Genomic DNA, 57,671 nt, shown 5'->3' with positions numbered 1-57,671 from the left:
GCCAAGCATATACAAGGCAATAACTCTCTTAGCTCCAAGATATTCGTCTACAAGCTTTCCAAACCAATAAAGAAACAGCATGTTGAACAAAATATGAAAAATATCATCATGCGTAAAAAAGTATGTAATGAGCGTCCAGGGCCTGTAAGCGAGCTCTGAAGTAGATGCGGGAAGCCGAAGCAGATCAATGATCCAGCCGTAGATGTTGGATGATTGTGAAAGCGTGAAAATGATTTTGGCAAGTAACAGTATCAGAAATACAGCGGTATTGATCAGGATAATCTTTACCAGTGAATTTTCCGATTTGGAGAACTCCCTTTTTATGTCGTCTACAATATTGCTCATCTGTCAATAGAAGTTTGTTTTCTTAGTGCGCCAGTACCGCAACAATATATATGCAAATAGCATTCCTCCAACGTGGGCGAAGTGTGCAACGTTGTCTGACTGAGCATTTTTTATACCTGAATATAACTCAAATAATCCGTAAAAGGTAACAAAATATTTGGCCTTTATAGGGAATGGAATGAAGAGCATAAACAGCTCTGTATTAGGGAACAATAGTCCAAATGCCATAAGGATACCGAACACGGCTCCGGACGCCCCAACCATGGGAATGTTAATTTCTCTCTGTAAAACGCTTTTTGCAATGGCTATACTTTCATTTACGTAAGAAGGGTTAGAAGAGTTTGCTTCAAACGCATTTGCAAAATCAATAAGCTTGGGATTTCCGCCGCCGAAATTATGGCTTAGAAAACTAACAAAATTATCAGGTGTAGGGCTTTGGGTGTACAGTTCAACCGCCTCTCTGAGTTGATAAATTTCAAAATAACCTATAGCTGAGAATAGTAAACCAGCACCTATTCCGGTAAAAAAGTAGAAGAATAAAAATTTTTGTGAACCCCACATACGCTCCAGCAGCGGGCCAAACATGAAAAGCCCGAACATGTTGCTAAATATGTGACCCCAATCGCTAAGACTGTGAAGAAACATGTAGGAGACAAACTGGTACGGCATGAACTCGCTGGAAAGAATCGGCCTTAAAGCAAAAAGGTAACTTAGCGTTCCCTGGAGAATGTACTTATCAACTACAAAAAAGAGAATGTTCAGTATCAGTAAATTTCTTACCGTAGGGGTAATGGCTAACATATTTAATTCAAATTCAGTGGACTGTCTTTTATAACTTTTTTATTCGTCTTTTTGTTTCCCTATACCTTAAAAATACTGCTCAATTTATCCATTGTCAGCAACACTATAATTGCCTCTCCGTTAGGTGTTCTGTTCGGATCCGTTGAAGCAAACAGCTGGTCAATAAGTGTATGTATTTCCACAAGTGAGAGTTTTACTGCATAGCGAATGGAAAAACGTCGGGCCAGTGATCTGGAAAGGCTCTCGGGTTTATTAAGCTTAAGATCCGAATAACTTCGTTTCAATTGCTCTACAAGTTCCTCAAACAAATCCTGTTCGCTTTCTTCGGGAAGATCTGCCGGTATGCCTCGTATGATCAATTCATTGGCACCAAACTCATCGAACTCAAAACCCAGGCTTCGGATCTCTTTTTTCGTTTCATGTACCAGTTGCATGTCAGAATGCGTTAGCCGGATCGTTTTCGGAAAAAGAAGTTGCTGGCAGGCACCATTTCTGTTTGTGAGCATTTTACGATATCGCTCATAAAGAATACGTTCATAAGCTGCCTTCTGATCAATCAGCATGATACCGTCTTTGACCTGAGACAGTATGTAGCGATTGTGCAGCTGGAAGATCACGGCATCGCTTTCAGGCGCAGCAATTGCTTCGGAGGCCATCCGGTTCACCTTGCTGGCAACCGTCATAGCCTGCTCCTGATATTGCGGACGGGATGCCGAAACTGTATTCGTCTCAAAAGCAACGAGTTCCCGGTTTCTGTCTTCGGTGTTTTGCAAACCCTCAAACAATTTATTCCAATTGGTCAGATTCGACCTCGATTGTCCGGAATCCGGCTTTTTAGATTGTGCGGCCCAGTCAGGCATCACAGTTCTCGGAACCATATTGTGATTTGCTTCCGAAGGCGAAGGACTCAGGAAATTAATATTTTCCTCGAAATCAATGGATTGAGACAGGTTATAAACTCCCACTGCTTTTTTTACCGCAGCCATGATAATGGCATAAACAGATCGCTCGTCATCAAACTTAATCTCTGTTTTTGTAGGATGTATATTGATATCGATGTGAGACGGATCAATTTCAATGAAAAGCACATAAAACGGATGGCTTCCGTCAGGTATCGTCCCATCAAATGCGCTTGTCACAGCATGATGCATGTAGCTGTGCTTAATGTACCTGTCGTTCACGAAGAAGAATTGCTCTCCGCGTGTTTTACGGGCAAATTCTGGCTTCCCAATGTATCCTCGGACGCTGATGTAAGATGTGTCTTCCTGACAAAAAGCAAGCTGTTCGCGATAAGTTTTGCCATAAATATCAACGATCCTGCGCACAAGTTTCCCCGACAGGAGATTGAAAACTTCGGTATCGTTGTGATGCAGCGTAAGGGCTACCTCAGGATGTGCCAGAGCGATACGTTGGAATTCATCCAAAACATGCCGCATTTCTACCGCATTGGATTTAAGAAAATTACGTCGTGCCGGAACATTAAAAAACAAATTTTTGACAGAGAGACTGGTGCCGGTAACACACGCAACAGCTTCCTGTGTTTTTATTTCAGAAGCTTCTATTTTGATAAGCGTGCCGATTTCGTCCGTTTCCTGTCTGGTGCGCAGTTCAACTTGCGCCACCGCAGCTATGGAAGCCAATGCTTCGCCCCTGAAACCCATGGTTCTTATTCTGAATAGATCTTCGGATTGTCGTATTTTGGAAGTTGCATGCCTTTCAAAGCACATCCTGGCATCAGTTTCCGACATTCCTGATCCGTTGTCGATAATCTGAATGAGCGTCCTGCCAGCTTCCCGCAGAATGACTTGAATTTGCGTCGCCTTTGCATCAATGGCATTTTCCAGTAACTCTTTCACAACCGATGCCGGGCGTTGAACGACCTCACCCGCGGCTATTTGGTTGGCGATAGAATCTGGTAATAGTTGAATGATGTCGGAAGACGCCATAGATAATTGAATATTTTACTTGTATATAACAAATTAACAAATTTTTTTTTAGAGGTCAGGATTTTTGATGACCAGAAGCGACACCCATCTCGTGAATTCTATGCGTGTTCATCGAAAAAATTACATTTATTATTGAAATTTTATACAACAACTGAACTGTTTTTTACTAAAATTGTGTTAACATTACATGATTAAAATCGTTGTTTGAGATTTCATTTGCAAATACACTCTTATGAAAGCACCAGTTTTTAAAAAATTCAATGCAACTATGGCTTTGCAATGGCTCATCTTCCTGCCCGTCATACTTCCGTTATGCATTATTTTTGGTGCGTTTCAGGGTATTGTGGGAATGGTAGAAAAGATGGCTCAGCGTATGTGGATTGATCTGGAATTGTAACTTAGGTCATTTAGGGCTCTGCTTATTTGTCCATAGATATGTTATAACGAGCAACAAGGTTCAAAGATTCTCTAAATTTAAAATATAGACTGCAAAGGCGGCTCGGAAGGGCTGCCTTTTTTGTTGCCTTGCAAGAATTTTGTTCTTGTCCCTTCCTCCAACACAACTGGTATGATTGTTTAAATCGCGGATCATTATTCATTAAATTAAACCGCGAAATCACATGGAATCAACGATCAGTTTTATCAAGGATAAAATATACAATGCAAGTGAAAGCATAGAGGAAGTTCAGAATGTATCTAATGCGGAACGCCTCATTTCCGTACTGGCAGGAGCCCTGATTACATATTACGGAATGCAAAAAAAAGAGACTGTTCTGGGCAAAGGGCTCATCTTTGTGGGCGGGTTGCTGATAACCAGAGGTACTACAGGATTTTGTCCTGTCAACAAGGCTGTGAATCGTAATAGTATTCCTGGATGATTTTTCCTTTTAGAATAAAAAAATTGGGGTATTGTTAGCTTTTAACAATACCCCAATTTTTATTTATTACGATATACTATTAAAACGGACTATTTCCGCCGGGGCGAACCGGAGAGGTAGAAGCAGGTGTACTGGTTCCGCCCGGTCTGGTTGCGGGGCTGGTCGTACTTCCTGGTGTTGTTGACGGTCTTGTATTTCCTGGTAATACGCCTCCGGGTCTGGTCGTGCCGGGTACAGTCGTGCCGGGTGTACCCGGTGTATTTTGTGGGTAGGTGGTGGTTCCTGTTCCCGGAACGTTAGAATTGGGTGTCGCCGCTCCCGGTAAATTTCCCGGCTGTGTTATGCTTCCCGGAACTGTACTTCCTGGTGTGGTTGTACCTGCTGGTACAGTTGTAGGGTTGGTAGTGGCACCTGGAACAGTGCCTGGCTGGGTAGTTGCCGGCACCGTTTGCGGATACGTTCCTGCCGGAGTTGTTGGCTGTGTTGTTGGTACGGTCGAAGGATACGTGGAAGTAGCTGGCTGTGTGTTTCCCGGTACAGTTGCCGGTTGGGTCGTTGTCGGTGGCGATGCTGGTCTGGTTGTACTTCCCGGTGCGGTTGAAGTTGCGGGAATTTGGGCATACGCTGCCGATGATGCGATTATTGATAACGCTACGATATTTAACTTTATACTTTTCATGATTTCTAAAATTTAAGTTATTAACTGTTAACACGTCGAAGCATAAATAACCATACCAGTAAGTGTCTGATAATGTTACGTATATGGTTTTTTTTGATGTTCCATTAACAGTAATTTTTGATAAATTTTACTCATAGGTGGATGCTTTTGCAAGCAGGTGATAAAGGGAGTCTTACCAGAACAAATTTGATTTTCAGGCGAGGTAGCCTCAATTAGGAGCGAATTTTACCAGAAAAGAAAGGTACCACTGAATTAAAAAAGGATCGGAATCATTTATCGATTGATTTACATTCAAAACCTACCTTGATTGTTCGTAATTGATGAATTAGTGGAATCCACAGTTACTTCGGGAGCGAAATAGCGGGCTCAAAATCGATAAATAAAACGGCATGAGCGAGATATAAATATAATTATAGTTGCAAATGTTGACTTAGTTCCAAAAAATCTCTACCTTTGCAAGCCAAAATTACGGGTCGAAGAGATTTTATAGCGCAATAATTTGATAATGAGATGAAACGTACCTTTCAACCATCGAATCGCAAGAGGAGAAATAAGCACGGATTCCGTGAAAGAATGTCTACGGCAAACGGACGCAAGGTTGTTGCCGGTCGTCGCAAAAAAGGCCGTTGGAAATTAACGGTTTCTGACGAAAAACGTCATAAGCAATAATTTAAGGTTTTAAAGTTTGGGTAGGAAGGTATTTTCAATAGTTTGTTCTATTGAATGCGCCTGTTTAGAACTACAATCTTACACCGTCTGATGAGTTGAAATTTTATTCAATTCATCAGACGCTTTTTTCTGTAAGAACTTGAAACAAAAATTTGGAAAAAATGAGCGTCTTTGTGATCCTCGTTTAATCGGCAAGCTTTTTAAAAGAGGTAGTTCGGATGTTCAAACGTTCTACCTCTTTCCATTTCGGGTGCTTTATATTTACGATAAAGACAACCCTCCCATTTTACCTCAGGTTTTGTTTTCTGTATCAAAAAAACAGTTTAAAAAAGCTGTTGACAGAAATCTCATCCGGCGACGTTGCCGTGAAGCCTACCGCCTCAATAAGGAATCACTGGTGACTTCCCCTCTCGAGTTACGCCCATCGTACATCGCTTTTTTGTATCTTGCAAAAGAAATAACAACTTACGACGTTATTGAACAGGCCATGAAGCCAATCCTGAAAAGACTAGGAAAAGTGCCTCCTGCCCCTCTGAAATTGCAAACCGATAATTCCTGACATAGATGAAAAAGTATTTTCGCTCCATCTGCCTGGCTGCGCCTGTGGTAGCGGGCCTGGCGTTTGTTTCCTTTCGCCAAGATGACCGTCTGTTTGAAATCGCACGAAACCTTGATATTTATGCAACTTTGTTCAAGGAGCTGAATGCCTACTATGTGGATGAAATTAATCCAAATCAGCTTATAAAAACCAGTATAGATAATATGCTGCGGACACTTGATCCGTACACGGTGTATTATGCCGAGGATGATATCGAGGATTATATGACCATGACAACCGGAAAGTATAACGGTATTGGGGCAATGGTGAATTCTTCGGATGGGAAACATACCGTGATGATGGTCTACGAAGATACTCCGGCACAAAAAGCAGGTTTGCAACTGGGTGACGAGATCATGAAGATCAACGGCGTTGATTTATCAGCAAGAGAAGATTTTGATACAGGTAAATTGCTCAAAGGTCAGGCGCAAACCAGTGTGACACTCACTATTAAGCGTTATGGAATCGCAAAACCGTTGGAAATTACCCTAAATCGGGATATTGTAAAAGTTACCAACGTTCCTTATTATGGCATGATTTCGGATGAAGTAGGATACATTGATCTTAAAGATTTTACGGCCACTGCTTCGAGAGAAGTTAGGAACGCTTTTCAAGAGCTGAAAGGTAAGGGAATGAAGTCTGTGGTACTCGACTTGCGTGACAATCCGGGAGGGCTGCTTAACATGGCGATCGAAATTTCTAACATCTTTATAGCAAAGGGCGAAGAGGTTGTTTCGACAAAAGGAAAGGTGACCGAATGGAATAAGACATATACAGCCTACAATCCTGCTTTGGATATTGATATTCCTGTTGTTGTTCTTACCAATAACCGCAGTGCATCCGCAGCAGAGATTGTTTCTGGTGTTATACAGGATTACGACCGCGGTGTTCTGATAGGGCAACGAACTTATGGAAAAGGCTTGGTTCAGACAACCCGTGATCTTTCATTTAATACAAAAATGAAGATCACTACTGCTAAATACTACATTCCAAGTGGCAGGTGTATTCAGGCGATTGATTACAGCCACCGTAATGAGGATGGCAGTGTTGGTAAAATTCCTGATTCCTTAATGACTGCTTTCAAAACGCGTAATGGCCGTCCGGTTTTTGACGGCGGCGGAATATTACCTGATATTGTTACAGAGAAGGAAAACTATTCTCCATTGGCTTCGGCTTTGGGCAGAAACCGTCTGTTTTTCGATTATGCCGTTAAATATCATTTTGAACATCCGACGATCAAACCAGCAAAAGAATTTCATTTGACGGATAATGAATACAACACTTTTGTGAAGTGGCTCTCTGATAAGGAATATGATTACACAACCCAGGTTGAGCGTGATTTAAATGACCTGGAAGCCTCTGCCAAAAAAGAAAAATCCATTGATGTGATTGATGATCAACTGAAAGCGCTCAGATCGAAATTGTCGCACAGCAAGGATAACGATCTTCAAATCGGAAAGGCAGAAATAAGACAGATACTGGAGTCTGAGATTATCAAACATTACTATCTGGAAAAAGGAATGCGGGAAGCGTCTTTTACAGAGGATAAAGAAGTTAAGGAGGCGCTCACCTTGCTGAAAGATAAAAATCGTTACAATGAAATTCTGAAAGGGAAGAAAAACTAGTCAGCACTGGTGGCTGTTTCCTTTAATTCCTATGCTAATACTAAGTATTGACACATCTACACGCGGATGCTCCGTGGCTGTACACCAAAATGGTGTTTTGCTGTCAGGTTATGATTTGTTTACCGACAAGTCATCGTCTGCAATGCTGACAACGCTCATACAAAATGCAGTCGAAAATAGCGGCTTTAAGTTGTCCGATCTGGATGCTATTGCGGTTGCGAAAGGTCCGGGCTCTTACACAGGTTTGCGGGTAAGTGTTTCAACAGCTAAAGGACTGTGTTATGCGCTCGACAAACCATTGATCGCTGTGAATACCCTTGAGGCAATGGCAAAGCAGGTAATACCTTATTTTTCAAGAAATTTCTTATTTTGTCCAATGATCGATGCGCGGAGAATGGAGGTTTATACCTCTGTATTTGACGCTGAATGTCGTATCATTAAGCCAACAGAAGCGGTTATAATGTCAGAAGAATCTTTCAAAGATATTCTTGAATCTCGGAAGGTAGTATTCTTTGGTGATGGTGCTGCCAAGTGCAAAGCATTGCTTGCTGCCAGCGAAAACGCTATTTTTCCGGACGCAGAGATTCGCCCTTCGGCAAGAACGGTCGGAGATCTTGCGGTAAAGTCATATGCTGAAAATCAGTTTGAAGATATAGCTTCCTTTGAGCCATTTTATCTCAAAGATTTCATGACACCTCCTTCCCGAAAAGCTCCTGCTGTAGCCCTTTAGAAATAGATTTTTAAGTTGCAGAGCAACCAAAAGTGTACCCTTTGATGTTGTAATTCTGAGTCCAAAATTTAGAATATGGAAACCGAAGAAATTATAAACCGAGTTGCAACAAGCGGTATTGTGTCTCTTGATCTGGAAGAGCTTTATCATCCGGGAGAAAGAGTGATATATGACATAAAAGAAAACCTTTTTCAGGGCATGATTCTGCGGGAAAAAGATTATCGGGAATTCCTCAAATCGCATGACTGGAGTCAGTACACCGACAAAAATATTGCTGTAATTTGTTCTGAGGACGCCATCGTCCCTACCTGGGCTTACATGCTTCTTGCCATACAGTTGGAGCCATTTGCAAACAAAGTCGTATTTGGAGATTTGTCTGCTTTGGAAGGTCAGCTCTTTTCGGACGCGATTTGTAAAATTGATCCTGAGGAATACAGAGGAAGGCGTGTGGTTATTAAAGGATGCAGCAAATTCCCTGTGCCCATTTCTGCGTACATGGATATTACTACTTTGCTGAAACCAGTTGCGCAAAGCCTCATGTTCGGAGAACCCTGCAGTACAGTACCTCTTTACAAAAAGCCAAAGGTGTAATTCAATCTTTTAATAGCTTGAAGCTCATCCGGTGGTGAGAGCAAGTGCCATGCTCCATGATGGCCTTGCGGTGATGTATGGTTGGGTAACCCACGTTTCTGGCCCAGCCGTAATGAGGAAAACTCTGCCCCAGTTGCGTCATAAGCTCGTCCCGATAGTTTTTAGCCAGAACCGAGGCGGCAGCAATTGAAAGGTAATGGCTATCTCCCTTTATGATACAGGTATGTGGTATCATGGGATAAGGAGTGAAGCGGTTTCCATCTACGAGCAGGTGCTCCGGTCGGGTTTGCAGCTTATCTACCGCCCGGTGCATAGCCAAAAAACTTGCCTTAAGAATGTTAATTTTATCAATTTCAAAGTTATCAACTTCTGCCACTGCCCAGGCTATCGACTCACGTATGATTTCTTTTTCGAGCAGATCGCGCTGCATTTTTGATAATTGCTTGGAGTCATTAAGATATTCGTGCGTGTAATCTCTTGGTAGAATTACTGCCGCAGCAACCACCGGTCCTGCCAGGCAACCTCTGCCCACCTCATCCAGTCCCGCCTCCACAGCATCTATATTGTAATATGATTTAAGCATTAGTCTTCAAGAATGTTAGCCATAAAAGTACTTTTGGTGGCAATTGCGATAAGTAATAATAACACAGCCCAATAGAGATATACCCGGTAAAAGTCGCTTACATCACGTGAAATTACATTCATAGACTTCACCTTTTCAATCTGATTGATTTGTTTAAAAACTTCTCCAAGCGCCTTATTGTCAGTAGCTCTGAAATATTTTCCATTACCCAATCCGGCAATGTTACGAAGCTCACTTTCGTCCACCAAAGCATTTGAAACGATTACGGTGTCGGATTTTACAGGCCGTTTTATACTGCCTACAGAAATGGTATACACCTTTACTCCAAATGCTCTGGCCAGTTGAGTTGCCGTGGTAGGATCCAGATTCCCCGATGTGTTATCCCCATCGCTGATCAGAATAGCAACCTTGCTGTCTCCCTTGGTTTCGCGCATTCGGTTTACTGCCACAGCTAATGCACTTCCTATTGCTGTACCGGCAGTTGGAATCATTTCGGGCTTTATTTCGTCCAAAAAGCCATATAACAGCTCATAATCCGTTGTAAGTGGACACAGTGAAACCGCTTCACCGGCAAAAATAATGAGTCCGATACGGTCCTGCAAGCGTCCCTTTATAAATTGTCTGGCTACTTGTTTCGCAGCTTCCAAACGATTTGGACTGAGGTCTTTTTCCAGCATGGAATCGGAAATATCCAGCAACAGCATGATATCGATGCCTTCCGAAAACCGATCGGTCCGCTCCGAAACAACCTGAGGCCTGGCCAATGCGACCAATATGAGGCATATAGCAAGTCCGACGCAGATGGGTTGTACAAATCTCAGCAACGTTAACCAGTCCTTGCCTTCTTTTAAAGAATGATAGGTGATTACCAACCGCTGTTTGTGTTTCCGGTGAAAGGCATTGCGCAGCCAGAAAAGAAGGGGTACAAATGGTAACGCATACAGGAAATATGGATGCACCCAATCGTACGACCTGATCATATCATACCCAAACCATTTTAAGGAAAACCACTGTTCCATAATACTCAATTCAGGGTATCGGGTTGTCTAAAATTTCTCTTCGCTTCGTCCGGTACAGCTTTGTTGCACCTGTTTTTAATACTTCTAGAAACACATGCATGGTATTGGATTTAACCTGCCCATATATGATTCCGTCCATGTTTTTTAAAGCATCCGCGAGTGAGTCATCGGGCATGTTGTCCATAATCTCACGTGTGGTGTAGGTTGCAAAAGGTTTTTTTTCCAGCCGTTCAAGATAGTTTTTCCAAACAATAATGGCGTTTTCAGCATCCTTGATATTGTTTTTTTCTCTTGCGTTTCTAAGAAGTTTGTTAAAAGATCTCAGGTATTCGAGGTGTCGTCTTTGAAGTTTTATCAATCTCCACTGCTTGTAAATGTCTTTACCAAAAACCCAGTAAATGGCACCTATTAAACCAATTGCAAGTCCCAGATAGCCCAGTAACATGGAAAAATTGAACTCGCTTCTTAACGGAGCCAAGGCAATTTCCGGTTTTAGTGCTTCATTATTTGTGATAGGGTCAAGGTTTTTTTTCTTTAAAAATATAGAATCTTTATTGGTGAAAACGGCGGTGCAATCGCCACGGGCATATATAAAAATGGGAACGGACAAAACCTGAGCCTGCGATACATCGAATGTTACCAGCTGATAAATTGCGCTGTCGAGCGTTGCCTTACCTGTTGCGTCGGTGGCAGATGTGAAACTTCTGCGTGATAATACTTCAAACGGAGAATAGTTAAATGCGGTGTCGGGGAAAAAAACTTCTTTGTCGGGCGAGTGGCGGAAACTCAATGCGTACAAAAACGGCTTTCCTATTTCAATGCTATCCGTTAAAAATTTCCCTTTCGGTTTGTCGGACTGTGCACAGATGGGAGCAAGACAGATCGTATATAAAAGCGCCATCAATGCCAATCGTACGACTGTCTTGTGATTTTTATCCAGCCATAAGAAAAAGGAAATCATTTGTGATGTGTGAATATCTGCTTCGTGCATTTTAAGATGAGGGTGCCGCCGTTTTGCTGTACTGTCGAACTTTGAATAAATGGATCAGTGCGGGTACATAATCTTCCTGAGTGTTGATCGCAATATAGTCTGCACGGTTCTGGTGACAAATTCTTTCAAGTTCATTACTCCTTTTTTTAAAACGTCCCGACATTTCTTCCTGATATTGTTTTGAAGAAGTATTTACCCAAACAGTCCGTTGCTTTTCGGCATCATATAGTGGAATGATACCAAGGCTGGGAAGATTGGTTTCGCGCATGTCGTACAAATGAATGACAATTACATCGTGTTTCCGGCACAGCGCTTTGAGGTTGTGATGATAATTGTCATCAATAAAATCTGAAATTATAAATACGAGGCTACGTCGACGTAACACGTTGAGAGTAACCAAAATGGCATCAGCGATGCTCGTTTGTATAGATTCCGGGACAAGTTTGTACAGCTCGGAAACAAGGCTGTACCCGTGTTTCATACCGTCTGAGGGCCTTATGTAGCGTTCTGTCCGGTCCGAAAAACAAAGCAGTCCTACACGTGTTGCTTCCTGAATGGCGGAAAGTGTAAGAACTCCGCAAATTTCCTTCGCGATGTCAATCTTTAATTTTTTTAGCTCTCCTACCTGCTGAGACGCACTCACATCCAGTAAGAAGAAGGCTGTTTGCTCTTTGTCCTCCTTAAATATCTTTATAAATGTTCCATGCCCTTTCGCAGATGTGTTCCAGTCGATGGCTCTCACATCGTCACCATATTGGTAAAGGCGAAGGTCGTCGAACTCCAGTCCCGAACCTTTAAAGACCGAATGGAAATTACCATGACGCTCGCTTGTAACAGCTTTACGCATGCGAATTTCATATTTTCGGAGCTTGCTTAAAAATTGTTGGAACATGTGTTTTGTAAAAAAAATTACCACCTTTGCACTTTAATCGCGCTAAACAAAGATAGGTATTTGAGAGTTATGGTAGAACGTGCTGTGAATTTCTCATTTGTTTCTTTAATTTTTATATCTGGCTTTCTGGGTATTACTGCGTGCTCTTCCAATGAAAAACCACCACAAAGTGCATTAACGCAAGAGCAAATGGCTTCTATACTTGCCGATGTACATATTGCCGAATCTCGGGTGACGAAGTTGCAGCTAAAATCATCAGACTCTTCATTATTGGTTTTTGAGAAACTTAAAAAGGAAATCTGGAAAAAACATAAAGTGGATACATTGGTGTACAGGAACAGCTATGACTACTACATGACACACCCTAAGCAGATGTCCCAGATATACGAAAGCGTCAATAAAAAAATAGAATTACGGGAGAAACAAAATAACGTTAAGCCCTGAACAAGTGATTATTCCACCAAAGTCAGATTTCAACCTAAAATAGAAAGTTGTGAATAATAGTATTGTTGTTATCCCTACTTACAACGAAATTGAAAATATTGAAGCGATTATCCGCAAAGTATTTAGCCTGAGTCAACCTTTCGATGTCTTGATTATTGATGATGGTTCTCCGGATGGAACAGCTGCTATTGTGAAGGGACTGATGACGGAGTTTGGAGGATCGCTCCATCTTGAAGAAAGAAAAGGGAAACTTGGATTGGGCACCGCCTACATTCATGGGTTTAAATGGGCGATGAAGAGGGGATATGAGTACATTTTCGAAATGGACGCAGATTTTTCACACCCACCAGAAGATCTTATCAGGCTTTATAACGCGTGTGCGGTTGAAAAACATGACGTTGCAATCGGATCAAGATATATAACCGGAGTAAATGTAGTAAACTGGCCAATCAACCGGGTTTTGATGTCGTATTTTGCAGGATACTATGTCCGCATGATCACCGGTATGAAAATAATGGATCCTACGGCTGGTTTTATCTGCTACACAAGCAAAGTGCTGGAAACCATTAATCTGGACAACATCAGATTTATCGGTTACGCTTTTCAGATTGAAATGAAATTCAATTCCTGGAAATACGGATTTGATATTACGGAGGTTCCCATCATTTTCACGGACAGAACCAAAGGTGCTTCAAAGATGTCGAGAGGGATTTTTAAAGAAGCTATTCTTGGCGTGATCAGCCTTAAAATCAATAGCTTCTTTAAAAGATATATCCCTAAGAACCAAGTTCAGAAATAGCAAGCCAGCTCATGAGTCCGGTGGAAATCTCCAATGCTGATTCGTCAATGTCGAAAGTTGGTGTATGTACGCCGGAAATTATCCCTTTATCCTCATTTCTTGTTCCGAGACGGTAAAAACACGAGTCAACAACCTGCGAATAAAAAGCAAAATCTTCGCCTGCCATCCATAGGTCAAGATCCACGATGTTTTCGGCACCCACATATTGTGTTGCTGCCGTGCGGACGCGACGTGTAAGTTCGGGTTGATTTTTGAGAAACGGATAACCTTTCACAATATCGAACTGGCACGATCCTCCCATCGACTCCGCAATTCCCTCCGCAAGTTTCTTCATTTTTTGTAACCCTTCTTCGCGCCACACTTCGTCCATACACCGCCATGTTCCCTGAATGGTAACTTCATTCGGAATTACATTGGTAACGCCATCCGCTATAAAACGTCCGAAAGAAAGCACTGCCGGATTTGCCGGATTTCTGTTGCGGCTGATAATCTGCTGAAGGGCAACAATAATATGCGAAGCCATCAAAACCGGATCAATCAGCTGATGAGGTGCTGCTGCGTGTCCACCTTTACCCTTCACAGTCAGATACAATTCATCAGTGCTGGCCATGTACATTCCCTCACGAAAACCAATTTTACCAACAGGAATATTAGGAGCAACGTGCTGGCCTACCATACTGGCAGGTCGGGGGTTTTCCAATACACCCTCTTTGATCATAAGCGATGCACCTCCCGGAGCTTTTTCTTCGGCAGGCTGGAACACCAGTTTGATTGTTCCGTCAAAGTCATCCTTCAACTTGCATAAGATCTCAGCTGTACCGAGCAGACTTGACGTGTGGACATCGTGACCGCAGGCGTGCATTACACCAGGTACAAGAGATTTGTAAGGGACTTCATTGGCTTCCAGAATCGGCAGCGCATCCATATCGGCACGCAAGCCCACAGTTCTTGAGGCAGGATTTCTTCCTTCTATAAGGGCCACTACGCCAGTTCCGGCAAAGCCTTCCTGTGGCTGCAGACCCAGTGCCCGAAGCTGGCTTGCAACGTAGCCAGCAGTTTTAAATTCTTCGAACGAAAGTTCCGGATTACTATGCAGGTGACGTCTGTGACCAATTACGCGGCTTGCCTGTTCTTTGGCGAGTAGTTTTATTCTTTCCTGAAGTTGAGACATAATTTGCAACAAAAGCGGTTTAACCCGGCATCATTGACCGGATCCAGCCCAAAGGTACAAATAAATAGAATTGGCGATATTGTTGCCCGGATCTGCGGCCTGGTAATTATACCATTTGTGAAGAAGCCTCGTTACTTTGAATGTTGTTCGAAGAAAAAAAGTAATTTTGAACCGCTATATCAATAAGAAAAATACAAAATGGATCATAAGGAGTTCTTAAAATCGCTGGTTTGTCCACTAACCGGCGGCACACTAACCATTTCAGAAGATGGTAAAACACTAACCAGCAAAGATGGTGTTGTTTATGAAGTTGGTGATACTGGTATCGTCAACATGTTATATCCCAAAGAGTTACTTCCAGGTGATGCCAGAGAGCAATTTCTATACGACCAGGCATTTCTTCGTTACGACAAAGGCGTTTCGTGGGTTTTCGAAACACTGAATCACTCCGATGAAGCTGCCACCCGCAAGTTTTTTATTGATCTGATGGAATTGCAGCCTGGGATGAAAGCGCTGGAAGTTGGTGCAGGAACAGGTAAAGATTCTGCTTTGATACTCGATAAAGTAAGACCGGGCGGCACAGCTGTGTTGTCTGATCTCTCTCCAAATATGCTGAAACTGGCACAGGATAAACTTTCAACAGAGGACGTAAATGTTCACTATTTCCTTGGAAATGGCTCTTACCTACCTTTTGAAGACGACACTTTTGATGCCGTGTTCCATTTTGGCGGAATCAATACGTTTTCTGAAAGAAAAAGAGCTTTTGACGAGTTGACTCGCGTTGTTCGTCCGGGTGGTAAAGTTGTTGTTGGTGACGAAAGCGTGGCTCCATGGCTTCGGAATACACCTACTTACGCTACTTTATTAAAAGCAAATCCATTGTTCCGTGCTGAGGTGCCAATTGAGGATGTTCCTGCCAATATCGAAAACTTCAAATTGCACTATGTTTTCGGAAACGCATTTTATATCATGGAGTACAGGGTAACTGCCAAAGCTCCGGAAGTGGATATTGATCTTCCTATTCCTGGAAAAGATTTTGTAGACAACTGGAGATTGAGAGCTGAGAAGGCTGTTGATTAAATCCTAAGTTTTTAGTTAACAGTTTGCAGTGGGAAATCAGTTTTTAGTTTCTAGTTAACAGTATACGGGTAGATAAAGGTACTCAACGGCCCAATTCTGATCCTTTTGAATATTGAAATTCAACCTTATCTGTTTACTAATGGCTTACAGCGACTTTAGAGATTTGATTGCATTTCAGAAAAGTTTTGATCTGTCGATGAAGATTTTTCAGTTAAGCAAGGCTTTCCCTGGTGAAGAAAAATATTCTTTAACTGATCAAATCCGGAGGAGTTCCCGTTCTGTTTGTGCAAATATTGGTGAAGCTTACAGGAAGAGAAGATATAAGGCGCACTTCATTTCGAAACTATCAGATTCGGACAGTGAAAATAGCGAAACTCAGGTTTGGCTATTGTTTTCAAAAGAGTGCGGTTACATCAATTCTGAGATATTTGACCAACTGTACAACCAAAGCAGAGAAGTAGGCAAACTGTTAACGTACATGATGAATCACTCTGAAAAATTTATTATCGCAGACAAACCATAATCCGGGCTGGGACTGTTTACCGCACCGGCGGCCCGGTAAAAACTAACCTAAGCCAGGATTTCCATATCATAGTAAACGCCATGAACGGCCAGGCTGTGAACAGTTTACTTAGAACTAAAAACTAAAAAAATGTGGGTTAAAAAAGGTGTTGTGTATAAACCTGATGGAAGTTTGGCTCATAGCCTTTCGCATGCTCAGGTTCCTTACGCATATAAGCATAAAGATTTCTTACGTATCTATTTTTCTTCACGGGATTCTAGCGGTCAGTCGCGCCCTACGTTTATCGACGTGGATTATGACGATCCGAAAAAGATACTTTACATACATGACAAACCAGTTCTTGAACTTGGCGGCCCGGGAGAATATGACGAAACTGGTGCCATGCCTGCATGGTTTGTGGATATGCCAAATGGCGACATCTGGCTTTATTACACCGGCTGGAACCGTACCTGGAATTCGTACAGACTTTCCATGGGATTGGCCGTGAGTAAAGATGGCGGGCTAACGTTCAATAAAATGTTCGTTGGACCAATTATGGATCGTAGTATTCAGAACCCGATTTGGGCGGCGCAGCCTTCTGTAATGCGTGAGGAAGACGGAACGTGGCGTATGTGGTATATCTCAGGGCATAAATGTGAGTATATCCACGGCTATCCTGAACCATTTTACAGAGGACAGTCTGCAACTTCAAAAGATGGTATTCACTGGGAAATCAGTGATGTGCCTACATTGGAATTTGACGACTTCTTACATGCTGTTGGACGTCCGAGCGTTTATAAAGAGAATGGTGTATACAAAATGTACTATTCTTATCGCCACACAAGAGATTATAGAACGGATCGTAACCAGAGCTATCGCCTTGGATATGCAGAATCTACCGACGGTGTGAACTGGGAACGCAAAGACCATCTGGTTGGAATTGCAAAATCGGAAAACCCGGAAGACTTTGACTACCAGATGATCAACTACGCCAATTATTATGAACATAATGGCAAGAAGTATCTTCTATACAACGGGAACGGATTTGGTGCTGCCGGATTTGCCTATGCTGTTTGGGAAGATTAAATAATTACACAGAAAGGACTGACCATCGTCATACCATGAACTTTTACTAAATGATAGTTTTGAAGGTAAATATCTTGTAAAAAAATTAATCATAAAATGAGTACACTTCGCGAACAGTTCAATGAAGACGGATATGTGCTTCTCAGAAATTTCCTTGAGAAGGAACAGGTTAATTCCATTTATACAGAAGCCCGTAAGATCTTCGCAGTACAAATTAAGCATGTAACCGGAAAATCGGTTGATATTGACGATAAAGAGGTTTTTGAAAACGCGATGTTTGAATTTTTCGAGAAAGATTTCAATGCGTTTGTCAATACCGGAAAAACAGTACAGCATACCTTTTCTCTGCATCGCCTTGGTCTTGATCCTAAGATCGAAGATTTGTTAAAGGAGGTAGGTTTATCAAATCCCATTATTGGAGCCCGTGCCGCGATGCAATTCAACAGTCGTTTTCTTTCCAAAGACGGAAGTAAACACTGGAAACTGGATGCGCACCAGGACTGGAGAACCGGGCAAGGTTCCCTGGATAGTGCCGTAATATGGTTCCCAATGGTGGATGCAGGTGCAGATATCGGAGCATTACAGGTGATTCCGGGAAGTCACAAATTCGGATTGCAGGAATCGAATACTTCTGGTTATCAGGGCGGTATTACTTCTTCACTTAAGGAAGAGGATTTTGTGCAAACAGATTTTAAGGTTGGAGACGTATTGATTTTTTCTTCCTTTTTAATTCATCAGTCTGGCAACAATATCACCAATAATATCCGTTGGTCGGTTCAGTTAAGATACAATAATCTTGATGAGCCTACATTCATTGAGAGAGGTTACCCGATGGCGTATATCTACAAGCCGGAAAGTGAACTTGTTACACCCAATTTCCCGACCAAAGAGCAATTGGTTGAGGTGTACAGCTAATTTTAAATACAAATCAATTCTAAGCATCAGCCTTTCTGGGTTGGTGCTTTTTATCTTATGAAAGTTTCTGTTTGCGTTCCTGCCTATAATCACGAAAAGTATATTGCTCAAATGCTGGATGGTGCATTGATGCAGCAAACATCATTTTCATTTGAAATTGTGATTGGAGATGATGCCTCCACTGATCGCACTCAGACCATTATCAGACAATACATAGATGAAAATCCAGGACGTATCTGTGCATTTTTGCATGAAAAAAACCAGGGACCTGCCGAACCCAGGGAGTTTGCAGGAAGGAATAACGTTCTTGCTTTGCTAAAAGCCTGCAAGGGAGAATATGTAGCCATGTGTGAGGGAGACGATTATTGGACCGATCCTTTTAAACTTCAGAAACAGGTTGATTTTCTGGAAGCTAACCCGGATTATGCGATATGCCACCACAATGTGGAAGTGATTTATGAGGATGGCTCCCCAAGCCATTTATTTAATGCTCCCGATCAAAAAATAACCTCAACCATAGAAGACATCCTGGAAGATAAATGGTTTATGGCAACTGCAAGCTGGTTATACCGGAATCATTTTCTTGACCATGATTTTGCAGCGTGGCATGCTGAGGCCGCTGCGGGTGATTGGGCGATGATCATTCAGCTTGCCGCACATGGCAAAATTGGTTATTTGGCTGAAACCATGGGTATTTATCGTAAACACAGCGCAGGGCTAAGCAATGTGCATGCCAATACCAACAAGCGTTTTTGGCAGAACAGAAAAGAGATGTTTGAAAACGTAAACAAATGGCTGGAATATCGTTACAATAATACCATCTTAAAAACGGTTGCCCAATATGAAGCCAACCTTTCGGACCTTTCAAAAATTGGTGGTACAAATTAATAATCTTTAATTTGTACTGTTTTTATCATTGACTATACATGAAGCTAAGCATTGTAATACCGGCATACAACGAGGAGGAGTCAATTTCTGACACTTTGAGGTCCTTATATGGTACCTTAATTAAGTACAATGTGCCTCATGAAATCTGCGTAACAAACGATAATTCAAAAGACGGCACTGCTCGCGTTTTGGATCAACTTAAACTGGAAATTCCAACACTGGTTTATTTCACGAATCCAGGTCCTAACGGCTTTGGTTATGCGGTGAGGTACGGTTTGGAAAGATTTACCGGTGATTGTGTTGCGGTATTTATGGCCGACATGTCCGACGATCCGGAGGATTTGGTGAAGTATTACAACAAAATGCTTGAAGGAGATTACGATTGTGTGTTTGGATCAAGATGGGAAAAAGGTGGGAAGGTGGTAGATTATCCGGCATTGAAGAAAGTGATAAACCGGGTTGCCAATTTTATTGTAAAAATGGTGATGGGTATCAAATACAACGATACAACGAATGCTTTCAAGCTTTATAAAAGAGAAACTATTGAGGGTATCAAGCCATTTTTAGCTCCACATTTTAATTTAACGATCGAGCTCCCACTCAAAGCGATGGTGCGTGGCTATAACTATGCAGTAGTTCCAAATAGCTGGACAAACCGGAAATATGGTGAATCGAAGTTGAAAATCAAGGAAATGGGAAGTCGCTATTTCTTCATCCTCATGTATTGCCTCATTGAAAAATACTTCTCACAAGGGGATTTTATGAAAAAATCTTCAGAACCCAAGAAGGAAGTAAGCAGGTGAGAGAGAAGCTTTAAGTTTACAGTAAGCAGTCGGCAGCCTGTAAACTTAAAACTAAGAAACTTCCTACCTGATCCATTCCTGAACGAAAGTCATCTTGTGGGCTATATAGGATATTGCGAGGCCCCATATAATTGCGCTTATAGTCATCCAAAGAAAAATAGATGTTCGGGGGACACGGAATGCAACCGCCAATAACGGTCCAAACAGTGGTGTGAAAAGCGGGGGAGTTAGAAAAGCGATACCAATAATTCCGAATTTCTTCCAGATTTTCACCGCCATTCTGTTAGATCTGCTAAACTTTTTGGAAGGAGTCTTTTTGTACTTTTTGACAAGCTCCTGCACACCCTTGCCCGCGTAAGTAAGCAGCACCACGCTGAACATCATGCCAACTGCTGAAAAAATAGCGGTTTCCAGCCAACTTAATTTTAAGATCACTCCGGTAATAGGTCCTCCGAAAAATTTCAGTGTACTGGCAAGTGCTACGGACAAATATTTGAGAAGAAGAGATTTCATCAGGCTTTTACTTGAATCAGTTCAGATGCAAAACGTCTTGCCTCCTCATTTGTTTGAACGTAATCGGAGTAGGTAGGATTCTGCACATAATTGATTTTTGAAAGCGTATCCAATATCAGATCAGATATTTCAAGAAACCCTATCTTATCTTTTAAAAACGCGTCAACGGCTACCTCATTGGCGGCATTGATAACGCAGGCTGCATTTCCTCCCTTTTCGAGAGCATGATAGGCGATGGCCAGGTTACGGAAAGTTTCAAGGTCTGGTTTTTCAAAAGTAAGTGAGGGGTAATCGATGAAATTGAATCTTGGAAAACTTGATTTTAGCCTTTGAGGATAATGCAGTGCATATTGTATCGGGAGTTTCATGTCGGGCAATCCCATTTGTGCTTTTATACTTCCGTCCTCAAATTGCACGAGCGAATGAACAATACTTTGCGGATGCACGATCACATCGATTTGATTGGAATTGAGGCCAAAGAGCCATTTTGCCTCAATAACTTCCAGTCCTTTGTTCATCAAGGTTGCCGAATCAATGGTGATTTTGGCCCCCATCGACCAGTTAGGATGTTTGAGCGCCTGCTCTTTGGTAACGGAAGCAAGTGACGCACGGTCTTTTCCACGGAATGGTCCGCCTGATGCAGTTAGAATAATTTTCTCAATTGGATTCTCAGCCTCTCCGGTCAGGCATTGGAAAATGGCAGAATGTTCAGAGTCAACCGGATAGATATTTACCTGATGTTCTTTTGCCAAACCCATGATCAATTCACCCGCAACTACCAAAGTCTCCTTGTTTGCAAGGGCGATATCTTTTCCAGCCTTAATGGCATGAATGGTAGGTAAGAGCCCGGCGTAGCCCACCATCGCGGTAAGCACCATGTCAATGGAGTCAGATTCAACAACAGAAATCAGAGCTGAGGCTCCTTTATAAACTTTGATTGGCAGGTTTTCAAGTGCGGAAGTTACGTGGTCAAACAACGTTTCATTTCCTATAACAACTTCTTTCGGGCGAAATTTTTGAGCTTGTTCAATCAGCAGCGCAGCGTTGTCCTGGGCTGTAAGCACTTCCACAGAAAATATTTCCGGATTTGCTTCAATTACTTCCAGAGCCTGAGTTCCGATTGAGCCTGTTGATCCCAGGATGGCTATTCTTTTCTGATTCATAAAGTTTTTTCGATTTGACAACCCGTTAAGCGTTGTTGATTTTGACCAGTTCATCGGCAATTTTCCGGTCGTTAGATAGTCGTGGTACCTTGTTTTGTCCGCCCAGTTTTCCATTCGCCCGCATGTAATCTATAAATGAATTCTTGCGAAGAGGTACCAAAACAAGCTGTCGAAGGATATTTCCCTTAATCAGATCGTCGTAATAGACATTCAGCTCTGTGAGACGTCTGTCCATATCTGCAATAAATTCTTCGCGGTTTGCGGGTTCGGTAGCAAACTCTACCAGCCATTCGTGATAAGGAAGTCCGCCCTGAGCCGGAGCCACCATTGGAGCAACGGTGAATTCGACCACTTCCACCTCCCTGTGGCGTTCCATAGCGTAACGCAGTGCTTTCTCAATCTCTTCGCCTATCACATGTTCGCCAAAAGCCGAAATGAAATGTTTGATCCTGCCTGTGACCAAAACCCTGTATGGATTAGTGGATACAAAACGAACCGTATCTCCAAGCGAATAGCCCCATAAGCCTGCGTTGTTGTTGATGATCATGGCATAATTACGTCCAACCTCCACTTCTCCGATCGATAACCTCCTGGGATTTTCGTCAAAAAAGTTTTCAGTCGGAATAAATTCATAAAATATTCCAGTGTTCAAGAGCAGCAGAAGTCCTTCTTCATTTTGTGAGTCCTGATAAGCAAAAAATCCCTCAGATGCCGGGTAGAGTTCTATAGAGTCGATTTTTTTGCCTATTGATTCAAAAAGCTTTGCACGATAGGGCTCAAAATTGACACCGCCGTAGATGAAAAGAGAAAAGTCAGGGAATACGTCTTTAATTTTCTTCCCTGTTCTTTCGATGATTCGGTCAAAGTACATTTGTACCCATGGTGGAATGCCTGATATCAGCGACATAGGCTGATCTATGGTTTCGTCTATGATCCTATCGAGCTTGGTTTCCCAATCTTCAATACAATTGGTCTCATAACTCGGCATTTGATTGGAACGCAGGTAAGCGGGAATATGATGATTGGAAATCCCTGATAACCTTCCTGTCAACACACCTCCGGTATCTGTCAGGGTTGGGCTGCCGGAGAGAAAAATCAATTTTTTATCCAGAAATTGAGCTTTCCCTGTTTCGGCTATATACGTCAAAATGGCATTGCGGGCCGAACCAATGTGATTGGAAATAGAATCCCGCGAAATAGGTATATACTTGGTGCCGGAGGTGGTGCCGGAGGTTTTAGCAAAATACAGCGGCTTACCAGGCCACAGTATATCTTGTTCACCCTCCTTTATCCTGCCAATGTATCCTTTCAGGTCTTCATAATCGCTCACAGGTACCGCACTCTGAAAATCGGCGTAAGTATCAATGTCTTTGAAGAAATGATCTTTGCCGAATTGTGTATTCCGTGCCTTCGTAACAAGCTCTTTGCGCCATTCATCCTGCACCTGCACACTTCGTGCAATCCATTCTTGTTGTTGCGAAACGATATACCGAGCCAATGGCTCACTCAAAAGTGCTTTGATTCCCATAGTAAAAACAAATGTACACAGGATTTGGAAATTAAGGCCAAAATCTGGTTGGTTGTTACAATGGTTTTCAGTGTAGTTTTCGGTTCAAAATTCACCTGTTTGTTGTCAATAATCACACTAGTTCTACAAGGTGCAAACTGTTGTTATTGCTTCATTTAGTGGTCTTTTTCTACGTTAAAACAGTCCCTTAGCGAAATTTATTAAATGCCTTTGTTTGTGGGTAATTATCTGTAATTTTGCGAACCTGAAATCAAAGAGAGGGAAATTTTAAAAATATATATGGGATTGTTTGATTTTTTGACAAGCGACATCGCGATAGATTTGGGTACAGCTAATACCCTTATCATCCATAAAGATACAGTAGTTGTTGATGAGCCGTCGATTATTGCCATGGATAAAACCACGGGCAAGGTTTTAGCGATAGGACACACAGCTATGCAAATGCATGAAAAGACGAATGAAAATATAAAAACGATACGTCCACTCAAAGACGGAGTAATTGCGGATTTTACAGCTGCGGAAATGATGATCAGAGGTATGATCAAAATGATCGATACCGGAAGCCGTTTCTTTACTCCTTCTCACAGGATGGTGGTTTGTATTCCTTCGGGTATTACTGAGGTTGAAAAACGTGCAGTGAAGGATTCCTGCGAACATGCGGGAGCCAAGGAGGTATACATGGTTCACGAGCCTATTGCTGCTGCAATTGGTATCGGTATCGACATCACACAACCAAACGGGGTAATGATCGTTGATATTGGTGGTGGTACTACGGAGATTGCCGTAATAGCACTTTCTGGTATTGTCTGTGAGCAGTCGGTACGCATTGCGGGAGATGTGTTTACCCGTGATATTGTAGATTACATGCGTCGCGAGCACAACTTACTGATCGGTGAGCGCTCAGCTGAACTGATTAAAATGGCGATTGGATCCGCATCTCCTGAGCTGGATATCGCTTTGGAAGATTATCAGGTACGTGGCCGTGATTTAATGACAGGTATTCCTAAGGAAATCCGTGTCACTTATAGCGAAATCGCCTATTCTCTGGATAAATCTATATCCAAAATAGAAGAAGGAGTAATGAAAGCTTTGGAAATTTCTCCTCCTGAGCTCTCCGCAGATATTTTCAAAAATGGTATTTGGCTTACAGGCGGTGGTGCTCTCATTCACGGTTTGGATCGCCGTATTTCTCAAAAAACCAAACTACCGGTACACATTGCAGAGGATCCTTTAAAGGCTGTGGTTAAAGGTACTGGTGAAGTTTTGAAAAACCTGGAACTATACAAACCTGTATTGATTTCGTAGTATCGGATCGTTCGCAGTTTATGAGTTGCGATGCAATTCATAAACTGCGGGGGAAGATTTAAGGCCCATGCTCCAGCTCGTTGATTTCGTAGTCAGGAATCGTTTCTTTTTGGTATTTGTTTTGCTGGAAGTTCTCAGTGTATGGCTTATCGTGCGCAATAATACTTATTGGGGGGCTACGTATTTTAATACCTCCAACTATTATGTGGCCAAAACACTGGCACTCTCCAACTCGGCTCACGAATACACAAAACTTGGTGAAATAAATGCTGACCTGGCACATGAAAACGCTCGTCTGCATGCATTGCTTGCCATTGAAACCCAAAGAAAACCATCTGATGCCCCTGTTGGCTATATACCCGATTCGTCATTTGCATCACGGTTCACGTACACCGTTGCCAAGGTTGTGGATAATGAGACTACCAAAACCAATAATGTTATCACCATTGACAAGGGGCTGGCAGATGGCATAACGCCCGGAATGGGTGTAATATCAGCCACCGGGGTGGTAGGAACCGTACGTTTTTGTTCAGAGAATTACTCTGTCATCACTTCCATTCTTAATGTGGACTTTATGGTGTCGTCCAGGCTTGTTCGCAGCAATGAAATTGGATATGCCAAATGGCCGGGTAAAGATCCCTCTGTGATTGATCTGGTCGATGTGTCCAAATACACAAAAGTTTTTAAAGGAGACTCGGCTGTTACTTCTAATCAGAACCCGGTGTTTCCTCCAGGTATCATGGTTGGAAGGGTAGAGAGCGTTGCGGTGCATCCCGATCAGACCTTTTTTAACATTTCATTAAGGCTGGCTACCGATTTCAGAAACCTTTCCTACGTGTATGTGGTACAAAATAAACAACTTGGGGAACAGCAGCAACTTAAATCACGTATAGAAGAGCTAAAATGAGTTTACGCGAAGCCATTCAATATACCTTAATGATTTTGCTGTACCTGTTATTGCAGATATTCTTTCTGCGAAACGTGGTTCTATTCAATTATGCTTTTTGCTTTATTTATATTGCTGGTGTACTGTTACTTCCTGCTGATACCGATCGGCTGTATCTGCTTCTTATCGGTTTTGCAACCGGATTTACGGTAGATGTTTTTTCGAATACTTTTGGAATGCACGCTTTCGCGACAGTTTTGATCGCCTATCTCAGACCGTTTTTGGTACAATATCAGATGGAGTCCAAAGGAGCGGAACGGATGGACCTGGGGATTCGGGCTCAAGGTTTGGGATCGTTCCTGGCCTACATCATGCCACTGATACTGATTCATCATGCTGCTTTATTTCTCATAGAGATGAATAACTTTGGCATGATACTCTACACCCTTATCAGAATTGGAGCCAGCGTGCTACTTACCACAGTAGTAATTGTACTTCTGGAACTTTTCTCCAAACGCTAGTATGACAATTTGACGGTTGTCAGCCATCTGGCTCGTTATTTGATGTATATACATGTAATAATGGTTTGGAGTAATTTCCGGTTATCAAACCTGCTGTCAGTTGTCAGGATTTTCAAGTCATTGTTTTTTATTTTGAAAAATGGCTTTTAAACTGCTTCAAATGACCGTTTATCAAATTTTAATTTGTACCGTTTGGAGCTGTTATTAATCTTTGTAAATTCAGCATTCCTATGTCAGTTGCCATGTCAGAGACACTCACGAACAATGGATACACGGATGATCTTCGTTACGAAGTTTTCAATCGTGAATTCATGCCACATATTGATTCCATGTATAACTTCGCTTTTCGTCTTACCATGGACGAAGACGACGCTAATGACCTGGTTCAGGATACGTATTTAAAAGCTTTTCGGTTCATTTCTTCGTTCGAACAGGGAACCAATGCTAAGGCCTGGCTTTTCAGGATACTGAAAAACAGCTTTATTAATGATTACAGGAAGAAAAGTAAAGAACCGTCCAAAGTAGACTATCAGGAAGTTGAAACGACATATAATTCCGAGGAAGCTTCCGACACGACCTACACCGTCGATTTAAGGGCTGACGCTGTTCAGGAATTGATCGGAGATGAAGTGGCCAATGCGTTAAACGCGTTGCCGGTTGACTTCCGGACGGTTATCATTCTTTGTGATATAGAGGGCTTCACCTACGAGGAGATGGCGAAAATTCTGGATATACCAATTGGTACTGTAAGGTCCAGGCTGCACCGCGCACGTAACCTTTTGAAAGAGAAACTTAAGAGTTATGCAAGTTCAATGGGATATGATTCATAGGATTTGAAACTTTTTTTGTAACCTATGTGGTTATAAGGTACAACTGTACATATTCCACAATTCTTTTTATCATTATTGGTAATGAATGCATCTTTGAATACGCCTTCTGTGACAGAAGAAGCGCACAAACAAACCATGAAGCATAGCTGCGAACATCATGCTGAATGTATGAAAATTATTCAGGCGATACTTGACGACGAAGCTACCGAGGCAGAAAAGGATCATTTCAGAGAAAACATGGACAAATGTATTCCTTGCATTGAATCCTATCGTCTGGAGAAATGTATCAAGGATTCCCTAAGTATCAAACTTGAAAAAAAGCCTTGTCCGCAAAGCATTTTGAATACAATTATTTCTAAAATAAACAGTTAAGACTGTTCGCGTGAAAGGCAAGCTTATCATATTTTCTGCACCTTCCGGATCTGGTAAAACCACCATTGTACGGCATTTATTAAAAAAGTACCCATCTCTTTTGGCTTTCTCTGTATCGGCATCCACGCGTGAGCGTCGTGAGCACGAAATTGACGGGAAAGATTATTATTTCATTCCTAAGAAAGAGTTTCGTCAGAAAATTGCCGATAACGAATTTGCTGAGTGGGAAGAGGTGTATGCAGGAAATTACTATGGTACCTTCAAAACTGAAATTGAGCGTTTGTGGAGCGAAGGCAAACATGTGCTTTTCGATGTAGATGTAAAAGGCGGCTTGAAGCTTAAAGAGATTTACCGTGAAAGTGCTTTGGCAGTTTTTGTTAAGGTATCATCAGAGGAAGAGATAATCCGTCGCCTGAGCGAAAGAGGAACGGAAACCGAAAAGTCGTTAGAAACCCGTTTGGGTAAAGTTCGTTACGAGCTTAGTTTTGAGGATAAATTCGACATTACTCTGGTGAACGACGATTTAGCGGAAACCCTGGAAAAGGCCGAAAAACTTGTACTGGAATTTGTCGCTTCCTAGCTCCTCCATAAGAACCTCAAGAATATTCTCAAATGAAAATTGGCCTGTTTTTTGGATCTTTCAACCCTATCCATATTGGCCACATGATCATTGCCAATACCATGGCGTCAGCCACCGATCTGGAACAGGTTTGGTTTGTAGTCAGCCCCCAAAATCCGTTTAAGAAAAATAGCAGCCTGTTGCATGAATTTGACAGGTATGACATGGTGCAGCGGGCAGTCGCCGACAACGCGCTTTTAAGGGTTACTGACATTGAATTCCACATGCCGAAGCCTAGCTATACCATTGATACACTGGTGCGGATACAGGAGAAATTCCCTCAGCACGAGTTTAAGCTAATCATGGGAGAAGACAATTTGGCACAGTTCCCGAAATGGAAAAACCATGATAAGATTCTGGAATATGTAGGTCTTTACGTGTACCCGCGGCCGGCCTCGGCTCCCCACAATTTTAAAAATCATCCCGCCGTACGTTTTGTAGAAGCCCCGCTGCTGGATATATCCGCCACTTATCTGAGAGCCTGCTTAAAGAATGGTTCATCCATACGCTACATGGTTCCCGAGGCTGTGGAGCAGATGATCAGGATAAAGAAGTTTTATATCTGAGTAGATGCTGCTCCTATCGAATCGCTTTCAACTCATCCTGCATCGCTGATCTTCTTGGATATTTTTGTCTTAAAATCTGAATGACTTCTAAAATCTTTGTTTACCAGTGGCGCCAGTTTTAGATTTTCCTTGTGCCGTAGGCACAAGGCGTTGGTAGAATAAATGATCACGAATATAACCCAGCATTCCCATCGGAATGCCTTGTGAAATTATGCTACCGTAATTTCTCCCAACAAGATCTACGTAAGGCAACTTTGGAGGATATCTCCGCAGAAATTTTCTGGGAAGCTTTTAAATGAAGATACGTTTTGGCTTAGTAGTAACTTTATCTAAATTACAACGGTCTGTCCTGGTAAGTAATTTCGGAAAGCAAACCCACCGCGTTGAATTTCAGTATTACTTTCTTTGCCTTGGAGGGTGTTTTGATATCATCACATTGAGTGCCTTTTTCCAGGAAGTATACGTAAAACTTCTGATTGCGTTCGCCGAGTTGATGGATGTCCGGGCGTCCGAGAAGCTCTCCAACTTCATCGATAAATTTCCCCATCAGTTGTTTTTGCTCTGCTTTGAAGTCTTCCGTAAGTGCGGTTCTTTTTCCGTCGCAACCACCACGATCACCACGCCATTGGTTCAGATCGAGTTTTCCGAGCTTTTCTGGTTTGGTGGAGCAGGAGAAAAATCCTGCGAAGAATACAACAATTAATATCCGCTTAATCATGACAAAAACTTTGCTATTACATCAATAGGCGAAACTAGTCATATAATGTATGGTTATGAAATCTTTTGAAAGGAATGATTTGATACGCTGAGCTATATAAGACAGTCTTTGCCAAGACTTAAAAATTGCAGCACAAAACTTGTTAGGTAGCTGGTTTTTGTACAGATTCGAAACATACTTGTAAACAACCATTTGGAGATGATAAAGAAAATTATTTTTGGACTTTGCTTAATCGTGATGCCGATGTTGGCAAGTGCACAATTTAACCAGCCAACTGACGCAGCAGACTGTACCAATATATTTTTCAGGGCACTACTGGAAGAAGATAGCAAGACACTGGATAACTTACTTTCATCTGATTTTTCAGTAACCAGTTTTGATGGACAACTCATTGATAGAAACACACTTTTAGGAGGAGTTTCGGAGGGTTACCTGAAAGTGGATACTGGTATGATGTCGGGTATGCGCACACGAAGTTATGGTGATGTGGGCGTCGTTACCGGAATCTGGAATGCAAGAGGTCAGTTGCAAGGTAACAGCTTTAATAACGAACTGGCCTACATGGCGGTTTGTGTAAAAGCAGGTGGTAGCTGGAAGATATCGGCAGTACAGTTCACCCCTTTGAGGTAGATACAGGTGTAAAAAAGAAAGCGGAACAGATTTAAAAACCTGCTCCGCTTTCTTTTTTAAGAAAAATCTATACGTTCATTAAAGATTCACGGCGGCGCATTTTTCCAGCCGGAATACCGAACATCATTTTAAAACGGCGGCAGAAATAAGCGGTGTCTTTATAGCCAACATCAGAACCAATAGCGCGGATGCTCTTTTTGGAAGTACGAAGCAGATCCACCGCTTTTTCCATTCTTTGGTATTCGATGTAATCCTGTGGATTGATACCAGTCAGCATTTTGAAATATTGGCCCACATAATCTTCTGATACGTTGGCAACATTCGCAAGAACCTTATTTGAAAGATCTCCACCAAGGTTGTCTTTAATGTAAGCGAAGATGTCAATGAGTCGTGGATCTTTGAAATACGTACTGTTGGTTACAAGCTGCTCTACAAACAGTTTGTTTTTAAGTATATATCGTATAATCTCGATAACAACCTCTTCTGTTTTGATTTTGATGATACGACCTTTCCCGGGCGTATCAAGCATGTCCTCTGTCAGTATCTGGTTGATGGTCGCGGCGATCTGATCGTCTCTTTTGATCAGGAACGGAGGCACATCCAATGAGGTGAAAAAGTTAACGGTATCGAAAACCTTAGCTTCAAAAGATATAAGACCGAAAGAATTAGGCAGTTTACTTATCAGTGCAGGATCATGGCCAGCTTCGATGTAGTTATCCCGGTTGGTCATGAACTCTTCGTTGGATACCGTTTTGGCGGATTGTGCACTGCCATAGGTAACCGTTGCATGTTTTCCTCCTGGTATAAAAAGCATATCGCCTTCTTCTACTTTCTGAGACTCCTCAGTCCCGAAGGATACTTCTCCGTCGTACAAAATGGTAAGAGAATTTTGTACATCGTAAAAGTTTTTGATTGTAATGGGTTGCAAAATCCGGATATGACGAGCTTTCACAAATTTTACCCCCAACGACTCAATAATCTTATTATAGTCTTCCATGCTTGTATATATTTAACGGCTGAAATGCCTTACTTTCAAATTTTGTACAAATCTAATAAATTGTACAAAACTAATACAAGTATATTTCGACAAAAAAATGAAAAAAAGTGATATTTTGATATGATTTTAATCCAAGATTTAGAATAAAATGAATCCTGTCCCGTAAATGGGATCATTTTAAAAGTTCACGTGCTATTACAAGTTTTTGGATTTCAGAGGTACCTTCGTAAATCTGGGTAATTTTGGCATCTCTCATGTGTCTTTCTACATGATATTCCTTAACATATCCGTAACCCCCGTGAATCTGAACAGCTTCTGTTGTAACCCACATAGCTACATCGGATGCATAGAGCTTGGCCATAGCGGCGGCTTTTATGTAGTCTTTACCCTGATCTTTTAGCCGGGCAGCCTTATACACTAGTAGCCTCGCTGCTTCTATTCTGGTTGCCATTTCCGATAGCTTAAACTGGATCGCCTGATGCTCACTGATCGGTTTTCCAAAAGTTTTACGCTCCTGGGCATATTTAAGAGAAAGTTCGAAAGCGCCGGAGGCGATGCCCAATGCCTGAGCTGCGATTCCAATTCTACCTCCGTTTAGAGTACTCATTGCAAATTTAAACCCAAACCCGTCATCACCGATTCTGTTTTCCCTGGAAACTTTTACATCAGTAAACATAAGGGTATGCGTATCGGATGCTCTGATACCCATTTTATCTTCTTTTTTACCGACTACAAAACCCTCAGTTCCTTTTTCTACAATGAAGGCGTTAATTCCTTTGTGTCCTTTTTCGGGATGTGTATGTGCTATTACGAGGCATATCGAAGATGAGTTTCCATTCGTGATCCAGTTTTTCGTACCATTTAAGAGATAGTGATCTCCTGCATCGATTGCCGTGGTGTGCTGGGATGTTGCGTCAGAGCCTGCTTCCGGTTCTGAAAGACAGAATGCACCAATAACGCTTCCGGTAGCGAGAGGAACGAGATATTTTTGTTTTTGATCTTCGTTGCCATATATCTGAAGTCCCCAGCAAACCAGTGAATTATTTACTGACATGATTACTGAGGCTGAGGCGTCCACTTTAGAAATCTCTTCCATGGCTATTACGTATGAGAGCGTATCCATGCCGCCGCCGCCATATTCCGGTTTGACCATCATTCCAAGAAAGCCTAATTCTCCCATTTTTTTGATCAGCGCAGGATCAAATTTCTGTTCATTATCGCGGGTAATTACACCGGGCAACAGGTCATTTTGGGCAAAGTCTCGCGATGCTTCCTGAACGGCAACGTGTTCTTCGCTCAGGTCAAAATCCATACCGGACAAAACTGAATTATATGGCATAGGTGTTTAGGGTTATTGAAAATGAAGTAGTCAAAAATAAGGTTTAGAAATATAGTATGCAAGCATACGAATTTCTAACGAGCTAAAACTTTGTGTATTGCTGCCCGTTTTGAGAAAAAGAAGTCTTAAGTTTGCGGTTTAATTTTGTATACACACTAGTAATCGTCTTCCATTACCGTTATTTATTACACATGCCTGTTCTTACAGTCTTTTATTTAAAACTCCTTATCAATCTGGGTTTAACACTTGGGATAATCTGGACGATCAGCCGATCCGGGCTTTTCTCAAAATGGCAGGTTGAAAAAGACAAACTCATTTTTTCTATTGCCTTTATCATATTCAGATTCATCCCGTGGATCGGGATTTTTCTGATTGTCAACGAGGATCCTCGTGGCGATATACCTTTCTTCTTCTACAAAGCCGAAGCTGCCAAACAGGGCGGTTTTGTATATCGGGATTTCTGGTCTTATCATGCTCCGTTATATGCCTATATCATTAGCCTTCCTGTATGGATATGGCACAATTCGCGTGCAATCGTGCTTTTTATGGTGCTGATGGAAACGGGAATTCTTTGGCTTACCTATCGGACCTACAAAGAAAAAAGCAGCAGAGCGTTGCAGCTTGCAGTGATCTATCTGATGCTTCCGGCAGCGTTTATGTACATTCTGGTAGACGGGCAGGAAGAAGTGTGGTTTTGGGGTGCGGCTCTGCTCATCTGGCGCTATACTATCAAAAAGCCTGATAACTATGAAGTGGGTATTGGTTTGCTGTATGCACTTACTTTACTTACAATTAAGGTTACCTTCATTTTTTTATTGCCCGCCTTGCTGGTAGTTGTAAAACGCCCTGTGAAAATGCTCCTGACTATGGCGGCAATCGGAATCCCTGCGGTGGGCTTTCTCTATTGGCGGATCGGCGATCTTTTCCTTATGCCTATTCAGCATACCGAACAGTTGATGACGCCCAATTTGTTTTCTATCAGTCGTCCGTGGGTTGAGCTGATTTTTCATATTAATGAGAAAAAATCTACCATGATCAATTGGTTCGGGCTGTTATTCACGGTTTTTGTTCCTGTGTATATGGCATATAAAGCCAGACACAGGCATATCAATGAAATTTTGCCCGGGATATTCATCGCCTGTTTCGTTTGTATGATGATTTTTCAAGCAAGTGCGATGGGTGCATATGTGATTGCTTATCTGATGGCGGTGCTCTTTGAGATCATCGATATCCGTAAAACCAAACACGTAGCCATTTTGCTTGCCCTCAACTGGCTTACGGTTGTGCAACCTTTCATTTGGGTATACATCAAACAGCCGGCGTACATTTCTCCTGCTATGTTTTCCGATGTATCGTTCCTCTTTGAGTATGTACTTCAGATCATGAACGTACTCTGTTTCTTCTGGGTATTGCGTGAAACTTACAGGAAAGTAGTTGTGCAATCTAATCTTGCAACAGCATGAGTATAGTTTGGGCCAAATTAGGCATCAGCATTGCCTGCGTTTTCCTACTGGTCATCATGCTGCTGAAAAGAAAAGCATTTATAAACAGGCTTGAAGGTAAGCGTGTAAATGTGACTCTTTTTGTGGGCTGGGTCCTTTTCAGGCTCATTCCTTTTGTTGCCATTTATCTCATTGCTGATCTTGCAACTACTTCCGACGTAAACGGCTTCTGGGACGAAGGCAGCAAAGCTTCACAGGGGTTGGTGGTTTATCGGGACTTCTGGTCTCCCTATTCACCGCTTTACCCATACTTTCTGGGAATCTGGTTAAAGTTATGGTACGATCCGAAAATGATTGTGTTCACGATGGCGGTGATGGATGGAATTGCTGTTCTGATCTCCTGGCATTTCTTCAGACCTTTTCAGACCAAAGGGACTTTCCTTTTCAACGCGCTTGTCTATTACGTTTTGCCGGGTTCGCTGATCCTCTGCATTGTAGGAGCTCAGGAGGATGTCTGGATGTGGCTTTTTGTGGCATTGGCGTATCTGGTGCGCGAGCGGAAGGTGAGTGTGATCTGGTACTCGGTTATTCTGGCAATAGGTTTGCTGATGACCAAAGCGATTTTCGTTCTCATTCTGGTTCCACTCTTTTTGATTGAGAAAGAAAAGATCCGGTTCATGATTCCCATGATCATTATTGGGATCATATCACTAGGTATTCTGTATCCTTTGGTGGGATGGGAATTTACCCAGCCTATGGACGAGGCGCAAACGTTACGGGCGCCGAATATTCCGGCAATACTCAATCCCTGGTTTTATAATCATATTGGTGTAGGTGAAAAATTCTGGAACTGGATAGGGCTTGTTGCTTCGGTAGGGCTTGCTTGTCTTGCTGCCTGGCGGCTCCGCAATACCGATTTCAGAGTAATGCTTTCGCGGGTCTGGATTGTATTGTATGCGACCATGATGGTGGTGCAGCAAAGTGCTTACAGCAACTATATTTTTCTTTTTCTGGTGCCGCTTGTTTTTTATGTGGTCAATTGGAGCAACCGCACACAGGTCGTATTACTTTTGATTTTCAATGTGCTTTGCGTCGTTCATCCATCTTACTGGTGGAGGTTGGGTATGCCATGTTATATGAGCCCAACTGATATAATTTCCTCTACTGGTCTGCTTACAGATTATCTGATGCAGGTCGCCATCGTAATCATGACGGGCTATTTTGTATGGCTGGCATTTCCGAAGAAATCAGGAAGTGTAGCCCAATGATTTTATATCCTGTTCAGGGTTTTTCAACAGCACACTCCTGCCAATTGGAACAATCATATAGAGATCGTCGCTCAAATCCGTAACATGTTGGTAAGCATGGTCCGACAACAAAATACCTTTGTTCTCTTTCTGTTCATGGATCACCGTTGACAGCTTTTCCACCATGAGCGGAGATACGTGTGTAAAAGGTTCATCGAGCAGGACAAAATGCACGGGCGATAAAAGTATGAGTAGCGTTTCTATCAGGCGGATTTCGCCTCCTGAAAGCTTCCCGAGAAGGTGTTTTTCATACTTATCAAATTCTGGAAAATGATCGGTAACGTCTTGGAAACGGACACGATACAATTCGCACAGATGATTCACTTTTAGATTTTTTGGCATAAAATTGCTTTGTGGTAAATAGCGGATGATGCCCGCATGCAAATAGGGTTTTGCGATATATTCGCCATTGATTCGCACTGATTGATTTTGTCCCCGAAGTGTTCCAAATATCATTCTCAGCAGACTTGATTTCCCGGTACCATTACGCCCAAGCAGGCCTGTTACTTTTCCTGTCTCCATTTTAATGTAGATACTCTGGAGTATTTTCTTTCCATTGTATTCAAGCCACATACTGTCTGCTTCTAATAGCTGCGTTTTCATGATTGATCAGATAGAAAGGAAAAGTTTAATAATGGCGATGACCACAAAAAACGCTGCAAGGTCGAGCAGGAAAGCCGACATGTAGAGCCGGAGTTCGGAAATGCCCAGATTGGTGTAAAAGAACAATTGGACCTGATGGTGTTTTCTCAGATAACGCCACAAAAGGAAATCTGTAACAGCTTTCAGGATCAGATAGAGCGGAAGAAAACGTTGGAAGTCTTCACTGAGCGGAAGTTGCGCAATAATCCATAAGGTGAGAGAAATGAGCCCTGTAACCAGGCCGACCGATTGATAGAAATATAATATGGCTTGCAAACGTTGTTTCATCATTTTTTGAAGCAAGTTAGAAAAATGAAGAAGAGACAAATGGCTGTTAGGTTTTTTTAACAGGGGCTTTTCAAGAGCTGGATGAGCATTTAACTTACTTTAACACAGGAAGCTAAGCTCAGTGATTATTTTTGGGAAACACCTGAATATCCAATATGCACTTAGTTAGTGACCATACCCTGCACGAGCTTCAGATCGTTTCTGAGAAAAGTATGGAGGCCTCCATTTTAAGTTTTTTTGACAGAACAAAATCTTATGGTGGCCGCGATTTGCTCAAAAGAATGATCAGAAATCCTATGCAAAACTCTGAGGAGATATTGGCATCACAGGATTTGCTCAGGTCTGTTTCGTCAAACTTTCACTACTGGGAAGTGAATGTATCGCATGCCTATATCGCGGCGTCAGAAAGTTATTATGAAAGCAATATTGTGCACACAATGTCTCAGGATGTGATCCAGCACTGGTTTCAGACAATGATGTTTGCATATAGAAATGAGGCCGAATTCCATCTGATTCAAAGCGGAGTAGCTGCAACAATCAGGGTTTTATCGGCATTACAAGATACGGTAACGCAGCTTTCGTATTTTGGCTTTCCTGATTCTTTCAAGGACGATTTCGGTTTTTTAAAATCTTTTCTGGATTCTTTCGCGCTAAGATCTTATGTAAATCAACAAGGTAAAAGCCTGTCTGACAGATCTACATTTTACCTGGATTACTTTTTTAGAAAACAGCATAAAAGAGAGTTCAGGAGGGTGCTTGATATCTTTTATACGCTGGATGCGATAACTTCCATTGCGAGAACCGCCCGGGAACATACGCTGTGTTATCCTGACTTCGTATCACATGATACCTGTTTTGATGTGACGGGGCTGTGGCATCCTCTGATTGCCAATTCGACCAGAAACGATATTTCGTTGAATGGGAATTCCGGAATTTGTATCCTTACCGGCGCAAATACGAGTGGCAAAACAACTTTTCTTAAATCGTATGGTGTTGCCGTTTACCTGGCACATCTGGGATGGCCGGTGCCGGCAACTAGCCTCCGTCTTTCGTTCAGCAACAGACTCTTCACGTCCATTCATCTTTCGGATGATCTCACGCTGGGATACAGCCATTTTTACAATGAAATTATGCGGGTGAAGGAAATTGCCCAGGCGCTGTATAATGGCGAAAAATGTACGGTGTTGATCGATGAATTGTTCAGAGGAACCAATCAGGAAGACGCACTGCACTGCTCACAAACTGTCATTGATGGCTTTACAAATTACAAATCTTCCATTTTCATTGTATCAACGCATCTGATGGAGTTGCTCGAAAAATACCTGAGTTCAAAAGAAGTCTGTTTTAATTGTTTTAAAACAAAAATAACCGGAGGGGAATTTGAAAATACTTTTCTACTGGAACAGGGTATTGCGTCAGAAAAAGTGGGAAAGCTTATTATGGAGAAGGTTGGGATTCCTGCATTGCTTCGTGGGAATATAAACTGACAAAGCCCTCATTTTCATGAAGGCTTTGTCTATTCGGCTTGTATGAACTATTATTCAATCACATCAAATCCACAGTAAGGCACCAAAACGGCTGGAATACGAACTGTACCGTCAGCCTGCTGGTTGTTTTCCAGCAATGCAGCCAGGATACGGGGCAACGCCAGGGCAGAGCCGTTCAGCGTGTGTAGCAACTGCGTCTTTTTGTCCGCATTTTTATAGCGTAATTTCAGACGGTTGGCCTGATAAGTTTCAAAGTTGGAGACCGAACTGCATTCCAGCCAGCGTTCCTGGCCAGCGGACCACACTTCGAAATCGTAAGTCAGTGCAGAGGTAAAGCCCATATCGCCACCGCAAAGGCGAAGAATGCGGTAGGGCAGATCCAGTTTTTCGAGCAGGCTCTTCACGTGATCCACCATTTCATCCAGCGCCTTGTAAGACTCCTCAGGTTTGTTAATCTGAACAATTTCGATCTTATCAAACTGATGCAAACGGTTGAGCCCACGAACGTGCGCTCCCCAGCTTCCTGCCTCGCGGCGGAAACAAGGCGTGTAAGCTGCATGTTTAACAGGTAAGTCGGACTCCGCTACAATCACGTCGCGGTAAAGATTGGTTACCGGTACTTCCGCAGTTGGGATGAGGTAAAGGTCATCCTGTGCATCATGGTACATTTGTCCTTCTTTGTCGGGTAATTGCCCCGTCGCAAATCCTGAATCAGCATTTACAACAATTGGTGTCTGAACTTCGGTATATCCTGCTTTTCCCGCTTCGTCTAAAAAGAAAGCAATCATGGCGCGCTGCAAACGGGCCGCTTTCCCTTTGTAAACAGGGAAACCGGCACCAGTTATTTTATTACCAAGCTCAAAATCAATAATAGGGGCCTGATTTTTACCGAGTTTTTTAATCAGTTCCCAGTGAGGTTGTGCTCCAGCCGGAAGAGTAGGTTTTGCCCCTTGTTCAAATACATTCACATTGTCCTCAGCCGTGCGTCCTTCTGGTACACTTTCGTGTGGCAGGTTAGGAAGCTTAACCAATTCACTCAGTAATTCCTCTTCCGTGGCCTTGTGTTGTTCTTCCAACAGTCTGGATTTGTCCTTCAGAGCGGCCGTCTCACCTTTAGCCAGTTCGGCTTCGGTTTTTTTGCCTTCTTTCATCAGACCACCAATTTCCTTCGCTTTTGCATTGGATTGCGTCAGTACTGCATCCAGTTCCTGTTGCGTTTCACGTCGTAAACGATCCAGTTCAATGATCCGGTCGACAACCTGTTCGGCGTCTTTAAAATGCTTTTTCTTTAACCCCGCGAGAGTTAATTCTCTGTTGTCGCGGATAAATATCGGTTGTAACATATGGCTGTCGGCTGTCGGCTGTTGCTGTCAGCTTTTTTAAAGTTTTTATCAATTTAACTCAGTTCAATTATTGAGCTGAGAATATATTTTTCATCGCATCCTCGTAGTAGAAAAGGCGCTCGTTTAATACATTCAGCGCTTCCGCCTTGTATTTTGAATGAATCAAAAGTGACAAGTTGTGTTCCGAAGCACCGTAAGAAATCATCCGGATCGGAATGTTTTTCATCGCTTCCAATACTTTCAATGCAATCCCTTCTTTGTCAGCGCTGAAATTACCAACGATACAAATGATGTTCTGGTCGCGGTCATGCTCTTCCAAATCCGCAAATTCTCTCAGTTCGGCAGTAATTGCTTCCAGGTGATCAGAATTGTCAATCGTAACAGAAACCGAGACTTCCGACGTGGTGATCATGTCCACCGGTGTTTTGTATTTTTCAAAAATCTCAAACACCCTGCGCAGAAAACCGTAAGCATTCAGCATACGGGTCGAATGTATGTATATCGCCGTAATGTTGTCTTTGGCTGCAATCGCTTTGATTTCGCGGTCAGACGTCTGATTGGCGATGAGCGTACCAGGAGCCTCAGGCTGCATGGTATTTTTCAGGCGTACAGGTACGCCACGAAGTTTCGCTGGCGTGATCGTACTTGGGTGCAAAATTTTCGCTCCGAAATAAGCCAGTTCAGCCGCTTCTTCAAAAGTCAGTTCTCTGATCGGGAAGGTGCGCTTTACAATGCGAGGATCGTTGTTGTGCATTCCGTCTATATCCGTCCAGATCTGAATTTCGTCTGCGCGAATTGCGCCGCCAATCAACGACGCTGTATAATCAGATCCGCCTCGTTTCAGGTTGTCTACCTCTTCTCTTGGGTTGCGGCAGATAAAACCTTGGGTTACAACAATTTTGGCATCCGTATGTTGGTTCAAAATCGCAACCAGTTTTTCTTCAATGGCTGCCATTTCCGGTTCACCGTCAGCGTCAATACGCATGAAATCCAGTGCAGGCAGTAATACAGAACTATCGCCTTTTTCTTCCAGATAAGCCTGGAACATTTTTGTGCTCAATATTTCGCCTTCTGCAACCAGTTCTTTATCCTGTTTGATTGTAAAAGGTTTGATACCAACCAGCGAGCGAATAAATCCGAATTCACTGTCAATAATTTCCTGACCTTTCGCAAGTCCTTCTTCGGTAGAATACAATTCCTTGATAAACAACTCGTAATGTGTCTTCAAGTCGTCAATCTTGGAAATAGCCTGATCTTCATCATACGCTTTTGCAGATTCTCCAATGGAGATCAGCGCATTGGTTGTTCCCGATAATGCTGACAAAACGACAATCTTACGATTCGTATCATTTTCAAGAAGTTCGCGGATTGAATGCATGCGCTCAGGTTTTCCAACCGATGTGCCACCAAATTTCCAGACTTGCATAAATATTATAGTGATTGAATTTTGAATGAATTAGTTTTTGGTCAAATAATTGTCACGGATGGCCGATTGTCGTCAGGGAATTGTCATTTGTACTCAGGTGTGGATACATTCTGTAACCTCATGACTATACCTGACAATTCCTGACCAAGGGTTCGCCTAACGGGTAAATATCTTGTCTTTCAGCCCTACCATTTTGATCGCCGTCATAGCAGCTTCGTCACCTTTGTTACCATGCACACCACCCGAACGGTCAATTGCCTGTTCCATATTGTTTGGAGTAAGCACACCAAATATTACCGGTTTGTTGTTTTGAATACTTACGTTGGTAATTCCCTGCGCCACGGCGTGGTTGATGTAGTCGTTGTGCTTTGTTTCACCCTGAATGACTACGCCCAATGCAATTACTGCATCGATATCGGCACGCTGCGCATACCAGTGAGACGCAAGTGTGAGTTCAAAGCTACCCGGAACGTTCCCTCTTTCTATGTTTTGGGGCAAAGCGCCATATTGGATTAGAGTCTGGTAAGCTCCTTCAAAAAGCTTTTCAGTTACTTCGCTGTTCCATTCGGCCACTACAAGGGCAAATTTCTTATTACTGATCTCAGGAAGATCATCGGTTGTAAATACACTTAGATTTTTATCAGCACTTGACATACGTTCAATAGTTTAGATATTGGATATCCGGAGAATTGTTAACCTCCGGATCTTATAGGTTTCTTGGAATACAAATTCTTTACTTTCTGGTGTTGCAGGGTGGGAACAAAAAAAGGATAAAACCGTTGTCGGCTTTATCCTTTTAAAGAACAGTAATGGTTAACCATTATTTGCCGACCTGTCCTTCCAGTAATCCCATGTACTTCTTAGCGTTTACCACTTCCGAGGAAAGAGGAAACTCATCAACTACACGTTTATATGTCGAAACAGCATCAGCAGCCTGATTTGCCTTCTCTTGTGCAAGCGCAAGTTTCATCAGATATACCGGTGTAAAGAATTCATTTTTTTCATAGTCAGCAGCCTTCTTATAAAAAGAAATAGCCTCTGCTGCCTGATTTTTTTCAAGATATGCGTCACCAATCAAAGATTGAGCACGTGCGTGAAGCAACAGATCAGATGAGCTGAAAGATTGAAGATGACTGATCGCCTCATCAAATTTCCCTTGTTTCAACAATGCAACACCAGCATAGAAGTTAGCAAGGTTACTTGCGTCTGTTCCTTTATAGCTGTCCGCGATTGACAATAAGCCTTCATTTCCTCCGCTTCCATTCAATGCTTTTTGCAAAGAATCTGCTTCAAAATCGTAAACTACACTCGAAAGAGCATTTTGTGCAGTTCCTTCCTGGCTATCAATATAGAAACGGTAACCGGCAAATGCGACAACAGCAAGTAGAATTGCCCCGCCAATGCCAAGAACCACGTTACGATTTTTCAGAAAGAAAATCTCTGCTTTACTGATTTGTCCGGCCAAAGCCTCGGGTGTTTCAATAATTTCAAAACCGGACTCATCCGTGTTTTTCTTGCTCATATCAATAATTAATTCAATTTTGGAGTGCAAAGTTATGAAAACTTTATTAAGTCAAAACAACTTAGCACACAATTCTTTAACTTCTTAAAATAACAGTAACCCACCCGATCGTCATATACTAATGTGATGAGTCGTGTTTTGTCCTGATAAAAAAGCTTAAGGAAGCAATTTTATCGTGTCCTGTAAGCAAAAACGGCATGATAATCAGTGTCTGCTTACCATGCCGTTTGTATGTCTATACTATGCTTAGCTGTACAACGGGAAATCTTTCATCCAGGTGTTAACTTCTTGTTTAACAGCAGCAATTTTAGCATCCTGATCATGATTAACCAAAACAGTATCGATCATATCAACGATTCTTTCCATATCGGTTTCAAGCAATCCACGTGATGTCATTGCAGCCGTTCCAACACGCATTCCGGAAGTTACCATTGGTGATTTTTCGTCAAAAGGAACCATGTTTTTGTTAATGGTAATGTCTGCTTTAATCAAAGTGTTTTCTGCCAGTTTTCCTGTCATATCGGATTTCACTCCGTTTTTAGACTGAAGATCGATAAGCATTAAGTGGTTATCAGTTCCTCCGGATATAATTCTGTATCCTTTTTCGGTAAATGCTTTTGCCATAGCCTGAGCATTTTTCGCTACCTGCGTTGCGTAGTTGTAGTAACCTTCTCCCAATGCTTCACCAAATGCGATTGCTTTTGCAGCAATAATGTGCTCCAAAGGTCCGCCCTGAGTACCCGGGAATACACCTGAGTCCAATAGAGAAGACATCGTACGAAGTTGTCCTTTTTGTGTAGTGATGCCAAATGGATTTTCAAAATCGTTACGCATCATAATTACACCACCACGTGGTCCACGAAGGGTTTTGTGTGTTGTTGTCGTTACAATATGGCAATGATCGAAAGGATCTTTCAATAATCCTTTTGCAATCAAACCTGCCGGATGAGCGATATCGGCCATCAACAAAGCACCAACCTGATCGGCAATTGCACGCAAACGTTCGTAATCCCAGTCGCGGCTGTATGCCGAAGCACCGCAGATCAATAGTTTTGGTTTTTCTCTTACCGCAGTTTCTTCAACTTTGTCCCAGTTGATCAATCCTGTTTCAGCTTCTACACCGTAAAAAACAGGCTGGAAATATTTACCTGAAATATTGACAGGAGAACCGTGCGAAAGGTGACCACCGTGTGCCAGGTTGAATCCCATGATTTTGTCACCAGGATTAAGGCAAGCCAGAAACACAGCAGTATTTGCCTGAGCACCCGAGTGTGGCTGAACGTTGGCCCAGGTTGCACCAAAAAGTTCTTTCAGACGGTCAATTGCGATTTGTTCAATTTCATCTACAACCTCACATCCTCCATAATACCTTTTTCCCGGAAGTCCTTCCGCATACTTGTTGGTAAGTACACTTCCGGCCGCTTCCATCACTTGTTTTGACGTAAAGTTTTCAGAAGCAATTAGTTCAATGCCCGATTCCTGACGAAATTTTTCTTTATTGATCAGGTCAAAAATGGCTGTATCACGTTCAACGCTTGTGAGTGTAGACATGGGATTAACGGAAAAATGATATGTTGGATGTAGATTAAGCCGCAAAAATACAAGCAATTCTCGTGGAATGAAAAAATACACATCACTTTCTGAGAAAAGAGAAAACGTAGGAGTTTGAGACAAACACTTTCCAATAGTCTTAAGCCTGTGTTATCTAGTATATAAGTCTGGTTTAGAGAAGTGCGTTTATTGCCCTAAACCTGTTAAAATGACATTTATTGAAAAGTTTTGGCTGGTAAAGGGTTTAAATTTCAGGGAGACAATGTTCTCGCCAATAGCCTGTTTTTGGAAGCAGGTTATTTTTTAAATTTTTTTAATAATATTGCTTTTGAATCGTACTTTTGTGAAACAATGTAAATTTTCACGATAGAATAACATCTTTTAGACTATTGTTATGATATTGTGTAATACATAGAAACAGATAGAAGTCACCAATTTGTAATATGCCTATTTCCTATTCTTAAACTCCCAGAATTATTTTAAACAATGGACATTCAGACTGTGAATCCAGACACGATTTTATTACAGGCGGCTGACAATGCCACAAACGGGACAATTGGTCAACCGATAACCTACGAAAAAATCCCGACGCAAATTTTTGCAGACTCCAAAGAGGCTTCTAATGCTGTAGCACAGGAAATTGCTGAGCTGATCCGTAAGAAGCAAAAGGAAGGAAAAAACTGTGTATTGGGTTTGGCAACAGGGTCTTCTCCGAAGACTGTTTATGCAAGGCTCATTAAAATCCATAAAGAGGAAGGGCTGAGTTTTAAAAATGTGATATCCTTTAACCTTGATGAGTACTACCAAATGGAGCCAGATTCCATTTATAGTTACCACAGGTTCATGAAGGAACAGTTGTTTGATCATGTAGATATTCCAAAGGAAAATTATTTCCTTCCGGACGGAACGGTGCCGCCTGCATTGTTGAGAGACTACTGTATCTCATATGAAAATAAAATAAATGCTGTCGGAGGGCTGGATTTTCAGCTGCTTGGGATTGGGGGAAATGGTCATATTGGTTTTAACGAACCCGGTTCACTTATCAATGCCCGCACAAGGCTGATCACACTCGATCATTCTACCAGAGCAGCTGCTGCAATGGAATTTGGCGGTCTTCATAAGGTACCCCGTAAGGCAATAACATTGGGCGTTTCGCCAATATTAAGTGCACGCCGTATTGTGTTGCTCGCATGGGGAGAAAGAAAAGCATCAGTAATTCGTGGTGCAGTAGAGGGGCCGGTTACAGAACGTAATCCTGCATCTTATCTTCAGGCACATCCCAACGTATCTTTTGTAGTTGATGAAAGTGCTGCATCTGAGCTGACACGAGTAAAAACACCTTGGGCAGTTGACTCGGTTGTTTGGGATAATAAAATGATCAAAAAGGCAATTACGCATTTGTCGAAAAGTCTGGGTAAGCCAATTTTGAAATTGACTGACAAAGATTACAATGATAATGGTATGAGCGATTTACTTGCCCAGTATGGTGCAGGTTATGAGATCAACATCAATGTATTTAACCAGTTGCAGCATACCATTACAGGATGGCCGGGAGGAAAGCCGAATGCGGACGATACCAATCGCCCGGAACGTGCTCAGCCTGCCAAAAAACGCGTGTTGATTTTTAGTCCTCATCCGGATGACGACATTATATCTATGGGTGGTACTTTCCAAAGGCTGGTTGACCAGGGGCATGAAGTACATGTGGCTTACCAAACATCGGGAAATATTGCCGTAGCGGATGACGAAGCGCTTCGTTTCATTGATTTTGTTGTTGATTTTAACAGAAACTTCGGAATTGACAGCCCGGAGGCAAACAAGTTGTTTACAGATGCAAAGACATATCTAAAGCATACAAAAGACAGCGAAATTGATACGCCGGAAATTCGTCAGGTGAAAGGTTTATTGAGACAAGGAGAGGCAAAGTCGACATGCCGTTTCGTAGGGATTCCTACAAGCCAGGCTCATTTCCTGAATATGCCATTTTACGAAACAGGAACAGTACAAAAGAAACCGATTGGAGAGGAAGATATTAAGATCGTTCAAGATCTGATTGAAGAAATCAAACCGCATCAGATATACGCAGCAGGTGATTTTGCCGATCCACACGGAACGCATAAGGTCTGCTGGGATGCGATCGAAGCGGCTCTTCAGCGTGTGAAACACAAGAATTTCATGAAGGACTGTTGGGTTTGGTTATACCGCGGAGCATGGGCTGAGTGGGACATTTACGAGATCGAAATGGCAGTGCCAATGAGCCCGGACCAGGTTTTAAAGAAACGTCAGGGGATATTCAAGCACCAGTCTCAAAAGGATGGTGTGGTATTCCAGGGAGATGATTCCAGAGAATTCTGGCAACGTGCAGAGGAACGTAACAGCGGTACTGCACAGCTGTACGATGAACTCGGTCTTGCAGAATACGAAGCGATGGAAGCTTTTGTAAGATGGAAATTTTAAGGATATAGGGTAAAGCGATTTAGCCTTTTTAATAGTAAACCTGAGGTAATCAGTGCCATTACAAGCATTGATAATCTCAGGTTTTTTATTGGACAAATTCACGTATTTTGCCCCGAAAGCCATTCTTGAAAAGCAAAAATGCCGCTCCTGATGTCAGGAACGGCATTCGTGCCGAAGGCGGGACTCGAACCCGCATGGGGCAACCCCCACACGCCTCTGAAACGTGCGTGTCTACCAGTTTCACCACTTCGGCATTGAAATTGGGTGTGCAAAAGTAGTAACTCTGACCAGGTTTCCAAACAGGACTCTGAAAAAAACGAAACTAAATTTCTACGTTTTCGTACAATGCCGGAATATGTATATCCTTGTAACCTTTTGCCTGTAATTTCAGCTTAAAGGATACCTGCGTTTCATATTCTCCATGAACTAAAAACACCTTCTGAACACGTTCCGGGGTTTGGCAAGAAAGAAAATCAATCATTTCGTTGTAATCTCCATGTCCTGAAAACGAATCCATAGAAGCTACACTGCATTTTACCTCATGTGATTCTCCAAAAATATTTACCTGTTTGTCTCCACGTTTTAATGCACCCGCCAGGGTGTTTGCCGATGCGTATCCTACCAGTAATATGGTTGAATTTGGATTGCCAATGTTATTCTTAATATGATGTTTGATCCTGCCCGCTTCTGCCATACCCGATGAAGAAATGATAATACAAGGTTCTTTCCTGTCATTGATTGCCTTGGATTCATTCACATCGGATACATAATGCAGGTATGGAAAGGCAAAAGCATCACCATCTTTTTCGATGTATTCCAGTATCTCCGGATTAAAACATTCGTCATGATCTTTCATGATACGTGTTGCATTGATTGCCAAAGGGCTGTCAATGTAAACCGGTATTTGAGGTAATTTTCCGGAACTGGACAGTTGATCCAGAGCATATATCAGCTCCTGTGTACGGTCAACCGCGAATGCGGGGATGATCAGCTTTCCACGGTTTTGTACACAGGTTTCATGTACAATTTTTAATAAATGACCCTGCATATCAATTTCTTTCTCATGTAACCTGTCGCCATAGGTCGATTCGCAAATGATCACATCAGCCTGGGGAAACACATCCGGCTTCCGTAGGATCCGGTCTTCGGGACGGCCAATATCGCCTGTGAATGTCACCTGTTTAAAGGAGCCTTTGTCCGGGATGCTTAAATGTACCGCTGCACTTCCTAAGAGATGAGCAGCATCCGACAGAAACGCGGCTACTTCATTGTCGGGACCCAAATGAAACGTTTGCCCGTAGCGAACGCTCTTAAACATACTGAGTGCCCGTTGCGCATCTTCGGCATTATACAATTCTTCAAGTAATGGTCTGGCTTGTCGTTTTCTGCGCTCATTGATGCGTTCCAGATCTTTTTCCTGGATGTGAGCACTGTCCATCAGCATAATCCGACACAAGTCTGCCGTAGCCGAGGTACAGTAAATGGGGCCGTTAAATCCCTGACGTACCAGACAGGGAATAAGTCCCGAATGATCGATATGCGCGTGTGATAAAATCAGATAATCAACTTCGGATGGTTTAAAGCCAAAGTTTTGGTTGAATTCATCTGTTTGTATTCCCTGAAAGAGCCCGCAATCCAGCAGGATTTTTGTTCCTTTTTCGGTTGTGATCAGATGTTTGCTTCCTGTGACAGTTCTTGCGGCACCAAAAAATTGTATGTGCATTGTGAGTGGTTTTTACTTGTGTGAGGTGTCTGTTTTATAATTTTCGGATCAGGAAAGAATATAGAGTGCATTGAGGTTTCTACCCAGCCCGTTATAATCCAGACCGTAACCTACAACGAAGCGATTCTCAATTTCAAATCCCATGTAACGCATGTTCACAGGTTTTTGCAAAGCATCGGGTTTGTGCAAAAGGGTTGCTATTTCTACGGATGCCGGGTCGAGAGCAGTTATTTGATTTACTAATTGATTCATAGTAAGACCGGTATCTACGATGTCTTCAACAATAATAACATCACGACCAGTTATTTTTTCTTCCAGGCCAATAATCTGACGTACGCTACCTGTCGATTCCGTTTGAGAATAAGATGCAAGTTTGACAAATGTTATTTCACACTGTAGCTGCGTTCTTTTTATAAGCTCCGTTGCAAACAAAAATGCTCCGTTTAATACGACAATAAAGAGAGGACAGCGATCTTTGTAGTCGGCACTTATTTGAGATGCAAGTTCAGAGATACGTTCTTCAAGTTTTTCCCGCTCAATAAAAGGAACAAAGGTTTTGTCTAATATGGTTATCATAAAAATTATCGTGTCAGAAGTTTGTGCTCTGTGCAGCCTCAAAATTGTTTCAGTGTCTCAATATTAACTCTTTTTTTAAAAACCCTCTTCCCTGCAAACGTAAAATAACATTCCGGCGTTAATAGGAACAGATTACCCCTGATATGAAACGAATACCTTATATATTAACATGCTGCGTTGTAGCAGTTCTTTCCACCACCTCTGCTGTTGCCCAGTTATATTCTTCGGCTGATCTGGATAAGAACTATGACATGGTATTGAAAAATCCAAGTGTTCAGATTGAGTCAACCGAAGCCATCAACCTCCTTTATAATTTCAAATTCGCCGAAGCAGATGCAGAGTTTCGCTGGCTGAAATACCGTTACCCAAAACACCCTATGCCTCACTTTCTGATGGGACTTTCGGAATGGTGGAAAATAGTGCCAAATACAGACAATGAAACGTACGATAAAGCCTTTCTTGCACAAATGGATTCCACCATCACGCTTGCTGAGAAATTGTATGATGATGAAAAGAATAAAGTAGAGCCGGCCTTCTTTCTCGCAGCCGCCTATGCTTTTAAAGGACGGCTTTATGCAGAAAGAGAAAGCTGGACGAAGGCGGCTTTCGCGGGCAAAAAATCTCTCAAATATTTCGAAGTATGTAAAGGAAACGGAGATTTGTCGCCTGAGCTTTTGTTTGGCGATGGTTTGTACAACTACTATGCGGAATGGGTCCCCAAAGAATATCCTTTACTGAAACCTGTTTTGGCCCTGTTTCCGAAGGGGAATAAAAAGCTTGGACAGCAGCAGTTGGAAAAGGTTGGTAACAATGCGTTTTACACCAGAGTGGAAGCACGTTATTTCCTGCTTCAGATATATATTATGGAAAATGAATATGGCAAGGCGTATGAACTGGCCAAGTATATGTGGCAGACCTACCCGAACAATCCGTATTTTGAAAGGTATTTTTGCCGTACTGCATTTGTGACTGGAAAGGCTGCCGAAGCGGAAAAAGCAGCTGAAAATATACTGACTAAAATTGACCAGTTTATGCCGGGATATGAAGGTGTAAGTGGCCGGAATGCGGCTTATGTACTTGCTTATTACAACATGCAATACCACCGGAATTACGAATTGGCGGCTAAGTACTACCAGCGAGCCATCGACTTTTCGGTTCAGACCAAATCCCTGAATGCAGGTTATTATGTTTCTTCGCTGCTGGGACTTGGGAAAATAGCTGAAATGAAAAAGAACTATGACGAGGCGCTGCGTTATTATAAACTTGCGGACGACAGAGCAGATCGTAAATCGAGCCAGGATAAAGAAGCTAAAAAGGCAATTGAAAATCTTAAAAAGCTGAAACGGGAGGAGAGAAGGAAGAGGTAGTTTTTTTAGTAGACAATAAAACAGTTCACAGTAGACAGACGCCAACGACGGTACTGTTAACTGTGAACTGTTTACTTATTGACTGTTCAGAACCTACTAGCTCTTCAACCTTGCGTAGTGTTTGAAGAACAAAGGAATGGTTTCAATTCCCTTGTAATAGTTGAAGAGACCGTAACTTTCGTTTGGCGAATGAAGTGCGTCTATATCCAATCCAAATCCCATCAGGATACTCTTTCTGCCTAATTCCTGTTCGAATAGAGCTACAATGGGAATACTTCCTCCGCCGCGTGTCGGAATTGGCTTTTTACCAAATGATTCTTCCATTGCCAGAGCAGCGGCTTCGTATTCAACCGAATCTGTTGGAGTAACGTAAGGTAATCCGCCATGATGAGGTGTTACTTTCACTTTCACAGATGCGGGAGCAATTGATTCGAAGTGTTTAGAGAACAATTCGCATATTTCCTGATCGGTTTGATTCGGAACCAGACGCATGGATATTTTGGCATTGGCTTTCGAAGGTAATACCGTTTTTGCACCTTCACCAATGTAGCCTCCCCAAATTCCGTTTACGTCCAAAGTAGGTCTAACCGATGTTCTCTCAATGGTGCTGTAACCTTTTTCACCTGCTACATCATCAACCTGCAAATCCGTTTTATATTCATTCAGATCGAACGGAGCGGAGTTAAGCGCATCTCTTTCTGCTTGTGTCAGTTCCTGGACATTGTCGTAAAAGCCTGGTATGGTAATGTGCCCATTTTCATCTTTGAGCGAAGCAATCATCTCGCAAAGCACATTGATCGGATTGGCAACTCCGCCACCATACACACCAGAATGAAGATCTCTGTTAGCCCCGACCACTTCTACTTCTACATAGGTAAGTCCGCGAAGTCCCGTTTCAATGGATGGCACATCGTTGGCAATGATACTGGTATCAGAAATCAAAATGGTATCGCATTTAAGCAGATCCCGATGTTCTTTTACAAACATTTCCAGATTGGACGAGCCAATTTCTTCTTCACCTTCAATCATCATTTTGATGTTACAGGTAAGGGAATCCGTTGCAAGCATTGTTTCCAAGGCCTTGATATGCATGTAAAACTGACCTTTGTCATCACAGGCACCACGTGCGTAAATCCTGTCATTTTTGATTACCGGCTCAAAGGGAGGTGAATTCCACAGCTCATAAGGATCGGCTGGCTGCACATCATAATGACCGTAAACAAGCACGGTTGGCAAACTTGGGTCAATGATTTTTTCCCCATACACCACGGGGTGTCCGGGCGTTTCAAAGATTTCGGCACGGTCGGCACCGGCATCTTTGATCCGGTCGCGAACGTATTCCGCCGCTCTGATCATGTCCGGCTTAAATTTGGAATCGGCACTTACGGAAGGGATTCTTAGCAATTCGAGCAATTCGTCGAGAAACTTGTCCCGGTTTTTATCAATATAATTATTCATGATCTGGTTTTGATAATTTGTTACTTCTGGTGCACGGCACCGGTTTAAAATGAACGCCCAATTTAAAAAATAACCCCTAAGGTTTGATCCTTAGGGGTGGGTATTTCTGAAATTATATTTTCTTATGAATGCCGGACTGCCTTCGATTTTCCGAAAAGGTTAACCCGGTTTTCATTGCCATTCAGGAGGCGAATGATGTTTTTTTGATGTGTAATCACCACAAGCACGAACATTATAAATCCGAAGACAATGAGTAACGGCTCCGGATGCCCGAACACGCCCACCCAGGATAAAACCGGAAATGCAAGTGTAGCGAGAATAGAGCTCAACGAAACATATTGAGATGCCAGCAAGGTCAGAATAAAAATGGTGATACAAACCAGTGCGAGTTCAGGATGGATAGCAAGTACCATTCCCAGCAAAGTTGCTATTCCTTTTCCTCCTTTAAAACGAACAAACACAGGGAAGATGTGACCTATAATTGCTATTATTCCAAAGAGGATTTTATACATAAGCAGTTCGGTTTCACCGATCGTCCCCATGTAAAAAAGCATTGAGGCTATGCAAGTTGCTGTCCAGCCCTTAATCACGTCAATTAACATGACAACAGTTCCAGCCCGTTTTCCCAACACTCTGAAAGTATTGGTTGCACCGGCATTGCCGCTTCCATGTTTCCTGACGTCAATTCCAAAATAACCTATTCCATACCATACAGAGCTAGGGATGGAACCCAACAAGTAAGCGGCTAAAATCGTAACTATAAATAAGACAACACTCATTTGGTACTATTCCTTGTTTATTTTGAATTAGAATAAGCTTTTGCCAAAAATACAATAGGGGCAGCTTTTTTGCAAGCGAAAAATGCAAGTAAAATTAATTGTTAGATTAATAATAATCAAATAAATTCTACAAATACATCTTTAGAAGCCTTCCGCCTGTTCTTCTTTCTTTTTCTTTTCTGCTGCCGGCGTCACTTTTTTCTTCACGGTTGTTTTCATGAGCTTGGCTTTTTTAACAGCGGGCTGGTAAAAATCGTCGAAACGGTTCACAAACATATCTTTTTCCTCTGTGCCCAATGAAACCAGCGTCATCTTTGATTTGACGTTTTTCGATTTTGCTGTCAGCTGATCATTAAAGTCGAGCAAGGACGACACTACTCCGAGCTCATTCTGACGATAATCGAAATAATACCATACATCCGGAGATGCCTGCAAATAGAGGCTGAATTCATCGCCATCCGCAGTTCTCCGGATTTCCAGCACACCTTCCATCTGTGCATTGATGTTATTCCTGCCAAAATGAGATACACCGATGGGTCCCTGAGAATAGTATGCACCGTGAACAGCCGACCAGCGCAGATCGACATTAGATAACACCATTGGAGCGTCGAGAACTGGTGATGCTTCAAAAAGGGGTTTATAACCTGCGGCTGTCAATTTTACGAAGTCATCCGTTGCTTTGGAGCCGATCAGGGCCGCCAGCTTACGATTTTGTTGCTCAAAATCATCATCCGCAGCAGTGCTGTTTTGTTCTTCCAGGTTAACTTCAACGATTTTTGCTGCAAGAGGCTGCAAGATTGGTTCCAGCGCAGCCATTTTCAAAACAAGCAGGGTATTGAAGCTGAATCTGGAACTATCCACCTGCGCTTCTGCGATACCAGAAGCCTGCATCCAGTCCGCATTGGTAAATTTCAAAGGACCCGAAAAATTCGCCAGGCCTGTTTTATCATCAAATTTCAAGATGTTCGATTCGTCGATAAGCCCGTCTGCTCCCGGTGGAGGTGTTACTTTGAAAGATTTGCTGTCCTCATCAAAATTCATTGCACCCTGAGCAAGATAAATGTCCTCGTCTCCGTCAGAATCTTTTGGAGATAGAAAACTCATGTACATGCCACGCGCTTCATTGTAATGCAAACCGACGGACAGAGGAAGCTCATGTTCGTTTTTTAGGTTTTTATCAATTTTAATGGCAATATTTTCTCCCGGCGCTTCATTGTAAACAATCCAGGAACTCTGGAAATCTTTACGGAATTTCAGAACAGGTTTCACAAACCCTTCCAGTTGAAGGGATGGTTCGTAAGCGATGAGATTGATACCCCCTTTGTATTGAATTCTTGGAGATAAAATGAGGTTATCGGCTTCTTTAATATCGGCTCTTGCAGTTGTGTAATACTTCACGACTGCATTTTGCGCTTCTGTGTTTTTACGTTGTTTGCCTTCCGTTGCAGCCCCAATTTCGTGTAGTTCGAAATTCTGCATTTTAATATTAAATGTATCCTTTCGTGCAGTGATATATTGGTAGGTCGCAGAGCCTTCAAAGTGATTTCTTGAATTGATCTTGATATCGGCGTCGCGTAAACGGTGCGAGGTATTGAGCGTGTCAATTTCAATTCTTGCTTTTTTCAAAGGGTTAATTTTCCCTTTTGAATCAATACTGAGTAATCCCCCATCGGGTATTATTTTTACATCTGCCGTTTGCACGAAAGGAACTCCTTTTACATTCAGCGTCACTTTGCCCACATCATAAATAGCCTCAGATCCCTGAAAAGTCAGACCTTCCATTTCCGGATTCGTGGAGGTATAAGAGGATGTTTCGCCAAATCCTTTCATCAAAATGGTCTTTTTATTCATATCCCATTTTGCTGACCCGATCAAAGTCTGATAGGATGCTGTCGGGATTTGCATTCCTGATGAGTCTGAACCAAATCCGGTTTCATCTGTCAGGAAGTTGGCAATCCCGGTTTTAAAGTTGAAATCGATGTTAACGTTATTGCCGGTAAGCAATTTTTTAGTCGCTTTGTCCTCGCCACTATTAACAGAAAATACCGATTTATTGGCCAGAAAACCTTCCTTGTTGAATTTAATATCCTCGGATGTGATCTCCGAATCAGCTCGTTTCAGCTTTCCGTTTCCATATAATCCGGTCGATCGCAAAAGCAATCCACCTTCCAGATTGGTGGTTTTATTGTGGAAAGAAAACGATTTCCCCTGTGTGTTGATAAACATGCTATCCGTATTGGGAAACCAGCGTAGGGTGTAGTCTTTAAGATCTACCGCAGGGAAATATCCCTTGCCAATATTTGCCTCTTTTATACTTGCGACTTCCCCGGTGGCCATAAGTGAATCCGAAGCCAGCAACACTTCTTTTGCAGTAATGGAAGCGGATAGATACTTGATAATAGCCTTGGAATGTAGCCCGGTGTTATCCATCACCAGTGTATCTGTAAACTTGGCAAGCGCTTTTCCGTTATAAATTTTCATATCTGTAACCGGCGGCTTGTACTCAAAACCAAGTGAGTTGTCGGGCATACTTTTGAGGATCGTTTTAATATCCGGAATGATGCCGTTTCCATAAAATGTACCATCGAAAATGACATCACGCTGGTCGAGGCCATCCATGTCAATTTTTGGAATTTTGAAATAAACCTCGCGCGGGTACAAAACGGGCTCGCGTTCGGGCTGGTCAAAATAGACCATCATTCCATCGGGCACCACAAGCCTTGGCGACTTTTTACCTTTCTGAATACCGGATTTGTTGGAAGGGTCACTTAAATAAAATGTGCCTCCTTTTTCATATTTTACGTGACCACCCACTTCGCCTTTTTGGCCTTTGGTAAATTTTTCTTTCGGCGTAAAAGTGATAGAGTCGTTGGGACTTACATTAACGAAAAACTGCTTATAGTCAAATTTAAGGTTCTGGCCTCTGAATTGATAGTTGGAAGCCACCAGCTGGCCATTCATGCCAAAGTTCCGGTTGCGGCCAATAACTACTTTTTTATCAGAAGGTACACCGTAAATTTTCAAAGAATCGCTGACAATAAATCTTGAAACTCCCAGGACCGTGAGCAACGTATCACCCAATGTAATGGTGGCATTGGCAGTTTCATCGTTGGCGGTGAACTGAGAAACAATCTGGAAGTTGTCATAATCGGCTTTATCCAGATTAGCCAAAACGTACAAAGCACCTTTTTTGCTTAACGCAAATTCGTCGGTAGGCTGGTTGTATATGAAATAGCCGTCCAGGGTAAGTCTTTCCAAGGTACGGCGCAATATTTTCGGGTTTTGTTTGAAATGCTTGGCAAGCTCTTCTGCAAGAAAGCTCGACTTCTTTTGTGTCTGGGTATAATTAGCTGCCAAAAGCATAGGTTGGAAACCAAATTCCTGGCTAATACCTTTAAATCGCTCCTTTTTAAAATAATCGAAGGATTCCAATTTTACGGGCACGACCTGCTTTCCGTCAATTCGCAGGAATTCAACTTTGTCATTGGGGAATTTCCAGCGCATTGCTTGCGCCCATATATTCATCTTGTGATAAGAATCCTGATAAGGAAGCGGCGCATAGTCTGTCTTTTCTGCTCTCCCCAATTTCACAACACCTTCATCATCGTTGTAAGAAAAAGTTACTCCCGGATGATAAAGCGAATCGGTGCCCAGAGGCATGGAATAGGTAGCGAAAGGAGCTGAGATAACAGAATCCTTCAGATTGAATTTTTTACTTTGTGCTTTAAATGCAGGTTTTTCTTTGTAGGTGACTGATACTGTTGAAGGCTGATCGCTGAGCGATGAACTGAACATGGTGGTACCAATGAGTGCATAACCTCCTTTGTAATCAATATTTTTCCGTGAAGCTTTCAGGCGGGCATCGATGCCGTTGGATACAAAACGAGGATACGGAGCTGATTGCCCTCTGACTTTTTTTGTCCCACGATATTCCATGGTCCCCTTTACGGGATTAGCAAGCTGCCGGTCGTCATGGAGCGTTACGTTTTCAGCGACAATTTTCGGTTGAGAAATATTGAAAGAATAAGCGTCCAGATCCACATAAATGGAAGAATCGCCGGCTGCTGCCCAGTTGAATTTCCCGCTTTTACCAACAAAAATACCATTCTGCAAAGTAACACTACCATTCGTTGGGCCGAAAACAACTGAATCACCAGCTGCAACCATCCCGAAAACCGCATTTTGAAGTTCCACGATAGCACCTGAAACAACAGGCAGCGGATTAGACTTTGGAGTAATCACATAATTGGTATCTACCGGAGCATCCCAGCTGTCATTTGCAGCCGCAACGGCTGCTTCTTGATTTGCAGTAACAGCATTGGTTGTGTCAAAACGGAAACGATAAGTGCCACCAAGCAGATAAAGCGAATTGTAGTTGGCAGAATACAGTTTGTTGGTTTCGTTGATGGTGCGGATCGTCTCCAATACTTTTTGGAAAGATTTACCATCATATTTTACCCCGGCCTGCATGGCAAGATCCAGAAAACCATCAAAATTTTCGGGAGATTGCTTTGCAAAAGCGTGTGCATTGCGGGTAAGAAGAAATAATACAGGACCTGCTTTTTGTCCTTTTGCTATCTGCGTACGAACTATTGATATGAATTTATTCTGCTGGGCAGAGCCAACAGAAGACATCCATACACTATCTAACTGTGCCGCAGCGCGTGTGTATTGCGGATTGCGGCTCCCATCCATCAACTTGCGGAACTGCGTGATGAACTGTCCTGGCTCATCTGAAAGTTTCAGATTTTGCCCCACAACCGCAGACGTTGCGGATAGCGTGATGTAAAAGAGAAAGAAGTATCTAAAAATTTTCATGTGTTATCAAGTACTTTTCAAGAGACTCCGTTCGGTCCTGGGTCAGAATGCTAGGGAAGTCCGTTTATATCTTTTCAAATACAACGGTTGCCCACTGGTTCCGTGTATTCGATCGGATTTTTTTTAATCCATTTTCTTCTGCACAACGTTCAATATCAGCCTGATCGGTCTCATAGAATCCACTTGTGACAAGCCAGCCACCAGCTTCAAGATGCGAAACGTATTTAGGGATTTCTGCCAACAAAATATTCCTGTTGATATTTGCAAGAATACCGCCGAAGCGCAATTCGGAAGAAACGCCATCAATGGTGCCCTGAAACACCTCTGCTTCCGCTGGCAAGTTATTCATCGCAAAGTTTTCCTGCGTATTTTCAACCGCCCATTCGTCAATATCAAATCCTAAAAGATTGGTTGCTCCAAGCTTGTACGCCAAAATAGCCAGAATCCCGGTTCCACAGCCTACATCCATAATGGATAATCCAACGTGCGGAAGGCTGAGTTGTTCGTTCATCACCAGCCAGGTTGTTTCGTGATGCCCCGTTCCAAACGACATTTTGGGCTGGATAAGTAAGTCATACTGAAAGGTCGGGTTCGGCTCGTGGAATGTTGCGCGGACGCGGATTCTGTTTCCCACTTCAATAGGCGCGTAGCTCTTTTCCCATTCCTCATTCCAGTTTTTTCTTTCCAGTGATTTCCAAGCGGTAGTTATGGGTGTAAGATCCTGATACTTGTTTACGATCTCTGAAATTTTTGCTTCATCAAAATCCTCTTCTTGTATGTAAGCAAGCAAGCCCTCATCCGTTTCCACGAAAGATTCAAAACCAGCTTCACCAAGCTCTGCCATCAATATTTCCGAAAAATCGGAGTCTGCATGTATTTCTAATTCTACGTAATTCATTGGAAATTGTTATAAAAAATAAACCGGCGTGAAGGTGTTGAAAATTTTTAGTAATTCAACAACAGAAACGCCCACAAATACAGTTTATTTAGTATTTGTGGGCGTTATTAACAACTTTATTGTTTAAGGCTTGCGTCGCTTTGCTGCCAGATCGTGAGCTGTATCGTAATACGATCTAAGGTTCATCCAGTCGAACACATCCGAAATATTTTCGACGCGGTTACGCTGCATAATACGGTCACGGCGCTGCATTTTGACGAACTTGAATAAAATATCGGCCATTTGATCAGCTGCCTGCGTGTAAGTCTGCGATTTCCTGTTGATCACATATATACCCCGGTTTTCGTAGTCACGCATGATTTGCATGATGTAATCCCCAAACCCGGAAAGGTCACTGGTTACGGTAGGAACACCTCGCACCACACATTCCAGTGGTGTGTATCCCCACGGTTCGTAGTAACTTGGGAACACACCCAAATGGCATCCGCGTACAAACTGGCCATAATCTAACCCGAAAAGCGGATTGGTTGAAGAAATGAAATCAGGGTGATAGACAATCTTCACA

At 42.4% G+C, this 57,671-nt stretch carries 57 protein-coding genes and 1 tRNA gene (2 of these 58 cut by a window edge); 28 read left to right on the top strand and 30 right to left on the bottom strand.

Annotated features, from left to right (window positions below; translation table 11 throughout):
- The 3 genes in view from LZG71_RS22350 to mutL are tightly spaced (at most 59 nt apart) and all read right to left on the bottom strand, a layout consistent with a single transcriptional unit that may run on beyond the window.
- On the bottom strand, window positions 1–345 hold the 5' end (the start) of the coding sequence (locus tag LZG71_RS22350; RefSeq protein WP_233824128.1) for a rhomboid family intramembrane serine protease. It extends 573 nt beyond the left edge of the window; the window shows 345 of its 918 coding nt (coding positions 1–345); it begins with the start codon at window positions 343–345; its stop codon lies off the left edge, out of view.
- 3 nt (window positions 346–348) lie between these two features.
- Window positions 349–1,146 (bottom strand): rhomboid family intramembrane serine protease, encoded by a 798-nt coding sequence (locus LZG71_RS22345; protein WP_233824126.1) that lies wholly within the window; start codon window positions 1,144–1,146, stop codon window positions 349–351.
- A gap of 59 nt (window positions 1,147–1,205) precedes the next feature.
- A complete protein-coding gene (gene mutL, locus LZG71_RS22340; RefSeq protein WP_233824124.1) occupies window positions 1,206–3,092 on the bottom strand; it encodes a DNA mismatch repair endonuclease MutL in 1,887 nt (628 codons plus the stop codon).
- Between the two features lie 232 nt (window positions 3,093–3,324).
- On the opposite strand from mutL, the gene LZG71_RS22335 reads away from it, so the two are divergent.
- Entirely contained in the window at window positions 3,325–3,489 is a 165-nt protein-coding gene (locus LZG71_RS22335) for a hypothetical protein (protein ID WP_233824122.1), read from the top strand.
- A 223-nt stretch (window positions 3,490–3,712) separates the two neighbouring features.
- Window positions 3,713–3,970, top strand: a complete 258-nt coding sequence (locus LZG71_RS22330; protein ID WP_233824120.1) for a DUF2892 domain-containing protein — start codon at window positions 3,713–3,715, stop codon at window positions 3,968–3,970.
- 79 nt (window positions 3,971–4,049) lie between these two features.
- Here LZG71_RS22330 and LZG71_RS22325 read toward each other — a convergent pair whose 3' ends face one another.
- Window positions 4,050–4,649: a hypothetical protein gene (locus tag LZG71_RS22325; protein WP_233824118.1), complete on the bottom strand. Its 600-nt coding sequence runs from the start codon at window positions 4,647–4,649 to the stop codon at window positions 4,050–4,052.
- Between the two features lie 510 nt (window positions 4,650–5,159).
- On the opposite strand from LZG71_RS22325, the gene rpmH reads away from it, so the two are divergent.
- The 5 genes from rpmH to LZG71_RS22300 all read left to right on the top strand — a co-directional run bounded on the left by rpmH (window position 5,160) and on the right by LZG71_RS22300 (window position 8,862).
- Complete coding sequence (rpmH, locus tag LZG71_RS22320) at window positions 5,160–5,318, top strand: 50S ribosomal protein L34 (protein ID WP_015813300.1); 159 nt, start codon at window positions 5,160–5,162, stop codon at window positions 5,316–5,318.
- A gap of 139 nt (window positions 5,319–5,457) precedes the next feature.
- The gene (gene rnpA / locus LZG71_RS22315) at window positions 5,458–5,877 is read left to right on the top strand and encodes a ribonuclease P protein component (protein WP_233824116.1); all 420 of its coding nucleotides are present in this window, start codon (window positions 5,458–5,460) and stop codon (window positions 5,875–5,877) included.
- 5 nt (window positions 5,878–5,882) lie between these two features.
- Window positions 5,883–7,541, top strand: a complete 1,659-nt coding sequence (locus tag LZG71_RS22310) for a S41 family peptidase (RefSeq protein ID WP_233824114.1) — start codon at window positions 5,883–5,885, stop codon at window positions 7,539–7,541.
- Between the two features lie 31 nt (window positions 7,542–7,572).
- A complete protein-coding gene (tsaB, locus tag LZG71_RS22305; protein ID WP_233824112.1) occupies window positions 7,573–8,271 on the top strand; it encodes a tRNA (adenosine(37)-N6)-threonylcarbamoyltransferase complex dimerization subunit type 1 TsaB in 699 nt (232 codons plus the stop codon).
- Window positions 8,272–8,346: 75 nt separating this feature from the next.
- Window positions 8,347–8,862 (top strand): DUF2480 family protein, encoded by a 516-nt coding sequence (locus tag LZG71_RS22300; protein ID WP_233824110.1) that lies wholly within the window; start codon window positions 8,347–8,349, stop codon window positions 8,860–8,862.
- Between the two features lies 1 nt (window position 8,863).
- Here LZG71_RS22300 and LZG71_RS22295 read toward each other — a convergent pair whose 3' ends face one another.
- From LZG71_RS22295 to LZG71_RS22280, 4 genes are read right to left on the bottom strand one after another with little or no spacing between them, the layout of a single operon-like run.
- The gene (locus tag LZG71_RS22295) at window positions 8,864–9,445 is read right to left on the bottom strand and encodes a ribonuclease HII (RefSeq protein ID WP_233824108.1); all 582 of its coding nucleotides are present in this window, start codon (window positions 9,443–9,445) and stop codon (window positions 8,864–8,866) included.
- Entirely contained in the window at window positions 9,445–10,464 is a 1,020-nt protein-coding gene (locus LZG71_RS22290) for a VWA domain-containing protein (RefSeq protein WP_233824106.1), read from the bottom strand. The genes LZG71_RS22295 and LZG71_RS22290 overlap by 1 nt, the downstream gene beginning before the upstream one ends.
- Window positions 10,465–10,474: 10 nt before the next feature.
- Complete coding sequence (locus LZG71_RS22285) at window positions 10,475–11,455, bottom strand: hypothetical protein (protein ID WP_233824104.1); 981 nt, start codon at window positions 11,453–11,455, stop codon at window positions 10,475–10,477.
- A 1-nt stretch (window position 11,456) separates the two neighbouring features.
- A complete protein-coding gene (locus tag LZG71_RS22280) occupies window positions 11,457–12,347 on the bottom strand; it encodes a DUF58 domain-containing protein (RefSeq protein WP_233824102.1) in 891 nt (296 codons plus the stop codon).
- A gap of 69 nt (window positions 12,348–12,416) precedes the next feature.
- Between LZG71_RS22280 and LZG71_RS22275 the strand changes: the two genes are divergently transcribed.
- Together LZG71_RS22275 and LZG71_RS22270 are read left to right on the top strand one after the other, a co-directional pair.
- A complete protein-coding gene (locus tag LZG71_RS22275) occupies window positions 12,417–12,791 on the top strand; it encodes a DUF4296 domain-containing protein (protein WP_233824145.1) in 375 nt (124 codons plus the stop codon).
- A 49-nt stretch (window positions 12,792–12,840) separates the two neighbouring features.
- Entirely contained in the window at window positions 12,841–13,590 is a 750-nt protein-coding gene (locus LZG71_RS22270) for a polyprenol monophosphomannose synthase (RefSeq protein ID WP_233824100.1), read from the top strand.
- Here LZG71_RS22270 and LZG71_RS22265 read toward each other — a convergent pair.
- Window positions 13,568–14,761 (bottom strand): M20 family metallopeptidase, encoded by a 1,194-nt coding sequence (locus LZG71_RS22265; protein WP_233824098.1) that lies wholly within the window; start codon window positions 14,759–14,761, stop codon window positions 13,568–13,570. The genes LZG71_RS22270 and LZG71_RS22265 overlap by 23 nt on opposite strands.
- 198 nt (window positions 14,762–14,959) lie before the next feature.
- Between LZG71_RS22265 and LZG71_RS22260 the strand changes: the two genes are divergently transcribed.
- From LZG71_RS22260 to LZG71_RS22235, 6 genes are all read left to right on the top strand, one after another.
- Complete coding sequence (locus LZG71_RS22260) at window positions 14,960–15,841, top strand: class I SAM-dependent methyltransferase (protein WP_233824096.1); 882 nt, start codon at window positions 14,960–14,962, stop codon at window positions 15,839–15,841.
- A 139-nt stretch (window positions 15,842–15,980) separates the two neighbouring features.
- Window positions 15,981–16,364: a four helix bundle protein gene (locus LZG71_RS22255; RefSeq protein ID WP_233824094.1), complete on the top strand. Its 384-nt coding sequence runs from the start codon at window positions 15,981–15,983 to the stop codon at window positions 16,362–16,364.
- 129 nt (window positions 16,365–16,493) lie between these two features.
- On the top strand, window positions 16,494–17,429 hold the full coding sequence (locus LZG71_RS22250) for a hypothetical protein (RefSeq protein WP_233824092.1): 936 nt from the start codon (window positions 16,494–16,496) through the stop codon (window positions 17,427–17,429).
- 96 nt (window positions 17,430–17,525) lie between these two features.
- Window positions 17,526–18,344: a phytanoyl-CoA dioxygenase family protein gene (locus LZG71_RS22245; protein ID WP_233824090.1), complete on the top strand. Its 819-nt coding sequence runs from the start codon at window positions 17,526–17,528 to the stop codon at window positions 18,342–18,344.
- A 57-nt stretch (window positions 18,345–18,401) separates the two neighbouring features.
- Window positions 18,402–19,232: a glycosyltransferase gene (locus tag LZG71_RS22240; protein WP_233824089.1), complete on the top strand. Its 831-nt coding sequence runs from the start codon at window positions 18,402–18,404 to the stop codon at window positions 19,230–19,232.
- 38 nt (window positions 19,233–19,270) lie between these two features.
- Window positions 19,271–20,035, top strand: coding sequence for a glycosyltransferase family 2 protein (locus tag LZG71_RS22235; RefSeq protein ID WP_233824087.1), 765 nt, complete (start codon window positions 19,271–19,273; stop codon window positions 20,033–20,035).
- A 63-nt stretch (window positions 20,036–20,098) separates the two neighbouring features.
- Here LZG71_RS22235 and LZG71_RS22230 read toward each other — a convergent pair whose 3' ends face one another.
- From LZG71_RS22230 to LZG71_RS22220, 3 genes are read right to left on the bottom strand one after another with little or no spacing between them, the layout of a single operon-like run.
- Window positions 20,099–20,548: a hypothetical protein gene (locus LZG71_RS22230; protein WP_233824085.1), complete on the bottom strand. Its 450-nt coding sequence runs from the start codon at window positions 20,546–20,548 to the stop codon at window positions 20,099–20,101.
- Entirely contained in the window at window positions 20,548–21,711 is a 1,164-nt protein-coding gene (locus LZG71_RS22225; protein WP_233824083.1) for a 1-deoxy-D-xylulose-5-phosphate reductoisomerase, read from the bottom strand. Before LZG71_RS22225 ends, LZG71_RS22230 begins: the two co-directional genes overlap by 1 nt.
- 25 nt (window positions 21,712–21,736) lie before the next feature.
- Window positions 21,737–23,239, bottom strand: a complete 1,503-nt coding sequence (locus LZG71_RS22220) for a GH3 auxin-responsive promoter family protein (protein ID WP_233824081.1) — start codon at window positions 23,237–23,239, stop codon at window positions 21,737–21,739.
- A gap of 279 nt (window positions 23,240–23,518) precedes the next feature.
- On the opposite strand from LZG71_RS22220, the gene LZG71_RS22215 reads away from it, so the two are divergent.
- From LZG71_RS22215 to nadD, 7 genes are all read left to right on the top strand, one after another.
- Window positions 23,519–24,544 (top strand): rod shape-determining protein, encoded by a 1,026-nt coding sequence (locus LZG71_RS22215; protein WP_233824079.1) that lies wholly within the window; start codon window positions 23,519–23,521, stop codon window positions 24,542–24,544.
- Between the two features lie 67 nt (window positions 24,545–24,611).
- A complete protein-coding gene (gene mreC, locus LZG71_RS22210) occupies window positions 24,612–25,451 on the top strand; it encodes a rod shape-determining protein MreC (RefSeq protein WP_233824077.1) in 840 nt (279 codons plus the stop codon).
- Window positions 25,448–25,951, top strand: coding sequence for a hypothetical protein (locus tag LZG71_RS22205; RefSeq protein WP_233824075.1), 504 nt, complete (start codon window positions 25,448–25,450; stop codon window positions 25,949–25,951). Before mreC ends, LZG71_RS22205 begins: the two co-directional genes overlap by 4 nt.
- Window positions 25,952–26,181: 230 nt before the next feature.
- Complete coding sequence (locus tag LZG71_RS22200; protein ID WP_131959799.1) at window positions 26,182–26,781, top strand: sigma-70 family RNA polymerase sigma factor; 600 nt, start codon at window positions 26,182–26,184, stop codon at window positions 26,779–26,781.
- Between the two features lie 81 nt (window positions 26,782–26,862).
- Entirely contained in the window at window positions 26,863–27,153 is a 291-nt protein-coding gene (locus LZG71_RS22195) for a phosphohydrolase (RefSeq protein WP_233824072.1), read from the top strand.
- A 10-nt stretch (window positions 27,154–27,163) separates the two neighbouring features.
- Window positions 27,164–27,733, top strand: coding sequence for a guanylate kinase (gene gmk, locus LZG71_RS22190; protein WP_233824070.1), 570 nt, complete (start codon window positions 27,164–27,166; stop codon window positions 27,731–27,733).
- A 32-nt stretch (window positions 27,734–27,765) separates the two neighbouring features.
- Entirely contained in the window at window positions 27,766–28,338 is a 573-nt protein-coding gene (gene nadD / locus LZG71_RS22185; protein WP_233824068.1) for a nicotinate (nicotinamide) nucleotide adenylyltransferase, read from the top strand.
- Between the two features lie 334 nt (window positions 28,339–28,672).
- On the opposite strand, the gene LZG71_RS22180 is transcribed toward nadD, so the two are convergent.
- Window positions 28,673–29,056 carry a hypothetical protein gene (locus LZG71_RS22180; RefSeq protein ID WP_233824066.1) on the bottom strand — a complete coding sequence of 128 codons (384 nt, stop codon included), beginning with the start codon at window positions 29,054–29,056 and terminating at the stop codon, window positions 28,673–28,675.
- A 198-nt stretch (window positions 29,057–29,254) separates the two neighbouring features.
- Between LZG71_RS22180 and LZG71_RS22175 the strand changes: the two genes are divergently transcribed.
- Window positions 29,255–29,686, top strand: a complete 432-nt coding sequence (locus LZG71_RS22175; protein WP_233824064.1) for a nuclear transport factor 2 family protein — start codon at window positions 29,255–29,257, stop codon at window positions 29,684–29,686.
- Window positions 29,687–29,753: 67 nt separating this feature from the next.
- Here LZG71_RS22175 and LZG71_RS22170 read toward each other — a convergent pair whose 3' ends face one another.
- Both LZG71_RS22170 and LZG71_RS22165 read right to left on the bottom strand, forming a co-directional pair.
- On the bottom strand, window positions 29,754–30,683 hold the full coding sequence (locus LZG71_RS22170) for an AraC family transcriptional regulator (RefSeq protein WP_233824063.1): 930 nt from the start codon (window positions 30,681–30,683) through the stop codon (window positions 29,754–29,756).
- A gap of 172 nt (window positions 30,684–30,855) precedes the next feature.
- Entirely contained in the window at window positions 30,856–31,995 is a 1,140-nt protein-coding gene (locus LZG71_RS22165; RefSeq protein ID WP_233824143.1) for an acyl-CoA dehydrogenase, read from the bottom strand.
- Window positions 31,996–32,213: 218 nt separating this feature from the next.
- Here LZG71_RS22165 and LZG71_RS22160 point away from each other — a divergent pair, with 218 nt between their 5' ends.
- Together LZG71_RS22160 and LZG71_RS22155 are read left to right on the top strand one after the other, a co-directional pair.
- A complete protein-coding gene (locus tag LZG71_RS22160; protein ID WP_233824061.1) occupies window positions 32,214–33,485 on the top strand; it encodes a hypothetical protein in 1,272 nt (423 codons plus the stop codon).
- Complete coding sequence (locus tag LZG71_RS22155; protein WP_233824059.1) at window positions 33,482–34,732, top strand: hypothetical protein; 1,251 nt, start codon at window positions 33,482–33,484, stop codon at window positions 34,730–34,732. The genes LZG71_RS22160 and LZG71_RS22155 overlap by 4 nt, the downstream gene beginning before the upstream one ends.
- Here LZG71_RS22155 and LZG71_RS22150 read toward each other — a convergent pair.
- Both LZG71_RS22150 and LZG71_RS22145 read right to left on the bottom strand, forming a co-directional pair.
- A complete protein-coding gene (locus LZG71_RS22150; RefSeq protein ID WP_233824057.1) occupies window positions 34,712–35,374 on the bottom strand; it encodes an ATP-binding cassette domain-containing protein in 663 nt (220 codons plus the stop codon). The genes LZG71_RS22155 and LZG71_RS22150 overlap by 21 nt on opposite strands.
- Window positions 35,375–35,380: 6 nt before the next feature.
- Window positions 35,381–35,704, bottom strand: a complete 324-nt coding sequence (locus LZG71_RS22145; protein WP_233824055.1) for a hypothetical protein — start codon at window positions 35,702–35,704, stop codon at window positions 35,381–35,383.
- 152 nt (window positions 35,705–35,856) lie between these two features.
- Here LZG71_RS22145 and LZG71_RS22140 point away from each other — a divergent pair, with 152 nt between their 5' ends.
- Window positions 35,857–37,188, top strand: coding sequence for a MutS-related protein (locus LZG71_RS22140; RefSeq protein WP_233824053.1), 1,332 nt, complete (start codon window positions 35,857–35,859; stop codon window positions 37,186–37,188).
- A gap of 50 nt (window positions 37,189–37,238) precedes the next feature.
- Here the strand turns inward: LZG71_RS22140 and serS are convergent, their stop codons facing one another.
- The 5 genes from serS to glyA form a co-directional block, all read right to left on the bottom strand.
- Window positions 37,239–38,531 carry a serine--tRNA ligase gene (serS, locus tag LZG71_RS22135; protein WP_233824051.1) on the bottom strand — a complete coding sequence of 431 codons (1,293 nt, stop codon included), beginning with the start codon at window positions 38,529–38,531 and terminating at the stop codon, window positions 37,239–37,241.
- A gap of 67 nt (window positions 38,532–38,598) precedes the next feature.
- Window positions 38,599–39,957 carry an aspartate kinase gene (locus tag LZG71_RS22130; RefSeq protein WP_233824049.1) on the bottom strand — a complete coding sequence of 453 codons (1,359 nt, stop codon included), beginning with the start codon at window positions 39,955–39,957 and terminating at the stop codon, window positions 38,599–38,601.
- Window positions 39,958–40,113: 156 nt separating this feature from the next.
- Complete coding sequence (gene ribH, locus LZG71_RS22125; RefSeq protein ID WP_233824047.1) at window positions 40,114–40,611, bottom strand: 6,7-dimethyl-8-ribityllumazine synthase; 498 nt, start codon at window positions 40,609–40,611, stop codon at window positions 40,114–40,116.
- Window positions 40,612–40,777: 166 nt separating this feature from the next.
- Window positions 40,778–41,479 (bottom strand): tetratricopeptide repeat protein, encoded by a 702-nt coding sequence (locus tag LZG71_RS22120; RefSeq protein ID WP_233824045.1) that lies wholly within the window; start codon window positions 41,477–41,479, stop codon window positions 40,778–40,780.
- A 246-nt stretch (window positions 41,480–41,725) separates the two neighbouring features.
- Complete coding sequence (gene glyA, locus LZG71_RS22115; RefSeq protein WP_233824043.1) at window positions 41,726–43,030, bottom strand: serine hydroxymethyltransferase; 1,305 nt, start codon at window positions 43,028–43,030, stop codon at window positions 41,726–41,728.
- Between the two features lie 486 nt (window positions 43,031–43,516).
- Here glyA and nagB point away from each other — a divergent pair, with 486 nt between their 5' ends.
- The gene (gene nagB / locus LZG71_RS22110) at window positions 43,517–45,487 is read left to right on the top strand and encodes a glucosamine-6-phosphate deaminase (RefSeq protein WP_233824041.1); all 1,971 of its coding nucleotides are present in this window, start codon (window positions 43,517–43,519) and stop codon (window positions 45,485–45,487) included.
- A 169-nt stretch (window positions 45,488–45,656) separates the two neighbouring features.
- Here the strand turns inward: nagB and LZG71_RS22105 are convergent.
- The 3 genes from LZG71_RS22105 to hpt form a co-directional block, all read right to left on the bottom strand.
- Window positions 45,657–45,740 (bottom strand) — tRNA-Leu (locus tag LZG71_RS22105).
- A gap of 69 nt (window positions 45,741–45,809) precedes the next feature.
- Entirely contained in the window at window positions 45,810–47,210 is a 1,401-nt protein-coding gene (locus LZG71_RS22100) for an MBL fold metallo-hydrolase RNA specificity domain-containing protein (protein ID WP_233824039.1), read from the bottom strand.
- 48 nt (window positions 47,211–47,258) lie between these two features.
- Window positions 47,259–47,786, bottom strand: a complete 528-nt coding sequence (gene hpt, locus LZG71_RS22095; RefSeq protein WP_233824038.1) for a hypoxanthine phosphoribosyltransferase — start codon at window positions 47,784–47,786, stop codon at window positions 47,259–47,261.
- 143 nt (window positions 47,787–47,929) lie between these two features.
- On the opposite strand from hpt, the gene LZG71_RS22090 reads away from it, so the two are divergent.
- The gene (locus LZG71_RS22090; RefSeq protein WP_233824037.1) at window positions 47,930–49,153 is read left to right on the top strand and encodes a tetratricopeptide repeat protein; all 1,224 of its coding nucleotides are present in this window, start codon (window positions 47,930–47,932) and stop codon (window positions 49,151–49,153) included.
- A 96-nt stretch (window positions 49,154–49,249) separates the two neighbouring features.
- Here the strand turns inward: LZG71_RS22090 and LZG71_RS22085 are convergent, their stop codons facing one another.
- From LZG71_RS22085 to LZG71_RS22065, 5 genes are all read right to left on the bottom strand, one after another.
- Complete coding sequence (locus tag LZG71_RS22085; RefSeq protein WP_233824036.1) at window positions 49,250–50,611, bottom strand: dipeptidase; 1,362 nt, start codon at window positions 50,609–50,611, stop codon at window positions 49,250–49,252.
- A gap of 122 nt (window positions 50,612–50,733) precedes the next feature.
- Window positions 50,734–51,390, bottom strand: a complete 657-nt coding sequence (plsY, locus tag LZG71_RS22080; protein ID WP_233824035.1) for a glycerol-3-phosphate 1-O-acyltransferase PlsY — start codon at window positions 51,388–51,390, stop codon at window positions 50,734–50,736.
- A 141-nt stretch (window positions 51,391–51,531) separates the two neighbouring features.
- Window positions 51,532–56,208, bottom strand: coding sequence for a hypothetical protein (locus tag LZG71_RS22075; RefSeq protein WP_233824034.1), 4,677 nt, complete (start codon window positions 56,206–56,208; stop codon window positions 51,532–51,534).
- A 64-nt stretch (window positions 56,209–56,272) separates the two neighbouring features.
- Window positions 56,273–57,106: a 50S ribosomal protein L11 methyltransferase gene (gene prmA, locus LZG71_RS22070; RefSeq protein ID WP_233824033.1), complete on the bottom strand. Its 834-nt coding sequence runs from the start codon at window positions 57,104–57,106 to the stop codon at window positions 56,273–56,275.
- 123 nt (window positions 57,107–57,229) lie between these two features.
- Window positions 57,230–57,671, bottom strand: the final stretch of a protein-coding gene (locus LZG71_RS22065) for a glycogen synthase (RefSeq protein WP_233824032.1). It continues 1,373 nt past the right edge of the window; 442 of the gene's 1,815 nt are visible here — the last part of the coding sequence; its start codon lies off the right edge, out of view; the stop codon is at window positions 57,230–57,232.

The sequence above is a fragment of the Dyadobacter sp. CY312 genome, assembly GCF_021390535.1.
GTDB lineage: Bacteria > Bacteroidota > Bacteroidia > Cytophagales > Spirosomataceae > Dyadobacter.
This window is presented reverse-complemented; position numbering and strand designations above follow the sequence as displayed.

Bases quoted from the DNA above. Each gene is read 5' to 3' on its own strand.
- LZG71_RS22325 (WP_233824118.1), bottom strand. From the start codon at position 4,649: ATGAAAAGTATAAAGTTAAATATCGTAGCGTTATCAATAATCGCATCA.
- LZG71_RS22220 (WP_233824081.1), bottom strand. From the start codon at position 23,239: ATGGGAATCAAAGCACTTTTGAGTGAGCCATTGGCTCGGTATATCGTT.
- LZG71_RS22145 (WP_233824055.1), bottom strand. From the start codon at position 35,704: ATGATGAAACAACGTTTGCAAGCCATATTATATTTCTATCAATCGGTC.
- LZG71_RS22180 (WP_233824066.1), bottom strand. From the start codon at position 29,056: ATGATTAAGCGGATATTAATTGTTGTATTCTTCGCAGGATTTTTCTCC.
- mutL (WP_233824124.1), bottom strand. From the start codon at position 3,092: ATGGCGTCTTCCGACATCATTCAACTATTACCAGATTCTATCGCCAAC.
- nadD (WP_233824068.1), top strand. From the start codon at position 27,766: ATGAAAATTGGCCTGTTTTTTGGATCTTTCAACCCTATCCATATTGGC.
- LZG71_RS22170 (WP_233824063.1), bottom strand. From the start codon at position 30,683: ATGGAAGACTATAATAAGATTATTGAGTCGTTGGGGGTAAAATTTGTG.
- LZG71_RS22310 (WP_233824114.1), top strand. From the start codon at position 5,883: ATGAAAAAGTATTTTCGCTCCATCTGCCTGGCTGCGCCTGTGGTAGCG.
- LZG71_RS22150 (WP_233824057.1), bottom strand. From the start codon at position 35,374: ATGAAAACGCAGCTATTAGAAGCAGACAGTATGTGGCTTGAATACAAT.
- hpt (WP_233824038.1), bottom strand. From the start codon at position 47,786: ATGATAACCATATTAGACAAAACCTTTGTTCCTTTTATTGAGCGGGAA.
- LZG71_RS22085 (WP_233824036.1), bottom strand. From the start codon at position 50,611: ATGAATAATTATATTGATAAAAACCGGGACAAGTTTCTCGACGAATTG.
- prmA (WP_233824033.1), bottom strand. From the start codon at position 57,106: ATGAATTACGTAGAATTAGAAATACATGCAGACTCCGATTTTTCGGAA.
- glyA (WP_233824043.1), bottom strand. From the start codon at position 43,030: ATGTCTACACTCACAAGCGTTGAACGTGATACAGCCATTTTTGACCTG.
- LZG71_RS22335 (WP_233824122.1), top strand. From the start codon at position 3,325: ATGAAAGCACCAGTTTTTAAAAAATTCAATGCAACTATGGCTTTGCAA.
- LZG71_RS22330 (WP_233824120.1), top strand. From the start codon at position 3,713: ATGGAATCAACGATCAGTTTTATCAAGGATAAAATATACAATGCAAGT.
- LZG71_RS22090 (WP_233824037.1), top strand. From the start codon at position 47,930: ATGAAACGAATACCTTATATATTAACATGCTGCGTTGTAGCAGTTCTT.
- LZG71_RS22280 (WP_233824102.1), bottom strand. From the start codon at position 12,347: ATGTTCCAACAATTTTTAAGCAAGCTCCGAAAATATGAAATTCGCATG.
- LZG71_RS22265 (WP_233824098.1), bottom strand. From the start codon at position 14,761: ATGTCTCAACTTCAGGAAAGAATAAAACTACTCGCCAAAGAACAGGCA.
- serS (WP_233824051.1), bottom strand. From the start codon at position 38,531: ATGTTACAACCGATATTTATCCGCGACAACAGAGAATTAACTCTCGCG.
- nagB (WP_233824041.1), top strand. From the start codon at position 43,517: ATGGACATTCAGACTGTGAATCCAGACACGATTTTATTACAGGCGGCT.
- LZG71_RS22295 (WP_233824108.1), bottom strand. From the start codon at position 9,445: ATGCTTAAATCATATTACAATATAGATGCTGTGGAGGCGGGACTGGAT.
- LZG71_RS22230 (WP_233824085.1), bottom strand. From the start codon at position 20,548: ATGAAATCTCTTCTTCTCAAATATTTGTCCGTAGCACTTGCCAGTACA.
- LZG71_RS22255 (WP_233824094.1), top strand. From the start codon at position 15,981: ATGGCTTACAGCGACTTTAGAGATTTGATTGCATTTCAGAAAAGTTTT.
- mreC (WP_233824077.1), top strand. From the start codon at position 24,612: ATGCTCCAGCTCGTTGATTTCGTAGTCAGGAATCGTTTCTTTTTGGTA.
- LZG71_RS22250 (WP_233824092.1), top strand. From the start codon at position 16,494: ATGTGGGTTAAAAAAGGTGTTGTGTATAAACCTGATGGAAGTTTGGCT.
- ribH (WP_233824047.1), bottom strand. From the start codon at position 40,611: ATGTCAAGTGCTGATAAAAATCTAAGTGTATTTACAACCGATGATCTT.
- LZG71_RS22225 (WP_233824083.1), bottom strand. From the start codon at position 21,711: ATGAATCAGAAAAGAATAGCCATCCTGGGATCAACAGGCTCAATCGGA.
- LZG71_RS22120 (WP_233824045.1), bottom strand. From the start codon at position 41,479: ATGAGCAAGAAAAACACGGATGAGTCCGGTTTTGAAATTATTGAAACA.
- LZG71_RS22195 (WP_233824072.1), top strand. From the start codon at position 26,863: ATGAATGCATCTTTGAATACGCCTTCTGTGACAGAAGAAGCGCACAAA.
- LZG71_RS22165 (WP_233824143.1), bottom strand. From the start codon at position 31,995: ATGGATTTTGACCTGAGCGAAGAACACGTTGCCGTTCAGGAAGCATCG.
- LZG71_RS22205 (WP_233824075.1), top strand. From the start codon at position 25,448: ATGAGTTTACGCGAAGCCATTCAATATACCTTAATGATTTTGCTGTAC.
- LZG71_RS22155 (WP_233824059.1), top strand. From the start codon at position 33,482: ATGAGTATAGTTTGGGCCAAATTAGGCATCAGCATTGCCTGCGTTTTC.
- rpmH (WP_015813300.1), top strand. From the start codon at position 5,160: ATGAAACGTACCTTTCAACCATCGAATCGCAAGAGGAGAAATAAGCAC.
- LZG71_RS22160 (WP_233824061.1), top strand. From the start codon at position 32,214: ATGCCTGTTCTTACAGTCTTTTATTTAAAACTCCTTATCAATCTGGGT.
- LZG71_RS22290 (WP_233824106.1), bottom strand. From the start codon at position 10,464: ATGGAACAGTGGTTTTCCTTAAAATGGTTTGGGTATGATATGATCAGG.
- LZG71_RS22200 (WP_131959799.1), top strand. From the start codon at position 26,182: ATGTCAGTTGCCATGTCAGAGACACTCACGAACAATGGATACACGGAT.
- LZG71_RS22215 (WP_233824079.1), top strand. From the start codon at position 23,519: ATGGGATTGTTTGATTTTTTGACAAGCGACATCGCGATAGATTTGGGT.
- LZG71_RS22240 (WP_233824089.1), top strand. From the start codon at position 18,402: ATGAAAGTTTCTGTTTGCGTTCCTGCCTATAATCACGAAAAGTATATT.
- LZG71_RS22345 (WP_233824126.1), bottom strand. From the start codon at position 1,146: ATGTTAGCCATTACCCCTACGGTAAGAAATTTACTGATACTGAACATT.
- LZG71_RS22175 (WP_233824064.1), top strand. From the start codon at position 29,255: ATGATAAAGAAAATTATTTTTGGACTTTGCTTAATCGTGATGCCGATG.
- tsaB (WP_233824112.1), top strand. From the start codon at position 7,573: ATGCTAATACTAAGTATTGACACATCTACACGCGGATGCTCCGTGGCT.
- LZG71_RS22245 (WP_233824090.1), top strand. From the start codon at position 17,526: ATGAGTACACTTCGCGAACAGTTCAATGAAGACGGATATGTGCTTCTC.
- plsY (WP_233824035.1), bottom strand. From the start codon at position 51,390: ATGAGTGTTGTCTTATTTATAGTTACGATTTTAGCCGCTTACTTGTTG.
- LZG71_RS22285 (WP_233824104.1), bottom strand. From the start codon at position 11,455: ATGCACGAAGCAGATATTCACACATCACAAATGATTTCCTTTTTCTTA.
- LZG71_RS22075 (WP_233824034.1), bottom strand. From the start codon at position 56,208: ATGAAAATTTTTAGATACTTCTTTCTCTTTTACATCACGCTATCCGCA.
- LZG71_RS22235 (WP_233824087.1), top strand. From the start codon at position 19,271: ATGAAGCTAAGCATTGTAATACCGGCATACAACGAGGAGGAGTCAATT.
- LZG71_RS22260 (WP_233824096.1), top strand. From the start codon at position 14,960: ATGGATCATAAGGAGTTCTTAAAATCGCTGGTTTGTCCACTAACCGGC.
- LZG71_RS22140 (WP_233824053.1), top strand. From the start codon at position 35,857: ATGCACTTAGTTAGTGACCATACCCTGCACGAGCTTCAGATCGTTTCT.
- LZG71_RS22300 (WP_233824110.1), top strand. From the start codon at position 8,347: ATGGAAACCGAAGAAATTATAAACCGAGTTGCAACAAGCGGTATTGTG.
- LZG71_RS22275 (WP_233824145.1), top strand. From the start codon at position 12,417: ATGGTAGAACGTGCTGTGAATTTCTCATTTGTTTCTTTAATTTTTATA.
- LZG71_RS22100 (WP_233824039.1), bottom strand. From the start codon at position 47,210: ATGCACATACAATTTTTTGGTGCCGCAAGAACTGTCACAGGAAGCAAA.
- LZG71_RS22130 (WP_233824049.1), bottom strand. From the start codon at position 39,957: ATGCAAGTCTGGAAATTTGGTGGCACATCGGTTGGAAAACCTGAGCGC.